Source organism: Enterobacter cloacae complex sp. ECNIH7, assembly GCF_002208095.1.
GTDB classification, from domain to species: Bacteria; Pseudomonadota; Gammaproteobacteria; order Enterobacterales; family Enterobacteriaceae; genus Enterobacter; species Enterobacter cloacae_M.
In genome coordinates this window covers 5,097,494-5,144,572 of sequence record NZ_CP017990.1, presented here as the reverse complement: position 1 = coordinate 5,144,572, position 47,079 = coordinate 5,097,494, and the positions used below count along the sequence as shown (strand labels likewise).

Here is a 47,079-nt window from a genome sequence, read left to right as displayed (position 1 = left end):
TCACGTCGGAATAACTCCCTATAATGCGCCTCCACTGACACGGAATAACGGCACGCACGCCGCCGGGTCAGCAGAGAAAAGCGAAAATAAACGCTTGACTCTGAAGCGGGAAAGCGTAATATACGCCACCTCGCAACGGTGAGCGAAAGCCGCGTTGCACTGCTCTTTAACAATTTATCAGACAATCTGTGTGGGCACTCAAAGTGACATGGATTCTTAACGTCGCAAGACGAAAAATGAATACCAAGTCTCTGAGTGAACATGCGTAATTCATTACGAAGTTTAATTCACGAGCATCAAACTTAAATTGAAGAGTTTGATCATGGCTCAGATTGAACGCTGGCGGCAGGCCTAACACATGCAAGTCGAGCGGCAGCGGAAAGTAGCTTGCTACTTTGCCGGCGAGCGGCGGACGGGTGAGTAATGTCTGGGAAACTGCCTGATGGAGGGGGATAACTACTGGAAACGGTAGCTAATACCGCATAACGTCGCAAGACCAAAGAGGGGGACCTTCGGGCCTCTTGCCATCAGATGTGCCCAGATGGGATTAGCTAGTAGGTGGGGTAACGGCTCACCTAGGCGACGATCCCTAGCTGGTCTGAGAGGATGACCAGCCACACTGGAACTGAGACACGGTCCAGACTCCTACGGGAGGCAGCAGTGGGGAATATTGCACAATGGGCGCAAGCCTGATGCAGCCATGCCGCGTGTATGAAGAAGGCCTTCGGGTTGTAAAGTACTTTCAGCGGGGAGGAAGGTGCTGAGGCTAATAACCTCAGCAATTGACGTTACCCGCAGAAGAAGCACCGGCTAACTCCGTGCCAGCAGCCGCGGTAATACGGAGGGTGCAAGCGTTAATCGGAATTACTGGGCGTAAAGCGCACGCAGGCGGTCTGTCAAGTCGGATGTGAAATCCCCGGGCTCAACCTGGGAACTGCATTCGAAACTGGCAGGCTAGAGTCTTGTAGAGGGGGGTAGAATTCCAGGTGTAGCGGTGAAATGCGTAGAGATCTGGAGGAATACCGGTGGCGAAGGCGGCCCCCTGGACAAAGACTGACGCTCAGGTGCGAAAGCGTGGGGAGCAAACAGGATTAGATACCCTGGTAGTCCACGCCGTAAACGATGTCGACTTGGAGGTTGTGCCCTTGAGGCGTGGCTTCCGGAGCTAACGCGTTAAGTCGACCGCCTGGGGAGTACGGCCGCAAGGTTAAAACTCAAATGAATTGACGGGGGCCCGCACAAGCGGTGGAGCATGTGGTTTAATTCGATGCAACGCGAAGAACCTTACCTACTCTTGACATCCAGAGAACTTAGCAGAGATGCTTTGGTGCCTTCGGGAACTCTGAGACAGGTGCTGCATGGCTGTCGTCAGCTCGTGTTGTGAAATGTTGGGTTAAGTCCCGCAACGAGCGCAACCCTTATCCTTTGTTGCCAGCGGTCCGGCCGGGAACTCAAAGGAGACTGCCAGTGATAAACTGGAGGAAGGTGGGGATGACGTCAAGTCATCATGGCCCTTACGAGTAGGGCTACACACGTGCTACAATGGCGCATACAAAGAGAAGCGACCTCGCGAGAGCAAGCGGACCTCATAAAGTGCGTCGTAGTCCGGATTGGAGTCTGCAACTCGACTCCATGAAGTCGGAATCGCTAGTAATCGTAGATCAGAATGCTACGGTGAATACGTTCCCGGGCCTTGTACACACCGCCCGTCACACCATGGGAGTGGGTTGCAAAAGAAGTAGGTAGCTTAACCTTCGGGAGGGCGCTTACCACTTTGTGATTCATGACTGGGGTGAAGTCGTAACAAGGTAACCGTAGGGGAACCTGCGGTTGGATCACCTCCTTACCTTAAAGAACCTGCCTTTGTAGTGTCCACACAGATTGTCTGATGAAAAGTAAATAGCAAGGCGTCTTGCGATTGAGACTTTACGTCCCCTTCGTCTAGAGGCCCAGGACACCGCCCTTTCACGGCGGTAACAGGGGTTCGAATCCCCTAGGGGACGCCACTTGCTGGTTCGTGAGTGAAAGTCACCGGCCGTCATATCTCAAAACTCATCTTCGGGTGACGTTTGAGATATTTGCTCTTTAAAAATCTGGATCAAGCTGAAAATTGAAACGACACATCTTAAATGGTGTGTTCGAGTCTCTCAAATTTTCGCAATCAGAAGTGAAACATCTTCGGGTTGTGAGGTTAAGCGACTAAGCGTACACGGTGGATGCCCTGGCAGTCAGAGGCGATGAAGGACGTGCTAATCTGCGAAAAGCGCCGGCGAGGTGATATGAACCTTTGACCCGGCGATGTCCGAATGGGGAAACCCAGTGCAATTCGTTGCACTATCGTTAACTGAATACATAGGTTAACGAGGCGAACCGGGGGAACTGAAACATCTAAGTACCCCGAGGAAAAGAAATCAACCGAGATTCCCTCAGTAGCGGCGAGCGAACGGGGAGCAGCCCAGAGTCTGAATCAGCTTGTGTGTTAGTGGAAGCGTCTGGAAAGTCGCACGGTACAGGGTGACAGTCCCGTACACGAAAGCACACAGGCTGTGAACTCGAAGAGTAGGGCGGGACACGTGGTATCCTGTCTGAATATGGGGGGACCATCCTCCAAGGCTAAATACTCCTGACTGACCGATAGTGAACCAGTACCGTGAGGGAAAGGCGAAAAGAACCCCGGCGAGGGGAGTGAAAAAGAACCTGAAACCGTGTACGTACAAGCAGTGGGAGCACCTTCGTGGTGTGACTGCGTACCTTTTGTATAATGGGTCAGCGACTTATATTCTGTAGCAAGGTTAACCGTATAGGGGAGCCGAAGGGAAACCGAGTCTTAACTGGGCGTTAAGTTGCAGGGTATAGACCCGAAACCCGGTGATCTAGCCATGGGCAGGTTGAAGGTTGGGTAACACTAACTGGAGGACCGAACCGACTAATGTTGAAAAATTAGCGGATGACTTGTGGCTGGGGGTGAAAGGCCAATCAAACCGGGAGATAGCTGGTTCTCCCCGAAAGCTATTTAGGTAGCGCCTCGTGAACTCATCTTCGGGGGTAGAGCACTGTTTCGGCTAGGGGGCCATCCCGGCTTACCAACCCGATGCAAACTACGAATACCGAAGAATGTTATCACGGGAGACACACGGCGGGTGCTAACGTCCGTCGTGAAGAGGGAAACAACCCAGACCGCCAGCTAAGGTCCCAAAGTCATGGTTAAGTGGGAAACGATGTGGGAAGGCACAGACAGCCAGGATGTTGGCTTAGAAGCAGCCATCATTTAAAGAAAGCGTAATAGCTCACTGGTCGAGTCGGCCTGCGCGGAAGATGTAACGGGGCTAAACCATGCACCGAAGCTGCGGCAGCGACGCGTATGCGTTGTTGGGTAGGGGAGCGTTCTGTAAGCCGTTGAAGGTGTGCTGTGAGGCATGCTGGAGGTATCAGAAGTGCGAATGCTGACATAAGTAACGATAAAGCGGGTGAAAAGCCCGCTCGCCGGAAGACCAAGGGTTCCTGTCCAACGTTAATCGGGGCAGGGTGAGTCGACCCCTAAGGCGAGGCCGAAAGGCGTAGTCGATGGGAAACAGGTTAATATTCCTGTACTTGGTGTTACTGCGAAGGGGGGACGGAGAAGGCTATGTTAGCCGGGCGACGGTTGTCCCGGTTTAAGCATGTAGGCGGAGGTTCCAGGTAAATCCGGTACCTTTTAACGCTGAGGTGTGATGACGAGGCACTACGGTGCTGAAGTAACAAATGCCCTGCTTCCAGGAAAAGCCTCTAAGCATCAGGTAACACGAAATCGTACCCCAAACCGACACAGGTGGTCAGGTAGAGAATACCAAGGCGCTTGAGAGAACTCGGGTGAAGGAACTAGGCAAAATGGTGCCGTAACTTCGGGAGAAGGCACGCTGATATGTAGGTGAAGCCCCTGCGGGTGGAGCTGAAATCAGTCGAAGATACCAGCTGGCTGCAACTGTTTATTAAAAACACAGCACTGTGCAAACACGAAAGTGGACGTATACGGTGTGACGCCTGCCCGGTGCCGGAAGGTTAATTGATGGGGTTAGCGGCAACGCGAAGCTCTTGATCGAAGCCCCGGTAAACGGCGGCCGTAACTATAACGGTCCTAAGGTAGCGAAATTCCTTGTCGGGTAAGTTCCGACCTGCACGAATGGCGTAATGATGGCCAGGCTGTCTCCACCCGAGACTCAGTGAAATTGAACTCGCTGTGAAGATGCAGTGTACCCGCGGCAAGACGGAAAGACCCCGTGAACCTTTACTATAGCTTGACACTGAACACTGGTCCTTGATGTGTAGGATAGGTGGGAGGCTTTGAAGCGTGGACGCCAGTCTGCGTGGAGCCGTCCTTGAAATACCACCCTTTAATGGCTGGTGTTCTAACGTAGACCCGTAATCCGGGTTGCGGACAGTGTCTGGTGGGTAGTTTGACTGGGGCGGTCTCCTCCCAAAGAGTAACGGAGGAGCACGAAGGTTAGCTAATCCTGGTCGGACATCAGGAGGTTAGTGCAATGGCATAAGCTAGCTTGACTGCGAGAGTGACGGCTCGAGCAGGTGCGAAAGCAGGTCATAGTGATCCGGTGGTTCTGAATGGAAGGGCCATCGCTCAACGGATAAAAGGTACTCCGGGGATAACAGGCTGATACCGCCCAAGAGTTCATATCGACGGCGGTGTTTGGCACCTCGATGTCGGCTCATCACATCCTGGGGCTGAAGTAGGTCCCAAGGGTATGGCTGTTCGCCATTTAAAGTGGTACGCGAGCTGGGTTTAGAACGTCGTGAGACAGTTCGGTCCCTATCTGCCGTGGGCGCTGGAGAATTGAGGGGGGCTGCTCCTAGTACGAGAGGACCGGAGTGGACGCATCACTGGTGTTCGGGTTGTCATGCCAATGGCACTGCCCGGTAGCTAAATGCGGAAAAGATAAGTGCTGAAAGCATCTAAGCACGAAACTTGCCCCGAGATGAGTTCTCCCTGACCCTTTAAGGGTCCTGAAGGAACGTTGAAGACGACGACGTTGATAGGTCGGGTGTGTAAGCGCAGCGATGCGTTGAGCTAACCGATACTAATGAACCGTGAGGCTTAACCTTACAACGCCGAAGCTGTTTCGGCGAAGAGACAGACACGATTTTCAGCCTGATACAGATTTAACAGAATTTGCCTGGCGGCTTTAGCGCGGTGGTCCCACCTGACCCCATGCCGAACTCAGAAGTGAAACGCCGTAGCGCCGATGGTAGTGTGGGGTCTCCCCATGCGAGAGTAGGGAACTGCCAGGCATCAAATAAGTAGAGAGGCCATCCGAAAGGATGGCCTTTTTGCGTTTTAGCATCACAGAGATTATGTAGGCCGGGTAGGGCGAAACCGCCACCCGGTAAGTCAGATCGCAATCCACTCCACTATAAACTCCGCAATCCCTTCCACATCATTTAAATCCAGCGTCGGAACTTCAAGCGGCAATACAACATCACTGGCCACCGCAATCACATGCTCATCCAGCGTTAATTCGCTGAAATCATGCCCGGCATCGCTTCTGAACAGCAGGATCTTAGGCACGGCCTCATGCTTAAATCCCTCAACCAGCACCAGATCCAGCGTGGCGTGATCCATCCGGCTGACCAGATAGGCGAGATCCAGCGGCGCCTCATCCGGCGTTTCTGTCATCAGCGCCCAGCGTTGAGTACTTGCCACCATCGTTTGCGCTGCACCCGCTTTACGCAATGCATAGCTATCTTTGCCCGGTCTATCGACATCCATATTATGATGGGTGTGCTTAATCAATCCTGGACGGATACCTCTGGCACAAAGCGCAGGAATGAGCTTTTTCAGCAGCGTGGTTTTTCCGGTCCCACTCCAGGCGGAAATGGCGACAACAGGTATCATCTTTTCTCCTGCATCATCTGCAAATCGTCAGGCGTATTCACATTCACAAAAGCTGATTTTAAATCGCTAAAATCAACGGGATGACCGCCAGACTCGCGCATAAAAGCCATCACCCTGCGCTCTCCCGCAGCCAGATAGGACTGCAGGGCTGGCGCCAGGGATCGGTGCATCAATGCGATAGCAGGATGATCACGCTCGCCGTCATGTACCCAAACCACAGGAACCGTACCCCGAAGCAGCAACAAACGTTCGACAAGACAGGACGGAATAAACGGGGTATCGCAGGGACAGAAGATGAACCACTCTCCGTGAGACTGTTGCATGACCGAAAGCATACCAGCCAGCGGTCCCGGGTAATCCTCAAGGATATCCTGGTAAACGGCGTACCCGCTGAGCTGGTAAGTGTCGATATGCCGGTTAGCACTGATGACCATTGTCGACACCTGGCCTGCGAGCGTATCAGCGACACATTGCCATAAGGGTTTGCCGTTCAGGCGTTGAAGCCCCTTATCTTTTCCCCCCATTCGCGTCGCTCTGCCACCTGCCAGAACGACCCCAATGATTTCCTGGCTAAGATTCACGAATATCGCCTCTTTTATTGTGGGATTGACCCTGCTAACGTGTCACTCTAAATGAAAGGAGCACCACCATGAAATGTAAACGTCTGAATGAAGTTATTGAACTCCTCCAGCCCGCCTGGCAAAAAGAGCCAGAGCTAAATCTGATGCAATTTTTACAGAAACTGGCGAAAGAGTCAGGTTTTGACGGCGAACTGGCAGACCTTTCTGACGACATCCTGATCTACCACCTAAAAATGCGTGACTCTGCCAAAGATGCTGTTATTCCTGGTATTCAGAAGGATTATGAGGAAGATTTTAAGACCGCATTACTGCGCGCCCGAGGCGTAATTAAAGAGTAAAAGCTTGTAAGCGGCGGCACCGAAATCGCCACAAGATGATATCCTGAATCATTCGTATAATTTCCGGATGATCGGATGAACGACCAGGCTTTTACTTTCCAGACATTACACCCGGACACCATTATGGATGCCCTGTTTGAACAGGGTATTCGGGTGGACTCCGGGCTAACACCGTTAAACAGCTACGAAAACCGCGTCTATCAATTTCAGGACGAGGATCGTCAGCGCTTCGTCGTAAAGTTCTATCGTCCTGAACGCTGGTCCGCAGAACAAATTCAGGAAGAGCATCAGTTTGCTCACGATCTGCTGGATGACGATGTTCCCGTTGCCGCGCCGCTAAAATTCAATAATCAAACGCTCCTCACGCACGAAGGGTTTTACTACGCTGTATTCCCAAGCCTGGGTGGCCGCCAGTTTGAAGCGGATAATATCGATCAGATGGAGTGGGTTGCCCGCTATCTTGGGCGCATACACCAGACGGGACGCAAAAAAGCCTTTATTGCCCGCCCGACTATCGGAATTCAGGAATACCTTCTTGAACCACGCGAAATATTCGAAACGTATGCCATGATCCCCGCTGCGTTAAAGGATGATTTCCTCAACGCCACCGATAAGCTCATTGCTGCTGTTAAAACCTGCTGGCGTGACGATATTTCCGTCCTGCGCCTGCATGGCGATTGTCATGCCGGAAATATCCTCTGGCGTGATGGACCGCTGTTTGTCGATCTCGATGATGCGCGTATGGGGCCCGCGGTTCAGGACCTGTGGATGCTGCTCAATGGCGACAAAGCCGAGCAACGCATGCAGCTTGAAACCATTATTGAAGCTTATGAAGAATTTAGCCCGTTTAATTCAGACGAAATTGCCCTGATTGAGCCTTTACGTGCGATGCGTTTTGTTTATTATCTCGCATGGTTAATCAGGCGTTGGGACGATCCCGCATTTCCCCGGAATTTCCCGTGGCTTACCGGAGAGGATTACTGGCGTAGCCAGATATCTACATTTACTGAGCAGGTCAAGGTTCTTCAGGAACCCCCTCTGCAATTAACGCCGATGTATTAATTGGACACACCCAGGAGAGAGTTAATCATGAAAAAAATTTGGCTGGCGCTGGCAGGTATTATTCTGGCATTTAGCGCTTCTGCTGCGCAGTTTACCGACGGCAAACAGTACACCACGCTGGACAAACCGGTCGCTGGCGAGCCACAGGTTCTGGAGTTTTTCTCGTTCTACTGCCCACACTGCTATCAGTTCGAGCAAGTGCTGCATGTTTCGGATAGCGTAAAGAAAAAGCTGCCAGAAGGCACCAAAATGACCAAGTACCACGTCGAGTTCCTGGGCCCATTGGGTAAAGACCTGACCCAGGCGTGGGCGGTTGCGATGGCACTGGGCGTGGAAGATAAGATCACTGCGCCAATGTTTGAAGCCGTACAGAAAACCCAGACCGTTCAGACCACTGCGGATATCCGCAAAGTGTTCGTTGATGCCGGCGTGAAAGGTGAAGAGTATGACGCTGCATGGAACAGCTTTGTGGTGAAATCTCTGGTTGCTCAGCAGGAAAAAGCGGCTGCTGACCTCCAGCTTCAGGGCGTTCCGGCGATGTTTGTTAACGGCAAATACCAGCTGAACATGCAGGGCATGGACACCAGCAGCATGGATATCTTCGTACAGCAGTATGCAGATACCGTGAAATACCTGGTTGAGAAGAAGTAATTTCGCTGATGTAAAAACGCCGGTCACTGACCGGCGTTTTTGTATAAAGATTTAATATTGTCTATCTGTTCGTCTTTCTCTTTCCAGAGCGTATTAAGCCACTGCTGGAAACGACGCTTGAAACTCTTATCGTTAACGTAATCACCGTGCAGCCCGGCATCTATCGGGACCAGATCGACACGCACAACAATGCGCGTCAGTTTGCCGCTGAGCATATCGTAGAACGGCGTCTTATCGTTTTCCGGATAGCAGAGCGTGACGTTCAGGAGTTTATCGAACTGCGATCCCAGCACGTTAAGCGCCATCGCAATACCCGCAGCCTTTGGCGGCAGCAAGTGCTGGTAAGGAGAGCGGGTTTGTTGGTGCTTCTCCTCCGTAAATCGGGAGCCTTCAACAAAGTTTACGATGGTCGTAGGATGCGCGCGAAACTTTTCGCAGGAACGGCGTGTGGTCTCCACATCTTTGCCGCGACGCTCGGGATGACGAATCAAATAGCTGCGCGAATAGCGTTTCATAAACGGCATATCAAGCGCCCAGCAGGCCAGCCCGATAAAAGGCACCCAGGCGAGCTGCTGTTTCAGAAAGTATTTGTTCATCGGGATGTGTTTGCGAAAAAGTACGCATAACACCACGATGTCCGCCCAGCTGTGGTGATTGCAAATCAGCAGATACCAGTTCTTCTTGCTAAGACTCTCCAGCCCTTTGATATCCCACTTCAGATGCGGGTTCAGGCACAGCAGGATCGCCAGTCCTTCGCACCAGCAGTACATCATGAAATTACAAAATGCGGACACGGCTCGCCACACCACAGGGACAGGCAACAGCAGTTTAACGATCCCGGCGATAATGATCGGCACAGAGCAGGCGACAGTCACCAGGATAGTTAAAATGATGCTTAACAGTAATGTTATTGCAGCGAGCAATCTCGACATGATGAGCTTTTTCAAATGGTTAGCTGTAAGTGAGCGGCCGGCTATTCGACGCTGGGCGCTGATTTTACCAGAAAACGGACAAATTAATGGCGCTTTCATGTGATGATTTGGCCGCTTTTACCCTGCCGTAGACGATTTCACTGTGATTCCGCGCTTATCAAGGCTTATATCCACATAGACTAAATTGCCATCGGTTGGCCATATAGATAAGATCTAAGGTGATAACAGCATGATAATTAAGATCTAAAAATTAACTCATATGTATTTTTTACGTCTGTTATTCATATGAAGTGAAAATATGCACAAACTTATCCACAGTTTGATTTTTGCGAGCGATCCTCACGATCGCAAAATCTTTTCCTGTATCTGGTGCTAATACCTGATGTTTTCATCCTTCTGTGGCATCCTTTACCCATAAATTGATTAAAGGCACGGACATTATGGTTCAGATCCCAGAAAACCCTCTTATTCTCGTCGATGGCTCTTCTTACCTGTATCGGGCATACCATGCGTTTCCTCCTCTGACCAATAGCGCAGGGGAACCTACCGGCGCAATGTACGGCGTGCTGAACATGCTGCGCAGCCTGATCCTTCAGTATCAGCCAACCCATGCGGCTGTAGTCTTTGATGCGAAAGGTAAAACTTTCCGCGATGAGCTGTTTGAGCATTACAAATCTCACCGTCCGCCAATGCCTGACGATCTGCGCGCGCAGATTGAGCCGCTGCATACCATGGTAAAAGCGATGGGGCTGCCGCTGCTGGCCGTCTCTGGCGTTGAGGCTGATGACGTTATCGGCACGCTGGCGCGTGAAGCAGAAAAGATGGGTCGTCCTGTGCTGATCAGCACCGGTGATAAAGATATGGCGCAACTGGTGACGCCAGGCATCACCCTGATTAACACCATGACCAACACCATTCTGGGGCCAGAAGAAGTGGTCACAAAGTATGGCGTGCCGCCTGAGCTGATTATCGACTTCCTCGCGTTGATGGGCGATTCCTCGGATAACATCCCGGGTGTCCCTGGCGTCGGTGAAAAAACCGCGCAGGCGCTGCTCCAGGGGCTGGGTGGTCTGGATACGCTCTACGCGCAGCCAGACAAAATCGCCGGGCTCTCCTTCCGTGGCGCAAAAACCATGGCCGGAAAACTGGAAGAGAACAAAGAGGTGGCTTATCTCTCCTATAAGCTGGCCACAATCAAAACCGATGTCGAACTGGAGCTGGGCTGTGAGCAGCTTGAAGTGCAACAGCCTTCCGCTGACGATCTGCTGAGCCTGTTTAAGAAATACGAATTCAAGCGCTGGACCGCTGACGTGGAAGCCGGTAAATGGCTGCAGGCGAAAGGGGCTAAACCTGCTGCAAAGCCGAAGGAGACAATCGTCGTTGACGCAGAAGAGCAGGCGGAAGAAGAAGCCGTGGCGCTTTCCTTCGACAACTACGAAACCATTCTTGAAGAGTCACGGCTGATCGCCTGGATCGATAAACTGAAAAAGGCGCCGGTCTTCGCCTTTGATACCGAAACCGACAGCCTCGATAACATCTCTGCCAATATGGTTGGCCTGTCATTTGCGATAGAGCCGGGTATTGCCGCCTACGTCCCTGTGGCGCACGATTACCTGGATGCGCCGGAGCAGATCTCCCGTGAACGCGTGCTCGAACTGCTGAAGCCGATCCTGGAAGACGAAAAGGCGCTCAAGGTTGGGCAAAACCTCAAGTACGACCGAGGCATTCTGCAAAATTACGGCATTGAACTGCGCGGGATTGCCTTCGACACCATGCTTGAATCCTACATTCTGGACAGCGTCGCGGGCCGCCATGATATGGATTCCTTATCTGACCGCTGGCTCAAGCACAAAACGATCACCTTTGAAGAGATTGCCGGTAAAGGGAAAAATCAGCTCACCTTCAACCAGATCGCTCTGGAAGAAGCGGGGCGCTACGCGGCGGAAGACGCTGATGTCACGCTGCAGCTGCACCTGAAGATGTGGCCAAAACTGCAGAAGCATGAAGGTCCGCTGAACGTGTTCCAGCATATCGAGATGCCGCTGGTGCCCGTGCTATCCCGCATTGAACGCAACGGCGTGAAGATTGACCCAACGGTGCTGCATAACCACTCCGGGGAGCTGGCGCAGCGTTTGACCGAGCTCGAGCAAAAAGCGCATGAGCTTGCAGGCGAGCCGTTTAACCTCTCTTCACCGAAGCAGCTGCAAACCATTCTGTTTGAAAAGCAGGGCATCAAGCCGCTGAAGAAGACCCCTGGCGGCGCGCCGTCAACCTCTGAAGAGGTGCTGGAAGAGCTGGCGCTGGATTACCCGCTGCCAAAAGTGATTCTGCAGTACCGTGGCCTCGCGAAGCTGAAGTCTACCTACACCGACAAGCTCCCGCTGATGATCAACCCGAAAACGGGTCGTGTGCACACGTCGTACCATCAGGCTGTTGCGGCGACCGGTCGTCTCTCATCAACCGACCCCAACCTGCAGAACATCCCGGTACGTAACGAAGAAGGCCGCCGTATTCGCCAGGCTTTCATCGCACCAGAGGATTATCTGATTGTCTCTGCTGACTACTCGCAAATCGAACTGCGCATTATGGCGCATCTGTCCCGCGACAAAGGCCTCCTGACCGCGTTTGCCGAAGGAAAGGATATCCACCGGGCAACCGCCGCGGAAGTCTTCGGCTTGCCGCTGGACAGCGTGACCAACGAGCAGCGCCGCAGTGCTAAGGCGATCAACTTCGGTCTGATTTACGGCATGAGCGCATTTGGTCTTTCGCGCCAGCTCAACATTCCACGCAAAGAGTCGCAGAAGTATATGGATCTCTATTTCGAGCGTTATCCCGGGGTGTTGGAATATATGGAACGCACCCGCGCGCAGGCGAAGGAAAAAGGTTACGTCGAAACCCTGGATGGCCGCCGTCTCTACCTACCGGACATCAAATCCAGCAACGCGGCGCGTCGCGCTGGCGCAGAGCGTGCGGCGATCAACGCCCCGATGCAGGGTACCGCGGCGGACATTATTAAGCGTGCAATGATCGCCGTTGATGCCTGGCTGGAAAAAGAGAAGCCTCGCGTGAAAATGATCATGCAGGTACACGATGAACTGGTATTTGAAGTGCACAAAGACGACCTCGACGCCGTGTCGAAGAAGATCCACGAACTGATGGAAAGCAGCATGACGCTCGACGTGCCGTTGCTGGTGGAAGTGGGAAGTGGCGAAAACTGGGATCAGGCTCACTAACGGTTCTTCGCATAACGCGCTTTTTATGTAAGTTTGCAACATAACAACGCGCGTTTTGTGACAATCATTAGAATTCCCTATGTAAAGAATGAAAAAAAACTACAAAAAGTGCTTTTTCTGCAGCACAAAAAGGGGTAGAGTTGTCGGCGTAGGGTACAGAGGTAAGATGTTCTATCTTTCAGACCTTTTACTTCACGTAATCGGATTTGGCTGAATATTTTAGCCGCCCCAGTCAGTAATGACTGGGGCGTTTTTTATTGCGGCAAAGAAAAATTCAGGCAAAAAAACGCGGCTATCGCCGCGCTCGGTATTACTCTTCTTCCGCTTCCGTCGCGGGTTCCAGCTCGCTAAACCAGGCGTCGAGTTTCTGACGCAGCTTGTCCACGCCCTGCTTTTTCAGCGAGGAGAATGGCTCAACCTGCACATCACCGTTGAACGCCAGCACCGCTTCGCGAACCATATTCACCTGCGCTTTGCGCGCGCCGCTCGCCAGCTTATCGGCTTTCGTCAGCAGCACCAGCACGGCGATATCGCTTGCTACAGCCCAGTCGATCATCTGCTGATCCAGATCTTTCAGGGGATGACGAATATCCATCAGCACCACCAGGCCTTTCAGGCACATGCGTTTTTCCAGGTATTCACCCAGCGCACGCTGCCACTTGATTTTCATCTCTTCCGGTACCTGCGCGTAACCGTAGCCCGGTAAGTCGACCAGGCGTTTGCCCTCTGCGACTTCAAACAGGTTGATCAGCTGGGTACGGCCAGGTGTTTTTGAGGTGCGCGCCAGGCTCTTCTGATTAGTCAGCGTATTCAGGGCGCTGGATTTCCCCGCATTGGAGCGGCCAGCAAATGCCACTTCAATACCGGTATCAGAAGGAAGGTGGCGAATATCGGGCGCACTGGTGACAAAATGCGTCTGTTGGTAGTTCCAGGTAGTCACGTGGTCGTCTCCAAAATCGTAATCTGAAGGGGATTATACCCGAATGCAGGCAAAAGGCTTTTCTGATTGCTATGAGCAGTAGACGAATGCCACAACCGGTGTGAGAGATCGGCCAGTAATGCTATGCGAGATTTCAGAGAATTCGCAGGCGTAAAAAAATTCAAACTGTTTTAAATCATAAGCTTATTTCCAGGTAATTATCTGAAAATCCCTTTTTGTACCGTTTCGTTGCTTGTTAGTTTAACCGAACAAGGTAAAGTGTGCGTCAGGGCGAGGAAGCCAACAGGAAATCGACTTAAGGATGAGGGTCAGGAGCGCCAGGAGGCGAAGACGCAGGATTGTCAGGATGACCAGCGCCTGGAGGCGTTTTTTACAGGAAATGGAACCGTATCACGGACGGTATTAGCCAAGGGATAAACAGGGTTTGTTGTTGGCAAACACGGAAAGTCTGACCCGCTAAGGGTTGTGAGTCAGGAAAAAAGGCGACAGATTGCTCTGTCGCCTTTTTTCTTTGCTTGCTTTCTGCTAGATTTCGCCGCAATTCTATACTGAAGAAAACGACTTAAAGATAAAACATCATGAAAAAACCAACCTCCGCTGCAGGCGCGAAACGCCCTGTAAAAGCACGCCGCAAAACGCGCGAAGAACTGAACCAGGAAGCGCGCGATCGCAAACGCGATAAAAAACATCGCGGTCACGCTGCGGGTAGCCGTGCCAACGGTGGTGGTGCAGCGGGTGCTTCTGCAAAAGGCAAACAGCAGAAAGACCCTCGTATCGGCAGTAAAACTCCCATTCCACTGGGCGTGACAGACACCCCGGTCACTAAGCAGCACAAACCAAAGAGCGAGAAACCTATGCTTTCACCGCAGGCTGAGCTGGATTTGCTGGAGAACGATGAGCGCCTGGACGCGCTGCTGGAACGTCTTGAAGAGGGTGAAACCCTGACCGCTGAAGAGCAGTCATGGGTGGATGCCAAACTGGATCGTATCGATGAACTGATGCAGAAGCTGGGCCTGTCATACGACGATGACGAAGATGAAGAAGAAGACGAGAAGCAGGAAGATATGATGCGTCTTCTGAAGGGTGGAAACTAACATTTGCACCCGGCAGGCACGATAGTCCTGCTTATAACCCTTCCGGTTATATGTTATCTGGTGTGGTTATTCGTTAAACTACGGCGGTTGTCGCGGCGACAGAAGTGGCTGCGCACCCGAATGATGGCCCGCGATGGGGCCAGAACGGGCCGCCGTATACGAACGCGACACCAACGGAAGGAGTGAGCATGTCAGCACCAACTATCGACTGGGATTTGGCCCTAATCCAGAAATATAACTATTCCGGGCCGCGTTATACGTCATACCCCACCGCGCTGGAGTTCTCCGATGCCTTCGGCGAGGCTGATTTCCAGCAGGCTGTTGCGCGCTATCCTGAGCGTCCGCTGTCGCTCTACGTCCATATTCCGTTCTGCCACAAGCTCTGCTACTTCTGCGGGTGCAATAAAATCGTTACCCGTCAGCAGCACAAAGCCGACCAGTATCTTGATGCGCTCGAACAAGAAATTGTGCATCGCGCGCCGCTGTTTGCTGGCCGTCACGTCAGCCAGCTTCACTGGGGCGGCGGTACGCCAACCTATCTGAATAAAGCGCAAATAAGCCGCCTGATGACCCTGCTGCGCGGCAATTTCAGTTTTAACGCCGACGCTGAAATCTCGATCGAAGTCGATCCGCGTGAAATTGAGCTGGATGTACTGGATCACTTACGCGCCGAAGGCTTCAATCGTCTGAGCATGGGCGTGCAGGATTTCAATAAAGAGGTTCAGCGTCTGGTGAACCGCGAGCAGGACGAAGAATTTATCTTTGCCTTACTCAATCACGCGCGTGAGATTGGTTTCACCTCGACCAATATTGACCTGATATACGGCCTGCCAAAGCAGACGCCGGAAAGCTTCGCCTTCACCCTGAAGCGCGTGGCCGAACTCAACCCGGACCGCCTGAGCGTCTTTAACTATGCGCATCTGCCGACGCTCTTTGCCGCTCAGCGCAAAATAAAAGATGCCGATCTTCCTTCTGCCCAGCAGAAGCTGGATATTCTGCAGGAAACCATTACCTCGCTGACCGAAACCGGCTATCAGTTTATCGGGATGGATCACTTTGCTCGTCCGGATGACGAGCTGGCGATTGCTCAGCGTGAAGGCGTTCTGCACCGTAACTTCCAGGGCTACACAACCCAGGGCGATACCGATTTGCTGGGGATGGGCGTCTCCGCTATCAGCATGATTGGCGACTCTTACGCGCAGAACCAGAAAGAGCTGAAGCTTTACTACCAGCAGGTTGATGAAACGGGCAACGCGCTGTGGCGAGGCATCGCGTTAACGCGCGACGACTGCATCCGGCGCGATGTGATTAAGGCGCTAATCTGCAACTTCCGTCTCGATTTCAGCGACGTTGAGTCGCAGTGGGATCTGCACTTCAGCGATTATTTTGCGGAAGACCTGAAGCTGATTGCACCGCTGGCGAAAGACGGGCTGGTGGATGTGTCGGAGAACGCGATTGAGGTCACGCCGAAAGGGCGTCTGTTGATCCGTAATATCTGCATGTGCTTTGACGCGTATCTGCGTCAGAAAGCGCGACTGCAGCAGTTCTCGCGGGTGATTTAAGGCGCATTGCCAAAAGCACTAAACGTAGGCCGGGTAAGGCGAAGCCGCCACCCGGCTTTTACGTTCAACTCGCTAGCTAAACAGCCCAACCAGCGCCGCACACAACATAGCCGCAACGGCTGTTTGTGGCGTGTGGCTTTCAGCGGCTCCGCTAGAGAGCATATTCACGATTGTTTCCAGCATGATGTTCACCCCCAATTTCCGGGCACGATCATACAAAACTCATCGGAACAGTAAAGCGCAAAATAACGGCAATTTGCGCTCAATTAATAACCTTTACACAGCGGCGTGCGATCACTCCATTCCCAGCTCTTTAAGCTTGCGCGTCAGGGTATTACGTCCCCATCCCAGCAGGCGAGCGGCTTCCTGCTTATGACCCTGCGTATGACGAAGCGCGGTAGTTAACAGCGTACGCTCCATCTCCGGCTGAGCTTCAGACAGCAGGTTTTGATGACCGGAACGCAGCGCGCGGTCGGCCCACTGCGCCAGCAGCGTCGCCCAGCTGTCCGGCAGCGCGTGCCCGGTACTGCTTTCAGGCGCGGTTGCTTCAAACAGCTCGGCCGGTAAATCCTGAATCAGCACTTCCTGCCCGGCGGCCATCACGGTTAACCAGCGACAGGTGTTTTCCAGCTGACGCACGTTGCCCGGCCACGCCAGACGCGTCAGAGCGGCATCGGTTTCCGGGTGAAGCTGCTTGGCTTCCACACCCAGCTCGCGGGCGGCCACCTGCAGGAAATGACGTGCCAGGCGGGGAATATCTTCCCGACGCTCACGCAGCGGCGGCAGATGAACGCGGATGACGTTAAGACGGTGGAATAAATCCTCACGGAATTTTCCTTCCTGCACGCGTTGTTCCAGGTTCTGGTGGGTCGCGGCGATAATACGCACGTCCACCTTCACCGGCGCATAGCCGCCCACGCGATAAAACTGCCCGTCGGCCAGCACGCGTAGCAGGCGGGTCTGGACATCCAGCGGCATATCGCCGATCTCATCCAGAAACAGCGTACCGCCGTCGGCCTGTTCGAACCGCCCCTGGCGAATGGTATTGGCGCCGGTAAATGCCCCTTTTTCATGGCCGAACAGTTCGGACTCAATCAAATCCTTCGGGATCGCCGCCATATTCAGGGCGATGAACGGCGCTTTTGCCCGCGGGCTGTGGCGGTGCAATGCATGCGCCACAAGCTCTTTACCGGTTCCCGACTCACCGTTAATCAATACGCTGATGGACGAGCGGGACAAACGACCAATAATGCGAAACACGTCCTGCATCGCCGGTGCTTCACCGATGATATCTGTCGTTGGCCCAAAATCGGGCGCGTGGCGCGGCTGCTGCTGCTCCTGATAATGACTAATCGCGCGCTCAACCAGCGCCACCGCTTCGTCGATATCAAACGGTTTGGGCAGATAATCGAACGCCCCTTGCTGATAGGCGCTCACTGCGGCATCCAGATCGGAGTGCGCGGTCATTATGATGACCGGAAGCATAGGGTGGCGTTGTTTGATCTGCTTTAACAGCGCCAGCCCGTCCATGCCCGGCATACGAATATCCGAAAGCAGAACATCTGGCGTTTTGGTGGTGAGTGCGTCGAGCACTTCGCTGCCGCTCTCAAACGTCGTGCAGCTTAATCCTGCCCCTGTGAGCGCGCGTTCAAGCACCCAACGGATGGAGCTATCGTCATCGACTACCCAGACTATCCCTCGTTGCATAAACGTCACCTTTATTTTTTAATCGGCAGGAAAACCGAAAACTCGGTATGTCCCGGCCAACTGGTAAATTCAATTTTCCCGGAGTGTTGATCGATCAAACTGCGGGCAATGGATAAGCCCAGGCCGGTTCCGCCTTCGCGACCGCTTACCATCGGGTAGAACAGGGTGTCCTGCAAATGCGATGGAATGCCGGGCCCGTTATCCTCAACGTCGATTCGGGCGGCCAGCCGGTAGCGCACGCCGTGTAACGTGAGCTGGAAGGCGGTGCGGGTGCGTAAAATAATCTCGCCGCCTTCGGGCCCCAGCGCCTGCAGGGCATTACGCACAATATTCAACAGGACCTGCTCAATCTGGTCCGGGTCATGGGCCAGTTCCGGCAGGCTTGGGTCGTAATCACGTACCAGCGTGACGTTCTCTGGCAGCTCCATTGAGACGAGCTTCACCACCCGCTCAGCCACTTTATGGATGCTTTCCGTGACGTGCATTCCCGGCTGCTGCGGACCGAGAAGACGGTCTACCAGATTCCGCAGACGGTCCGCCTGCTCAATGATGACGTTGGTATACTCCGCCAGCGCGGGATCGGGCAGCGCTTTGGTCAGAAGCTGCGCCGCGCCGCGTAATCCACCCAGCGGGTTTTTGATTTCATGCGCCAGACCGCGCACCAGATCACGGGCGGCAATCTGCTGCGCATGCTGAAGCTGCTCCTGGCTCAGTCGACGCTGATTATCCATCGGCGCCATTTCCAGCAGGATCAGACCTTCGGGAAGACGTTGCGCGGTTAACGACAGAATGTGCGAGCGCCCGTCGATCACCAGCGTGACTTCGTTATCGGTAAACCCCTGGCCAGCCTGCAAACTTTCCTGCATCAGGCCAATATTCAGCGAAAAATAGCTCAGGAGTTCAGGAAGCGGGGTGCCGAACAGTTTACGTGCGCTTTGGGCGAGCAGCTGCTGCGCGGCCGGGTTGGCGTAATGAACGGCCAGCTCGTCATCGACCAGCAATATGCTGTTAATCAAAGAATTGAGGATCTGCCCAGCATCGGGCAGCGTGCCAGTTGCCATTCAGCAGTCTCCTGGAGTCGTTTGCACTAATTTAGTGCAGTATAGCGTTTTCGGCGTAAAAAGCGCGTGAGATCAGGTTGTTGGTGGAGAAAAAAGCCCATCCGGAGATGGGCTAAAAGTTTCCACGGCAACTACCCCCGGCGCTTATCGCGCCGGGTAAAACAACTTTAATTAAACGCTGTAGTACAGCTCGAACTCAACCGGGTGTGGAGTCATACGCACGCGGTCGTTCTCTTCCATACGCAGGGCGATGTAAGCATCGATAGCGTCGTCAGTGAATACGCCACCTGCAGTCAGGAACTCGCGGTCTGCGTCCAGCGCCTGCAGGGCTTCTTCCAGAGAACCAGCAACCTGTGGGATCTCTTTCGCTTCTTCTGGCGGCAGGTCGTACAGGTTTTTGTCCATCGCTTCGCCCGGGTGGATCTTGTTCTTGATACCGTCCAGACCGGCCATCAGCAGTGCTGCGAAGCACAGGTATGGGTTAGCCGCTGGGTCCGGGAAGCGAACTTCGATACGACGCGCTTTAGGAGAAGCCACCACCGGGATACGGATAGAAGCAGAACGGTTACGTGCAGAGTAGGCCAGCATCACTGGCGCTTCGTAGCCCGGGACCAGACGCTTGTAGGAGTTCGTGGTTGGGTTCGCCAGGGCGTTGATCGCTTTAGCGTGTTTGATAACACCACCGATGTAATACAGCGCCTGCTCGGACAGACCGGCATATTTGTCGCCAGAGAACAGGTTGGTACCGTTCTTGGACAGAGACATGTGGCAGTGCATACCGGAACCGTTATCGCCAAACATTGGTTTTGGCATGAAGGTCGCGGTTTTACCGAAACGGTGCGCAACGTTGTGCACAACGTATTTGTAGATCTGAATTTCGTCCGCTTTTTTGGTCATGGTGTTGAAGCGGGTTGCCACTTCGTTCTGACCAGCAGTCGCCACTTCGTGGTGGTGAGCTTCAACAACCAGGCCCATCTCTTCCATCACCAGACACATGGTGGAACGGATGTCCTGTGCAGAGTCGACCGGAGGAACCGGGAAGTAACCGCCTTTCACGCCAGGACGGTGACCTTTGTTACCGCCTTCGTATTTGGTGGAGGAGTTCCATGCACCTTCGATGTCGTCGATAGCCACGTGGGAGCCAGAAATAGAGGCACCGAAACGGATGTCATCGAACAGGAAGAATTCTGGCTCTGGCCCGAACAGAACGGTGTCTGCGATGCCGGTAGAACGCAGGTACTCTTCAGCGCGTTTCGCGATAGAACGTGGGTCGCGGTCGTAGCCCTGCAGCGTGCCTGGCTCGAGGATGTCGCAACGGATGATCAGGGTTGGTTCTTCGAAGAACGGATCAATGACCGCAGTGGTCGCGTCTGGCATCAGAACCATGTCGGATTCGTTAATGCCTTTCCAGCCACCAATGGAGGAGCCGTCAAACATTTTGCCTTCTTCAAAGAATTCGGCGTTCACCTGATGAGCAGGGATTGTGACGTGCTGTTCTTTACCTTTGGTATCGGTGAAGCGCAGATCAACAAACTTCACTTCATGTTCGTTCAGCATCGTCAAAACGTGTTCAGCGGACATACTTAACTCTCCAGATTGGTCATTGTCGTCGTGGTAACGAGGTCTTCAATTTCTGTTTGTACTGGCTGGTGCCATGTATTTTTTATAAAGCGAAATCTGTGCCAACTTTTAAATCACCCCAAAAAGGCGTTATCATGCGCACCATAGTGCAAAAGGGCTGCACCACAATGGATTTGTTGCACCAGTATAGTGCTTCAATGTGAACATTGAGCACCATATTGGTGCAATTTACGTTAAAGTGCCCTTTTACCGCTCCGTGAAAGCGATCACAAAGCATCTCTGCGATACTTGTTTGCGGGGGATGTTTGTGATCCTGTTTTGTAGTGCGATTAATCCGTGTACAATAACGCGCTATTTCTAAATGCCTGAGGCAAAGTTGTGATCGAAAATTTGCGTAACATCGCCATCATCGCGCACGTAGACCATGGTAAAACTACCCTGGTCGACAAGCTGCTGCAGCAATCCGGTACGTTTGATGCGCGTGCCGAAACCCAAGAACGCGTGATGGACTCCAACGATTTGGAGAAAGAGCGTGGGATTACCATCCTCGCGAAAAACACCGCGATTAAATGGAATGACTACCGTATCAACATCGTTGATACCCCAGGGCACGCCGACTTCGGTGGCGAAGTTGAACGTGTAATGTCCATGGTAGACTCCGTTCTGCTGGTCGTTGACGCAATGGATGGCCCAATGCCACAGACGCGCTTCGTGACCAAAAAAGCTTTTGCCCATGGTCTGAAGCCAATCGTTGTTATCAACAAAGTTGACCGCCCTGGCGCGCGTCCTGACTGGGTTGTTGACCAGGTCTTCGACCTGTTCGTTAACCTCGACGCGACCGACGAGCAGCTGGACTTCCCTATCGTTTACGCATCTGCGCTGAACGGTATCGCAGGTCTGGACCACGAAGACATGGCTGAAGACATGACCCCGCTGTATCAGGCGATTGTTGACCGTGTTCCTGCGCCAAACGTCGATCTCGACGGCACCCTGCAGATGCAGATCTCTCAGCTCGACTACAACAACTACGTTGGCGTAATCGGCATTGGTCGTATCAAGCGCGGTAAAGTGAAGCCTAACCAGCAGGTTACTATCATCGATAGCGAAGGCAAAACCCGTAACGGTAAAGTCGGTAAAGTACTGACTCACCTGGGTCTTGAGCGTATCGAGAGTGACGTTGCGGAAGCGGGCGACATCATCGCTATCACCGGTCTGGGTGAACTGAACATCTCCGACACCATCTGCGATCCGCAGAACGTCGAAGCGCTGCCAGCCCTGTCCGTTGATGAACCAACCGTATCCATGTTCTTCAACGTCAACACCTCTCCGTTCTGTGGTAAAGAAGGTAAATTCGTTACCTCTCGTCAGATCCTTGACCGCCTGAACAAAGAGCTGGTGCACAACGTTGCGCTGCGCGTTGAAGAAACCGAAGATGCTGATGCATTCCGCGTTTCTGGTCGTGGTGAGCTGCACCTGTCTGTTCTGATTGAGAACATGCGTCGTGAAGGTTTCGAAATGGCGGTTTCCCGTCCGAAAGTAATCTTCCGCGAGATCGACGGCCGTAAACAAGAGCCGTTCGAAAACGTAACGCTGGACGTTGAAGAGCAGCATCAGGGTTCTGTGATGCAGGCTCTGGGTGAGCGTAAAGGCGACCTGAAAAACATGAATCCAGATGGCAAAGGCCGCGTACGTCTCGACTACGTGATCCCAAGCCGTGGCCTGATCGGCTTCCGTTCTGAGTTCATGACCATGACCTCCGGTACCGGTCTGCTGTACTCCACCTTCAGCCACTACGACGACGTGCGTCCGGGCGAAGTGGGCCAGCGTAACAACGGCGTGCTGATCTCCAACGGTCAGGGTAAAGCGGTTGCGTTTGCGCTGTTCGGTCTGCAGGATCGCGGTAAGCTGTTCCTGGGTCACGGTGCTGAAGTTTACGAAGGCCAGATCATCGGTATTCACAGTCGTTCTAACGACCTGACCGTAAACTGCCTGACCGGTAAGAAACTGACCAACATGCGTGCGTCCGGTACTGACGAAGCAACGGTTCTGGTTCCACCGATCAAGATGACTCTGGAGCAGGCTCTGGAATTCATCGATGATGACGAACTGGTAGAAGTGACTCCACAGTCAATTCGTATCCGTAAACGTCACCTGACCGAGAACGATCGTAAACGTGCTATGCGCGGTGCGAAAGAAGACTAATACAGGTTAGCGTTAACGCTGTCATGTATGTAAAAAGCCGCTGAGCGATCAGCGGCTTTTTTATTAGAACGAATACCGTAACCCTAAACGGATCCGGTACTGCTCCCGGTTGTAATCATTCCATCGGTCCAGCCACTGCAGTTCGAGGTACGGCAGCCAGTTTCTGTCGATCTTGTAGCTGAATTTATTGGTAATTTCCCAGTGATGGTCTTTGCCATTTTTGCTGTGGTAATCATTCACCCGCTGGAAAAAGTGCGGTTCAAAGGTGTAGAAAAACGCATCCGTCACTTTGAAATTCCAGTAGTTGGCAAATTCGTGCGTGTCGTTTTTATCCATCTGCCCGTTATAGTCCGGCGTATCGTAATTGTTATGGTTATAGCGATAGCGGAACGTCAGATTAAACCAGTCCGTAAATTTGTAGTTGGTATCTAAATAAACTGCGCCACCGGACCCTGCGCTGCTGTCGTTAATCAACCCACCGGGCTGGAAGGTGAGTTTGTCGGTCGGCTTAAAGAGCGGATACCACCCCTCGATTTCGTTATAGCTGTGCTTCAGCTCATCCCATTTGCCTACGTTATAGGCGTTGGTGAACATCAGTCCCGCGCCCATATCAAAGTTATATCCTGCGCGCAGGATCACCTCGTGCATCTCTGAGGCCGTATTGTAGGCTTCACGCGTTTCGACATAGGCCCCGGCAAATACCGGGCAGGACACAGACGACACGATCAGTACAGTGATGATTCTTTTCATAATTTGTCCATGTATCAGGTACAGAAAGGCCTCCCTCCTGATTAACAGGAAGGAAAGAATGGCCGGATTTATTGTTATAAAGTGGCTGCTGACGCTTTATTGTTGGTGGTTATCTCAGGGGTATTCGCTGATTGTTTTTTCCGTTTTCCAATCTCCTCGATAATAAAGGCGAAGCGCGCTTCGTTGAGTTTATAAAACAGCCCCATGGTCACGGCAGCAACAATCGCCAGACCGCACGGCCACAGGAAAATAAGCTGACGCAGACCAAGCAGCGTGCCCGCGCTCTGCACGGCATGGGGAACGTAGCCAATCTGGGTTAGCATAATCCCGGGCAGGAAACCGGCGAGCGCCGCAGAGATTTTGCGCGAGAAGGTGTAGCCGGTATACACCGACCCTTCGGCGCGGATGCCGGTTTTCCACTCGCCGTAATCGACGATATCCGGCACCAGCGCCCAGTTCAGGCTGTTCACAAACGCGGTGCCGAAAAAGGCCATGCAGGAAAAAAGCACGAACAGCAGGGAACTGGTTCCCCAGAAAAAGTTGAGCACGTCGCCCACCGCCCACAGCGCCAGACCGCCGAGATAAACCGGCTTCTTGCCAAAACGCTTAACCGCGCCGGGCACCAAAAACACGCCAACCAGAATGCAGCCCATGCTGAAGAATCCCATCCACGACAGCAAATGGAGATCGTTCAGCACGTACTGGGTGTAATAGACCTGAATCGCCAGCTTGATGTTGAAGGCGGCGAGGGTACACAGGTTGGCGATACACAGCACCAGTAGCGGCGGATTGCGGAAAATCGCGCAGAACGATTTCAGAATGCCGGGCTTATGGTGATCGGGCGTAAGCTCCACGTAGCGTTCTTTCACGCCGCTGTAGCACCACCACATGCAGAACAGGCCGCCGGTAACGAACACCAGCGCGGCCACCAGATAGCCCTGGGAGGGTTGGCTGATGAACAGCGCCTGAATGGGCATAAAGCCGACGGTGCAGAGCAACAGTCCCACCGTTGCGCCACCCTGACGCCACGCCGCAAGCTGCGCGCGCTCGTTCGGGTTTTTGGTGATGGCCGGGACCATCGCACCGTAGGCGCAGTTCATCAGGCTATAGCAGAGGCCAAACATCATAAAGAGCACGGTGGCGAGAGCCGTTTTCACCGTCAGGCTAAAGTCGTTGGCCATAAACTGCGCCGTTGCCACCAGCGCCACCGGGACGGAGGCGTAAAGAATGAATGGCCGGAATTTCCCCCTCGCGCCGATGTTACGCCGGGAGTCGAGCAGCACGCCGGTCAGCATATCGGTCAACGCGGTAAAGAACTTAGCCACCAGGAAAATAATGCCGCCATAGAACGCCGGCATACCCAGCTCATCGGTGTAAAACTTTAGCAGATACAGCGTGCCAATACAGAGCATCAGGTTCGAGCCAAAATCGCCCATTCCGTAGGCGCACTTCTCTCGCAGGCTCAATTTCAGGGTTAACGGATCACTGTTATGTGTCATGGTCGATCCTTAGAGCGCCCCGCAGGGCGCTCTATCACGTCATTATGCCGTACGTTTGCGCAGTTCGATTTCTTCGACGATGCGCACATACATCTTCTCGTTGAGGTTATAGAAGCAGCCCATCGCCACGATGGTGATGACCGCCAGCAGGCTCGGATAGATAAATATCAGCTGCCGCAGCCCTTCAACCGTGCCACTGGACTGTACCACGTTGGGCACATAGCCGATCTGCGTGAGCATGATCCCCGGGAAGAAGCCCGCCAGCGCCTGCGAGACCTTACGGAAGAAGGTAAAGCCGGTGTAGACCGTGCCTTCGGAGCGCACACCGGTGCGCCACTCGCCGTACTCCACGGTATCAGACACCAGCGCCCAGTTCAGGCTGTTAACGAACGCGGAGCCGAAGAACGCCAGGCAGGAGAACGCGACAAAGCTCACCGAGCCGCCGCCGAAGAAGTAGTTGAGCAGATCGCCCGCCACCCAAATCGTCAGCCCGCAGATGTAGACTTTTTTCTTGCCGAAGCGCCGGACCGCGCCGGGCATCATAAAGACTCCGATAAAAATACAGCCCATGCTGAAGAAGCCCATGTACGACAGCAGAATCGGGTCGTTCAGCACGTACTGCGTGTAGTAGACCTGAATGGCGAGCTTGACGTTAAAGGCGCCCAGCGTGCACAGGTTGGCGATGCACAGGATAAACAGCGGACGGTTCCCGGCGATGGCGCGAAACGACTGCAGCAGGCCCGGCTTTTGCGTCGGATTTGCAGGCTGTGTCTCGACGTAACGCTCGGTCACGCCCTTATAGCACCACCACATGAAGAACAGCCCGAACAGCGAGAAGAGGGTGGCGGCAAAGATATAGCCAAGCCGGTCATTGCCTTCAATCAAATTCATCACCGGAACAAAACCCACTGTACAGAGCAGCAGGCCCAGCGTCGCGCCGCCCTGGCGCCAGGCGGCCAGCGAGGCGCGCTCGTCCGGATTTTTGGTAATAGCCGGTACCATCGCGCCGTAGGAGCAGTTCATCATGCTGAAAAACAGGCCGTAAAGCATGAACAGCACCGTCGCCATCACCGTTTTACCGGTCATCTCAAACGGCGTGCCGACGAAGTTAGCAATCGCCAGCAGCGTCACCGGGAAGGCGGCATACAGTACGAACGGGCGGAATTTCCCTTTCGGGCCAATCTTGCGCCGGGAGTCGAGCATGATCCCGGTGCCCATATCGGTGAAGGCGGTAAAGAACTTCGCAATCAGGAAGATGATCCCGCCGTAGGTGCCCGGCAGCCCCAGCACGTCGGTATAAAACTTCAGCAAATAGAGCGTGCCGATATCCAGCAGGATGTTTGAGCCGAGATCGCCCATCCCGTAGGCGAGTTTTTCTTTAAACGGCAGGCGTAGGGTTGCCGGATCGGAAGTATGTTGACTCATTATTGTTCTCCGTCTGCCCGCAGGTTTCCCTGCGGGCGAGCCTTATCAGATATGACGTAAGGTGCTAAACAGATCTGCCCATTCGCTGTGCTGGCGGTAGAAGACCGGCGGCTTGCCGAGGGGGGCATCAACGGTCACGTCACCGCCCTGGCAGGTTTCCCCGGTCCACGCATTCACCCAGCTGTCCTGCGGAAGATAGAGCGACCAGTCGCGGCGACCCTCTTCATGAACAGGCGCCACCAGCAGGTCGCGGCCAAACAGGTACTGGTATTTCAGCGTGTAGGCGCGCGCGTCGTCCTCGTAGTGCAGGAACAGCGGACGCATCACCGGCAGGCCGCTTTTCGCGTTCTGCGCGACCGCGGCTTTGATGTACGGCTTCAGGGTGGTGAAGACGGAGGTCATGCGCGCGAAGTGCGCGATGGTTTCCGCGTCGCCGTCAAACTGCCAGTTGTCGCCGGGGCGGTTACCCTCATGGGTACGCATCATTGGCGTAAAGGCGCTGAAGTCGCACCACCGCAGCAGCAGCTCTTTGCTGCGTTTCATCTCGAACAGCGTGGTATAGCCGCCGATGTCGCTGTGGTGCAGGCCGTGACCGGTCATCGCCAGAGAAAGCGCGGCGGGCACCACCGATGCCAGACCGTCGTCAAGGCTCCAGTCGACGTTCTGATCCCCCGCCCACATCATCACCGAGTACTTCTGGCTGCCGGTGTAGCCCGCGCGCATGAAGAACAAGATCTCCCCGAGCTTGCCGGTTTCCTGAAGCGCTTCGTAATTACATTTAGCCCACAGGGCAGGCCAGGCGTTATGCATGATTTCTGCGCTGACGCCGTTGTGCAGGAAGGTATTGGTCGGCAGATATTCCCCGAAATCGGCCATCCAGCCGCCGCAGCCCAGCGCGATCAGGTTCTTTTTGATGACCTCTTTGTACCAGTCGTAGGCTGCCGGGTTGGTCAGGTCGATAACGCCCGCGTAGAACTCGCCGAACTCGACGTGGTAGTCCTTGCCGTCGGCGTTTTTGGTCAGATAGCCGCGCGTTGCCGCCTCTTCGCAGAGATCTTTATCGCTGGCGACGTACGGGTTGATATAGGAGAGGAACTGCACGCCTTCCTGTTTCCACTTCGCAATCCGCGTATCAAGCTGTGGATAAAGCTCACTGTTCCACTTCCAGTTCCACATCACGCGTTTTCCAAAGGAGGTCATGCGGACGCCGGACCAGTCCTGCGCCCAAATGCCGTTCACCTTCACGCCACCTTTGCGCATGATATCGAGCTTTTGCTGACACACCTCGGTGCCGCCCTGAATGCCCAGCGTCACGCCGTCGTAAACCCAGTCCGGTAGTTCAGGCTGACGCCCCAGCAGGCCGGTGAGCTTTTCCAGAAGATCGACGTAGGTTTCAGCACATTCGAAGCACAGCGTGGCGTTATCTTCCCAGAACGCCAGCTCGTGGAAGTCCGGCGCGCTGAAGTCGAAGTTCATGTAGCAGCTGTTGTCCACGTGGCAGTAGTATTTCTGGGTGCTCACGAAGGTGGGCTGCGGGAAGAAGGTCCAGTAGTAGTCGCCGCCCGCGTTCTCTTTGCAGTCGGCCTGCCAGGTCACGTAGGTCTGCTTGTTGCGGCCCACGCCCTGCTCGCTGGTCCACAGCGGGAACGGCTTGCCGCGCAGATCGAAATACGAGAACTGCTCGCCGCAGCCGTAGATATGATCTTCCGGCTGCGCCGCCAGCCGCAACCAGATGCGGTTATGGCCGGGAGCATCGTTTTTAAGCTTCAGCTCAAGACGGCCATCCGCATCGACGCCCACCAGCAGCGTCGCGCTTACCGCATCGCCGCGGGTAAAGCGGATCGCCCAGCCCGCGATTTGCTGCGTGACGGTCGCGTCCGTCAGGGCAATCTTTTCGTTGAGCTTGTCTTTGATGCTGAAGTTGCCGCGAAACATCTCGATATCCGCCTCGCCTGCGCCAATCCACAGGCAAGGGACATCCGCGGTGTGGGATAAAATCAGACGGTCCTGCCAGCGCAGGGTAAAGCCACTTTCGTTATTTTTCAGATCAATATTGTGTAGGGTACGCATAAACACTCCGTCTTTATTATTTGGCCAGGCTGTCCAGCAGACCAGCGGCTACGGCAGGCGCTAAGCCCGGTGCCAGCGGCAGGCGAGGGATCACCAGGCAGTGCAGCAGATGGTAAATATCCTGCTTGCCGTCCCAGACTTTGGTGGTCACTTCGTTATTGGTGTCCAGCTCCTGCCACCAGGAACCGTTTTCGTAATCCATCAGATACTTGATGCAGTAATCCCACCACTTCTGATACCAGGCCTCGTACTGCGCCTCGCCGGTCACGGTATAGAGGGCATAGGCCGTGCCCATCGCCTCGACGATTGGCCAGCGCACGCGTTCGCGCACGATAGGCTTGCCGTCCCAGCCCACGGAGTAGACAAATCCATCGGCTCCGTCGGGTGCCCAGGCGTCGCGGATGGTGGCGTGGAACAGGCCTTTTGCATCTTTCAGCAGCCATTCCGGCGGGGTTTCAAAGCGCGCTTCCAGCGCGGCGCGCAGGTGCAGCATCAGGCGGCCCCACTCAATCCAGTGCCCCGGCGTGCCGCCGTAGGCGCGGAAACGGTGGGCGGGGTTATCAATGTTGTAGTCGCGAATCGGATTCCAGCCGGTGTCGAAATGTTCGTTAACGCGGTACTCACCTTTTCGCGCCACGTCATGAATAATCACCGACGCGATGCGGAGGGCGCGGTCGAGCCATTTGCGGTCGTGGGTCACGTCATAAACGATCAGGAAGGCTTCTACGGCGTGCATGTTGGCGTTACCGCCACGGTAATCTTCCGTTTTGCTGAACGCTTCATCCCATGACTCCAGGCACATCTGCTCCTGTTCGCTCCAGAAGTAACGCTCAATCACCTCGATAGCATCGTCCAGCAGCCTGCGCGCCTGCGGATGGCCGGTGGTGACGGCGCTTGCCGCACCCAGCAGGACGAAGAAGTGCTGATAGCCCTGCTTGGAAGCGTCAATGACGCCCTCATCGTTAACGCAGGCGTACCAGCCGCCGTGCTGCTTGTCGCGCAGCGGGCCGTTCAGGGCGTTAATGCCGTGCTCAACCAGGGCATACGCACCGGGGCGTCCCATGTTCGCCGCCACCGCGTAAACGTGCAGCATACGCGCCGTGATCCACAGATGCGTGCCCATATCGCTACGCACCTGGCCGTTATTGCCCAGCCAGCCAAAGCCGGTCGGTACGGCGGCGTTTTTACCGAAATCGAGAATGCGGTCGGTCTCTTGTTCGAGCCAGCGGTTATGGCTCAGGGTGTTAAACCATTTCATGTTCGGGTCCTTTCTTAACGGCGAGCCATCATTTCGTCGACGATCTCACCCAGACGCTGCAGTTTTGGTACTGCAATATCGCGGAGCATCAGCTCGGTGTCCGGCAGGCCAATCACAGAGGACCAGACGGCGCGACCGGCTAAAAAGCCCGATGCACCTGCCTGCATGGCGACGCTCACGGCGCGCGGGAATAACTTATCGTCCACGCCGGACGAGAGGATCACCCACGGCATGGCGATGTTCTCATTCAGCTTTTGCGAGGCCGCCAGCAGCGCCTGCTGCGTGCCTTTTCCAAACAGCGGCATCTCCACTTTGTAGAGGTCGGCGCCGCTGTCGCCCAGCTCTTTGGCCGCGTCGATAATCGCCTGCTCGCGGTCAAACGCGGCGCCGCGACGCGGCGGACGTACAACCGGCTCGATAATGCTCAGCAGCCCGTTGTCGTGGCACAGCGTGTTGAACGCCTTCACCATCTCCAGACGCTGCTGCGGGTCTTCATCGCTGCGCCACAGCACCAGCAGCTTTAGCGCCTTGCCGCCATCGCGTTTGATCGCCTGTGCGTCGATATTTTTGTCGATCACCACGCTGTCGACCGGAATACCATTCCCCGGAATAAACTCGTCGGCCGCCACAATCATCGCGCAGCTTTTGGCCACGGCCTGCTGCTCCACAATCTGGCGATAGCAGAACTGCTGGTCGACGAGAATGGCAGAGGCGTACGGCGACAGAATTTTCGCTGCGTTGACCTTAAAATCCGTCAGGTGCTGGTCGGTTACCGGCACCGGCGCGCCTGCGGCGGCAAACATCAGGCGCATCGCTTCGCGCTGATCCACGGCCAGCATCGCAAAACCGCCGGAAGGTCGGGTGATATCTTTCAGGGTGTACATCGTCATTCCTCAGTCCTTTCGTATCAGTGTGTTTTTTTTAGCCCGGCAGATGCGCGAACCTGTTCAAGAATGGCCGTCCAGTCTTCGCGCCCGCGCCCGGCGGCGCGTGCCTGGTTGTAAACTTCGCGGGAGGCCGCGCCCAGCGGCATCGGAACGTGGAGCTGGTTGGCCACGTCGAGGGCGATCCCCAGATCTTTATGCGCAAGGTCGATCATGAAGGCGGGAGAAAGATCCCCTTTCAGCACCTTGTTCGGCCAGGATGTCGTGAAGTGGCCTTTACCCGCAGGCGTACCGCTCATGACCTTGAGCGCCACGTCAAAGGAGAGGCCAAGCGCTTCGCACAGCACGGCGGCCTCGGCGGAAAGGGCGTTCAGAGCAATGCTCATGTAGTTATTGATAAGCTTCACGCGAATGCCCATGCCCGGCCCGCCAGCGTTAATCAGCTCATTGCCCATCGCCATTAATACGGGGGTGGCTCGCTCAACCTGCTGCGCTGTGCCGCCAGCCAGCAGGAGCAGCGTGCCGGCGATGGCATGGTCAGAGGTGCGTCCGACGGGTGCGTCCATCAGGCTGAAGCCGCGATCAGACATGTCGCGGATCAGCGCGTCGGTTTGCAGCGGATGAATGGTAGACATATCAATCACCAGCGCGTCGCGGGATAACCCCTCGCATACGCCGTGCTCGCCGAACAGAACGCTGCGCACCAGGTCGCCGTTTGGCAGCATGGTAATCACGAATTCGGCATCCGTTGCGGCCTGCGCTGGCGTGGCCGCCGCCCGCGCGCCGTTCTCTACCAGCGCCTGAACCGCCTGCGGGTTCACGTCAAAAACGTTAAGCTGATGGCCTTGCTTAAGCAGATTCTTCGCCATTGGCGCGCCCATCTGCCCTAAACCGATAAATGCGATTGCTGACATACCTCTCTCCTGTCACATTGTGTCAATTTTTGCACGTTTTCGTTGTCTGTTTTTGATCGTATTTGTAATTTATAGTCAAAAAATTGACACGGGTCACTTTTTTAACATTTGATGAAATTAAAATGAAAGCATCAGAAATCGCAGAAGGAATCACCATGACTCGCATCGTTTGTGTCGGCATTACCGTGCTGGATCGCATCTGGTATCTCGATGATTTACCAAAAGAAGGTGGGAAATATGTCGCTAAGGACTATACGGAAGTGGGCGGCGGCCCGGCGGCAACGGCGGCAGTGGCGGCGGCGAAACTGGGCGCGGAAGTGGATTTTATTGGCAGGGTGGGGGACGACGATACCGGAAGGCGGCTGCTCACGGAGCTGGAATCCCTGGGGGTAAATACCCGCTTTACGCGCGTGTTTAAGGGGGCCCGCTCGTCACAGTCGGCGGTGCTGGTGGACGGCAGCGGGGAGCGCGTTATCGCGAACTATCCCAGCCCCGACCTCCCTGCTGAGGCAGGATGGCTGCGTGAAATCGACTTCTCGCAATGGGATATCGTATTAGCTGACGTGCGCTGGCACGATGGGGCAAAGCAGGCGTTTACCCTCGCCCGTCAGCAGGGTGTGCCGACACTGCTTGATGCGGATGTCACCCCGCAGGACATCGCGGAACTGGTTGCCTTAAGCGATCACGCGGCCTTCTCCGCGCCGGGACTGCGGCGCTTAACGCAGCGGGATGAAACTGAAGACGCGCTGAGAAAAGCACAAACGCTCACAAATGGACATGTGTATGTCACCCAGGGGCGAGACGGCTGTTTCTGGCTGGAAAATGGCGCGTTGTGTCATCAGTCTGGCTATGAAGTGGAGGTTGTAGATACCACGGGGGCGGGTGATGTTTTCCACGGTGCGCTGGCGGTTAGTCTGGGACAGAGGGCGTCTGTTGCCGAGGCCGTGCGTTTTGCCAGCGCCGTTGCAGCATTGAAATGCACAAAACCTGGCGGACGGGCAGGGATACCTGACTGTGATCAAACCCGCTCTTTTTTGTCACTTTTTGTATAAAATGCGGGACGTGATGGTTTTCAGAGGACAGCCCATGAGTCTTACCGAACTGACCGGCAACCCGCGTCACGATCAGCTGCTGACGCTGATTGCCGATCGCGGCTATATGAACATTGATGAGCTGGCGCAGCTGCTGGACGTGTCGACGCAAACCGTGCGTCGGGATATCCGCAAGCTGAGCGAGCAGGGGCTGATCACGCGTCATCATGGCGGGGCGGGCAGAGCCTCCAGCGTGGTGAACACGGCGTTCGAGCAGCGCGAAGTCTCGCTTACCGAAGAGAAGCGGGCGATTGCCGAAGCCATTGCGGACTATATTCCCGATGGCTCCACCATCTTCATCACCATCGGCACGACCGTGGAGCACGTTGCCCGGGCGCTGCTAAACCATAACCACCTGCGCATCATCACCAACAGTCTGCGGGTGGCGCATATTCTGTATAAGAATCCGCGCTTTGAAGTGATGGTGCCGGGCGGCACGCTGCGTCCGCATAACGGCGGCATTATCGGCCCGGCGGCCACGGCGTTCGTATCGGGATTCCGTGCGGATTACCTGGTCACCAGCGTCGGGGCGATCGAACACGACGGTGCGATGATGGAATTTGACGTGAACGAAGCCAGCGTGGTGAAAACCATGATCGCCCACTCCCGCCACATTTTACTCGCTGTCGATCATACGAAATATCAAGCGTCTGCGGCGGTTGAAATTGGCAACGTGGCCCAGGCGACGGCGCTCTTCACCGACGAACTGCCCGGCTCGGCGCTGCAAAATCATCTCAAATCCAGCAAAGTTGAAATAGTGGAAGTGATTTCAAACGACGAACAGCAGGCAGGTTAACGCTTCTCCTGGCCCGACATTCACGTTCGGGCCATTCCTTTCTTTAAGCTGAATCTCACGCATAGCCAAACCTTATCTTTCCCGCTACAGTTACTTTTCCACGGCGAGCAGGAGATAACCATGCTTTATATCTTTGATTTAGGAAACGTAATCGTCGATATCGATTTTAATCGCGTGCTGGGTGCGTGGAGCGACTTTAGCCGTGTTCCGCTGGCGACACTGAAGCAGAATTTCGCGATGGGCGAGACCTTCCATCAGCATGAACGCGGCGAGATCGGTGATGAAGAATTCGCTGAACGTTTCTGCCAGGAGATGGGGCTTTCGTTAAGCTATGAACAGTTTTCCCACGGCTGGCAGGCGGTATTTGTGGCGGTTCGCTCTGAGGTGATCGACATCATGCACAAACTGCGCGAGCAGGGCCATCGGGTCGTTGTGCTATCAAATACCAACCGTCTGCACACCACATTCTGGCCTGAAGAATACCCTGAAGTTAAGGCGGCGGCCGACAAGATCTACCTCTCGCAGGAGATGGGGATGCGTAAGCCTGAAGCGCGAATTTATCAGGCTGTTCTGCAGTCAGAGGGATTCACCGCGGCCGATGCGGTCTTTTTCGACGACAACGCCGATAATATAGAGGGAGCTAACCAGTTAGGTATAACGTCAATTCTGGTGACCGGAAAAGAGACGATACCAAACTACTTTGCGAAGCAGCTATGCTAAAAACCGTTCATCAAAAAGCCACGCATCATACTCGCCCGCTGAGGGCATGGCTGAAACTGCTCTGGCACCGTATTGATGAGGACAACATGACCACGCTGGCGGGCAACCTCGCCTACGTGTCGTTGCTCTCATTAGTGCCGCTGGTGGCGGTCATTTTTGCCCTGTTTTCCGCCTTTCCGATGTTTGCGGACGTCAGCCTGCAGCTTCGTCATTTTGTCTTCGCGAATTTTATTCCGGCAACCGGGGATGTCATCCAGAACTACATTGAGCAGTTCGTTGCCAACTCCAATAAGATGACGGCAGTGGGGGCATGCGGTCTTATCGTTACCGCGCTGCTGCTGATGTACGCCATCGATAACGCGCTGAACACGATCTGGCGGAGTAAAAAAGCGCGGCCAAAGGTCTATTCCTTTGCCGTGTACTGGATGATCCTCACGCTGGGACCACTGCTGGCCGGGGCGAGCCTGGCGATCAGTTCGTATCTGCTTTCCCTACGGTGGGCGAGTGATTTAAACGGTGTGATCGATAATGTGCTTCGCATCTTTCCGCTGATCCTGTCGTGGCTCTCGTTCTGGCTGCTCTATAGCGTCGTGCCGACCACGCGCGTGCCTAACCGAGATGCGGTTTTGGGGGCGCTGGTGGCGGCGTTGCTTTTTGAGCTCGGTAAAAAAGGGTTTGCCCTCTACATCACCATGTTTCCGTCCTATCAGCTGATTTACGGCGTGCTGGCGGTGATCCCCATTTTGTTTGTCTGGGTCTACTGGACCTGGTGTATCGTCTTGCTTGGTGCTGAAATAACTGTCACTCTCGGTGTATACCGCGAACTTAAAAAAGCAGCAGAAGCTGAAAAACAATTAGAAGCAGACCAACCATGATTGCATTGATACAGCGCGTAACCCGTGCCAGCGTCACCGTGGAGGGAGAGGTGACGGGTGAAATTGGCCCAGGACTTTTGGTGTTGTTAGGTGTCGAAAAGGATGATGACGAACAAAAAGCCAACCGCTTGTGTGAGCGCGTGCTGGGCTACCGTATTTTCAGCGATGCGGAAGGCAAGATGAACCTGAACGTCCAGCAGGCGGGCGGCAGCGTGCTGGTGGTTTCCCAGTTTACGCTGGCAGCGGATACCGAGCGCGGCATGCGCCCGAGCTTCTCTAAAGGCGCCGCGCCGGATCGTGCGGAAGCACTTTACGAGTACTTTGTTGAGCGTTGTCGCCAGCAGGAAATGAATACGCAAACCGGACGATTCGCTGCAGATATGCAGGTTTCGCTGGTGAACGATGGCCCCGTCACATTCTGGCTCCAGGTATGAGCCAACTGGCGGCGTGGCCGCGGGTAACAAGAGAGAGTACAGCTATGTATCACCTTCGAGTACCGCAAACGGAAGAAGAGTTAGACGCTTATTACCAGTTCCGCTGGGAAATGCTGCGCAAGCCACTGCATCAGCCAAAAGGATCTGAACGAGACGCCTGGGATGCGATGGCCCACCATCAGATGGTGATGGACGAAGAGGGTAACCTCGTCGCCGTCGGGCGCTTGTATATCAACGCCGATAACGAAGCGTCGATTCGCTTTATGGCGGTTCATCCCTCCGTTCAGGACAAAGGTCTGGGAACGCTAATGGCGATGACCCTGGAATCCGTCGCCCGTCAGGAAGGCGTTAAGCGCGTCACCTGTAGCGCCCGCGAAGATGCCGTGGAATTTTTTGCCAAGCTCGGTTTTGTGAATCAGGGGGAAATCACAACCCCGCAAACCACGCCGATTCGTCATTTTTTGATGATCAAACCCATCGCCACGCTGGATGATATTCTTCATCGCGCCGACTGGTGTGGACAGCTGCAGCAGGCCTGGTATCAACACATTCCGCTGAGCGAAAAAATGGGCGTGCGCATTCAGCAGTACACCGGACAAAAATTTATTACCACCATGCCGGAAACCGGCAATCAGAACCCGCACCACACCCTGTTTGCCGGAAGTCTGTTTTCCCTCGCGACGCTCACCGGGTGGGGTCTCATCTGGCTGATGCTTCGCGAGCGTCATCTGGGCGGAACCATCATTCTCGCCGATGCACACATTCGCTATAGCGCACCGATAAGCGGCAAGCCGAGCGCCGTGGCCGATCTGGGGTCACTGGGTGGCGATCTCGACCGCCTGGCACGCGGCCGCAAAGCCCGCGTACAAATGCAGGTTGAACTGTTTGGCGATAAAACACCGGGGGCGGTGTTTGAAGGCACCTACATTGTTCTTCCAGCGAAGCCCTTCGGCGCGTATGAAGAGGGTGGGAACGAGGAGGAATAATCTTCTGTTCATTCACCTCGGGCGTGCTTAATCCGCCCGGCGATATCCCGCATTAGGTCTCGCGCTGACTGGCTGACGCCGCCAAGCTGAAAGAAGCCATGGATGACGCCCAGCCAGCGCTGAGCAGTACACTTCACACCCTGCTCAGTCAGATGCTGATACAACATTTCTCCCTCATCGCACAGCGGATCGTACTCTGCGGTAATGATGTGCACTGGCGGAAGTCCGTAAAAATCATCGCGCCACAGCGGGCTGGCTTCCGGATGCTGGCGGTCAGTCTCTGCGAGATACATTTCATACCCGCTGAGCAGGGTATCGCGGGTGATAATATAATCCGTGCCATTAAGGGCATAGCTTTCAAAGCTGGCCGTGGCGTCGAGCATGGGATAGATAAGAATAAGCTGAACAGGTTGCCACAGCTTTTTAACCTTAAGCCTCAGCGCCGTTACCAGCGCCAGATGCCCTCCTGCACTGTCCCCACAGAGGGTGAGCCGGTTCTTATCCACGCCTAATTTGTCCGCATACTGCCAGACCAGATCTGCACCTCTTTCAGCATCGTCATGTGCGGCGGGGAAGGTATGCTCCGGCGCTAACCTGTACTGAACGGCGATCACCCGGCAATTGCCGTAGCAGGCTAACTGACGGAGTTGGTTGTCATGGGTATCAAAGCCGCCGCTGATAAAGCATCCGCCGTGATAGTAGATGGCAGCAGGCAATATTTCAGGGGCATTAAGAGGTGAAAATACTCGAATGGTAAGGCCCTCAAGCACTAGCGTCTCCACCTGAACGCGCGTTTCTATCTTCCCGGCAAGCCCCGCGCTGGCAATGTACCCTGCTCGTCGTACCTCAATGGTCTGTCGACGTGACGAAGGCCGGCCTGCAGCGATAAATCCCTGAACCAGCTGCGCAATACCCTGTTCCAGTGCCATGAAAATTCCCTTTAACTGTATGGATATACAGCTTTATAACCTGGTTTAATTCAAAAGAAAATAAGAAAATTGTCGAGTACTAAAAATCTGGAAAGCGCTTCGCAAATAGCTGGAAAACTATAGCTACGTGCTTTAACCCTTCTGAATAAAAGCGTATGTTGCCTTAAAAATAGACAATGGTGATATACTAAGGTGATATATGAGTCTTTCCGCGGATCTTGATATGGGCAGAATTCTGATCGATTTGTCTGATGACGTAATTCAACGACTGGAAAATCTGAAGCAGCTGCGTAACCGGCCTCGTGCCGAATTGCTTCGGGAAGCCATTGAGCAATATCTCGACCAGCAGAGTTCATCGGTTATCCGCGATGCGCTTGGCTTGTGGGGAAACCAGCAGGAAGATGGGCTTGAGTATGAACGCAAGCTGCGTGAGGAGTGGTAATTATGGAGCACATGGCAGTGTTCGATACCAATATACTCATTGATCTATTTAATAATCGCGTTGAGGCTGCGGATGCAATCGATCGCACAGCTTCGCATCGAGCCATTAGCCTGATCACATGGATGGAAGTCATGGTGGGTGCCCGCAAACATGGTCACGAAGCTAAAACTGCGACAGTGATGGGCGTATTTGAGATTATTGATATCACCCGAGATATCGCTGAAAGAAGTGTAATTCTGCGCGAGAAGCATGGAATGAAACTGCCTGATGCTATCATTCTGGCCACAGCTCAGAGCAGAAATTGTCCGTTGATTTCTCGAAACACGAAAGACTTTTCGGGCATTACTGGAGTCGTTTCACCTTACCAGCTGTAGGCCGGGCAAGCTTGCGCCGCCCGGCACTCTCACAGGAAATTACTCCCCTTCACCCGGGAACAGGAACGGGTTGATCGAGCTGCGGGCAAAGCCCTCCTGCTCCATCTTCGCATCCAGAATCAGCGAGGCGAGATCGTCGGCCACGGCTTCGACTTTCGGGTCTTTTTCCTGATACAGAATCTTCAGGTAAGTGCCGCAGTCGCCGCAGCTTTCGGCTTTCACCGCCGCTTCTTCGTTTTCCAGCGACCAGTAATTCAGATCGCGGGTCTGCTCGCAGTTGCTGCACTTGATGCGCACCACGTGCCACTCGGTTTCACACAGGTTGCAGTGCAGGTAGCGCAGCCCCTGAGTCGTGCCGATTTGCACCATGCTCGAAACCGGCATGGAGCCGCAGACCGGGCAGAACTGGCGCGCCTCGCCGTATTCGGCGCGGGCTTTACCGGGGATCAGGCTTGCCATTTGCGCCCAGTAGAGCGACAGCGCAGCCCAGATAAACGGCGCTTTATCGCTGCTGACCAGCGAGAAGTCGGAGGCAAACAGCGCGCTCGCCATCTCTTCCAGCTCCAGGTCAGAGGCTTTTTCCAGATTCTCGATGACCGCCAGCGCGGTACCGCTCATCTCCGGCTTCAGCTCGGCAATGAGCGAATGCAGCAGCTTTTGCCAGTGCTTGTCGCGCGGCAGGACGTGAATGTCCAGCGGCGGCTTGCCCTGCGCGTTGGCTTCTTTGATGCGCGCGGTCAGGTCCATTTGCAGCGGGTGGTCGTACAGCACCACTTCCTGCGCGTGGGCAACCAGCGCGGCAAAGCGCAGAAAATCGCCCAGCGGGTTGTTCTCTGCCAGCTCGCGCAGACGCTCTGCGCGGCGGTTGTAGAGGTTCTTGAGTCTGGGGAATAACAACGGCGGAATATAATCCGCCGTGCGTTTCTCGCTCGACCCCAGCTCATCTTGCGGGATTATGCGAATACTCATTCAGATGACTTTTCCTGTTTCTGGCGGACTTCACGGTACCAGCGCGGGTGATGTTTCTTCGCCCACGTGCTGGTTACCCATCCTTCCACCATCGCGGTAATGGTGCCTTTCACCCAAAGGGCGGCGTAGATATGCACCATGATAACCACAATTAACGCCACTGCGGCAAATGAATGCAGCATCAGCGCAAATCGGATCACCGGGATTGAGAAAGCAGGCGCAAAGTACGGACGCCAGATGATCACGCCGCTCACCAGCAACAGGACCAGGAAGATAATCGCCGCCCAGAATACGCATTTCTGGCCGAAGTTATAACGCCCGGTATCACCCACTTCCTCGTTGACGACGATCTTACGAATATTCTTCGCCCAAAAGATATCATCCCGATTGATTAGGTTATGGTGCCAGTAGCGGAAAAACATAATGATGAACGACGCGAACATGATGACGCCCACAAACGGGTGCAGGATGCGCGCCAGCTGTGGCGTCCCCAGTACCTGCATCAGCCAGTTGAAGGACGGGAAGAAGAACCCCAGCCCGCTTATCGCCGCCAGCATGAAGCAGAAGGCGGTGACCCAGTGGTTGATGCGTTCCGGCGCGGTGTAGCGCACGATGGTGTCACGTTTTCTCATTTGCGCACCTCGTCTTTCTCTTCATGCAGGTTGTCGTCTTCCTCTTCCGCGCGGTTCGGACCAACGCCGACGTAGTGGAAGATGCTCGCTGCGAAGGTGGCAGCAAAACCGACCGCTGCCAGCGGTTTCCAGATGCCTTTCCAGAACTTCACGGTGGCGCTAATTTCCGGGTTCTCCGGCAGGCCGTGATACAGGTTCGGCTTGTCGGCGTGGTGCAGCACGTACATTACGTGCGTACCGCCAACTCCGGCCGGATCGTACAGGCCCGCGTTGTCGTAACCACGGGTTTTCAGCTCGCCTACGCGCTCTGCCGCCAGCGTTTTCATATCCTCTTTAGAACCAAAGTGGATCGCGCCGGTTGGGCAGGTCTTCACGCATGCAGGCTCCTGGCCGACGGTGACGCGGTCAACGCACAGGGTGCATTTGTAAACGCGGTTGTCTTCCGGGTTCAGGCGCGGTACGTCGAATGGGCAGCCGGCGATGCAGTAGCCGCAGCCGATGCACTGTTCAGACTGGAAGTCGACGATGCCGTTGGCATACTGAATGATAGCCCCTTCTGACGGACATGCCTTCAGGCAGCCCGGATCCGCACAGTGCATACAGCCGTCTTTGCGGATAAGCCATTCCAGCTTGTCGTTCTGCTCCACTTCCGAGAAACGCATCACCGTCCAGGACTTGGCGGTCAGGTCCGCCGGGTTGTCGTACACCCCGACGTTGTGACCCACTTCGTCACGCAGATCGTTCCACTCCGAGCACGCCACCTGACAGGCTTTACAGCCGATACAGGTGGTCACGTCGATAAGCTTCGCCACTTCCTGCTGGTGGTCCCTCGCCTGAGGCGCGGGCGTGAAACCGTTAGTCGCGGAACGACGGATAATGTCTTGAGATTGATAAGCCATAAGTCGTCTCCGTTACACCTTTTCCACGTTCACGAGGAAGGCCTTAAACTCCGGCGTCTGCGTGTTCGCATCGCCGACGAACGGCGTCAGGGTGTTCGCAATGAACCCTTTCTTCGCCACGCCCTCATAGCCCCAGTGGATCGGAATACCGATGGTATCCACCTGCTGACCGTGAACGTTCAGCGTGCGAATACGCTTGGTCACCACCGCCTTGGCCTTGATATAGCCGCGGTTAGAGGAAACCTTCACGGTATCGCCATGGGCGATGCCGAGCTTGCCCGCCAGCTTCTCGCCGATCTCCACAAACTGTTCCGGCTGCGCGATGGCGTTAAGCAGCGCGTGCTTGGTCCAGTAGTGGAAGTGCTCGGTCAGACGGTAGGTGGTACCCACGTACGGGAACTTGTCCTTTTTACCCAGCGCTTCGAAATCGCCCTTAAAGATACGGGCTGCCGGGTTAGAGACCACGTTCGGGTGCAGCGGGTTGGTACCCAGCGGCGTCTCAAAGGGCTCGTAGTGTTCCGGGAACGGACCTTCCGCCATCTTATCGATAGCAAACAGGCGTCCCATCCCCTCAGGCTGCATGATAAACGGCCCAACGTCGCTGCCCGGTGCGGCAGTGCTGTAGTCCGGAATATCCACGCCGCCCCATTTCGCACCGTCCCACTTCAGAAGCTGACGCTTCGGATCCCACGGGTTGCCCTGCGGGTCAGCGGATGCGCGGTTATAGAGGATGCGGCGGTTGAGCGGCCACGCCCATGCCCAGCCCAGCGTATTGCCAAGGCCCGACGGGTCGGCGTTATCGCGGTTGGCCATCTGGTTGCCTTTTGGCGTCCAGCTACCGGCGAAGATCCAGCAGCCGCTTGACGTGGTACCGTCATCGCGCAGGTGCGCGAAGGTGCTGAGCTGATCGCCTTTCTTCGCCAGCACGGTACCGGTGGCCGGATCGATAACGTCCGCCAGTGCCTTACCGTTGCTCTCCATCGCCACTTCTTCCGGCGCTGGATTTTCCGGCGTCGAGTAGTTCCAGGTCATGTTCAGCACCGGCTCAGGGTTCGCGCCGCCTTCTTCCGCGTACATCTTACGCAGGCGTAAGAAGATGCCGGCCAGGATCTCGCCGTCGTTCATGGCGATGCCCGGGGCGTCCGCGCCTTTCCAGTGCCACTGCAGCCAGCGTCCGGAGTTGACGATAGAACCGTTCTCTTCCGCGAAGCAGGTCGACGGCAGACGGAACACTTCGGTCTGAATCTTCGACGGATCGACGTCGTTCGATTCACCGTGGTTCTGCCAGAAAGTTGAAGTCTCGGTATTGAGCGGGTCAATCGTCACCAGGAACTTCAGCTTCGACAGAGACTCAACAACCTTGTTCTTGTTCGGGAACGAGGCCACCGGGTTAAAGCCCTGGCACAGATAGCCGTTCACTTTGCCCTGGTGCATCATCTCGAAATACTGCAGAACGTCGTAACCCTTGTCCCACTTCGGTAGCCAGTCAAAGCCCCAGCTGTTTTCCGCCGTTGCTTTATCACCGAAGAAGGCTTTCATCATCGAGACGAAGAACTTCGGATAGTTGCCCCAGTAGTTTACCTGACCTTCGAGCAGCGGTTTAGGCGTGCTGGCCGTCAGGTAGGTTTGCAGATCGGTCTGTTTCTCGCTTGGCAGGTTCATGTAACCCGGCAGGCTTTGAGACAGCAGGCCGAGGTCGGTCAGACCCTGAATGTTGGAGTGACCGCGCAGGGCGTTCACGCCGCCGCCTGCCATCCCCATGTTGCCGAGCAGGAGCTGAACCATCGCCATGGTACGGATGTTCTGCGCACCGATGGAGTGCTGCGTCCAGCCGAGGGCATACAGGAACGACGCGGTTTTGTCTTTCGCGCTGGTTTCGGCGATAAGCTCGCACACCTTCAGGAAGTCTGCCTTCGGCGTACCGCAGATGTTTTCGACAACCTCCGGCGTGTAGCGGGAAACGTGCTCTTTCAGCAGGTTCCACACGCAGCGCGGGTGTTGCAGAGTGGTATCGCGCTTCGCAAAGCCTTTCTCATCCAGCTCGTAGTTCCAGCTGGTTTTGTCGTATTTGCGTTTTTCGGCGTCGTAACCGCTGAACAGGCCATCTTCGAAGTGGTAATCCTCACGCACGATCAGGCTGGCGTTGGTATAAGCTTCGGTGTATTCGCGGTTATATTTTTCGTTGGTCATCAGGTACAGCAATACGCCTGACAGGAAAGTGATGTCAGTACCTGAACGAATAGGGGTGTAGAAATCCGCCACTGACGCAGTTCGCGTAAAGCGGGGATCGATCACAATCAGTTTCGCACCGTTGTGGATTTTGGCTTCCATCGCCCAGCGGAACCCGACAGGGTGCGCTTCAGCGGCGTTACCGCCCATCACCACAATGAGGTTGGCGTTCTTGATGTCGACCCAGTGGTTGGTCATCGCACCGCGACCAAATGTTGGAGCAAGACTTGCTACCGTTGGTCCGTGTCAGACACGCGCCTGGTTGTCGACCGCGAGCATACCGAGTGCGCGCGTAAATTTCTGGGTTAAATAACCGGTTTCGTTGCTGGAAGCAGAGGCACACAGCATCCCGGTGGAGAGCCAGCGGTTTACCGTAACGCCGTCGGCGTTCTTCTCAACAAAGTTGGCATCGCGGTCTTCTTTAATGTGTTTTGCGATGCGGTCGAACGCCTCTTCCCAGCTGATTTGCTGCCATTTGTCGGAGCCTGGCGCGCGATATTCCGGGAATTTGAGGCGGCTTTCGGAGTGGATAAAGTCCACCAGACCGGCCCCTTTCGGGCACAATGCGCCGCGGTTGACCGGATGATCCGGGTCGCCTTCGATATGGAAAATAGACGCTTTGGCGTTTTTAGCACCGTCGCCGAGGCTATACATCAACAGCCCGCAACCGACAGAGCAGTACGTACAGGTATTACGGGTTTCACGGGTGCGCAGCAGTTTATACTGCCGCGTTTCCGCCAGCGCTACGCCGGGCGCAAAGCCCAGTGCCGCTGCCGTGGTGCCTGCCATACCGCCAGCGCAGATCTTAAAGAACTGCCTTCTGCTGACCTGCATGGGTCACTCCTTGTTTCGACATTGCTTACATATGTAGTTTTAACTTCGCGGTTGAGAATTGACCGCAAAGGAGAAAAATTTGCGTTAATCCCTCAATTCCACGAGGGATATCATCAGAATACCACATTGTCGGTACCGCTGTTCTAATGGCGTTAATACAAAGTGAATGTATTATCACCATGTTGATTATAAAGTGTGATATTGATCACATTAACAGCTCTGCATGTTAAAGCGGTGTAGCGGGTGGCAGGTTGCACCCCTGCTAAATGAGTAGGAGAATGGTTGTCGAAAAGTTGATCCATACTATGCGTAAGCCCTGTTGTTTGTGATGCAATAGCAGGCTCACCTCTGTGGTTGTTCAGGAATACCGCTGTGTCTAAACAAAACCGTGCTCCCCACTTGTCGCCACTGCCTGCGGGTATTGTGGAAATGTCGGTACACAGACCGCCCCACATTACCCATGCCACGCCCGATTATCTGGCGGAAGAGGTGCCCGTTGCGCTCGTTTACAACGGCATCTCGCATGTGGTGATGATGGCTTCGCCGAAAGATCTTGAGCTCTTCGCGATAGGGTTCTCCCTTTCGGAAGGCATCATTGACCATCCGCAGGAGATCTACGGCATGGACGTGGTGCAGGCTTGCAACGGTCTTGAAGTGCAAATCGAACTCTCCAGCCGCCGCTTTATGGGGCTGAAAGAGCGCCGCCGCGCGCTGGCCGGGCGTACCGGCTGCGGCGTGTGTGGCGTTGAGCAGCTCAACGATATTGGCAAACCCGTAGCGCCACTGCCGTTTACCCAGACGTTTAACCTCGCCAACCTCGATAAAGCACTGGAACACCTCAACGATGTACAGCCCATCGGTCAGCTGAGCGGCTGCACGCACGCGGCGGCATGGGTGTTGCCGTCGGGAGATATTGCCGGGGGACACGAGGACGTTGGCCGCCACGTGGCGCTGGACAAGCTGCTCGGTCGCCGGGCGCGTGAAAGTGACGTGTGGAAGCAGGGGGCGGCACTCGTTTCCAGCCGCGCCAGCTATGAGATGGTGCAAAAATCCGCGATGTGCGGTGTGGAAATTCTGTTTGCGGTATCGGCGGCGACCACGCTGGCAGTGGAGGTGGCGGAGCGCTGCAACCTGACGCTGGTGGGCTTCTGCAAGCCGGGAAGGGCGACCGTTTATACCCATCCTCAGCGATTAATAGTTGATCAATAATTTTGAATGATAATAGCAAATCCTTCCGCTTTTAGTTGTTCATGATGAGGTCTAGTATTTATCTCATCAAGGCACGGTGCCTTACCTAAACAACTTAATGAAAGGGTTTATATTATGAAAAGCATCAAAACTTTTGTCGCTGTAATCGCTCTGGCTACTTCTTTCGGTTCTTTCGCTGCTCAGACCGTGACCGCAACCGCGTCAACCATTGACGGCGCAGAAGCGAAAATCGCGGCTCAGGCTCAGGAAGCAGGCGCGTCATCTTACAAAATTACCCAGGCGTTCTCAGGTAACCGCGTACACATGACTGCTGAACTGACTAAATAAGCTGTCACACCGTCGAAAGAGCGCCCCCGGGGCGCTTTTTTAGTTTATGCCCGCCACGCGCAGCAGCGCGGTTACCACTGCCGCCGCCACGATCACCACAATTAACGGCATCTTTCGCCAGGCCAGAAATACCGCAAACGCCACGCCCAGCACGCGCGCCATGCCGGCAAAGTGGTCACTTTCATAAAACGTGGTCGCCAGCGCCACGGAAAACAGCAATACCGTTGCCGCATCTGACAGCAGCGCCTGTGAACGTTCTGACAATGCCAGCCTGCTGCCCAGTTTTGCCCCGCCAAGACGCATCAGATACGTTCCCGCAGACAAAATGGCGATGCCGAGAATAAAAAACGTCATATTTCCCATCATTTTTTCCTCGCAGCGAGACCCAGTAAGGAGAGCAGCACCGGTAATCCCACCGGGGCAAACGGCACGGCGGCCAGTGACAGCGCGGCTCCGCTGCAGGCGCGGATCAGCGTGGTGCGGTTTTTAAACGCGGGCACCACCAGCGCCAGCAATATGGCCGGGAATACCGCATCCAGCCCGATGGTTTCCGGGTCCGGCAGCAGTTTGCCGACCATAGCGCCCAGCAGGGCCCCCAGCGGCCAGACAATCGCCACGCCTAAACCACATAGCCAGTACGCCGCTTTGCGCTGTTCGGGCGTTTTTTGAGACAGGCCAAACACCACGCTTTCGTCATTCATGATGTGGCAGCCCAACAGGCTCAGACCACGTTTGCCGACCAGCTCACGGACAGTCACGCCAAACGGCACGTGCCGCGCGTTGACCAGCAACCCCGCGGCCGCAGCCGCCAGCGGGTTACCGCCGCTTGCCACGATGCCGATAAACATAAACTCTGACGCGCCCGCGAGTACGGTGATGGAGAGTACAAACGGTACCCAGACCGGGAAACCGTAGGCCATCGCCAGGGAGCCGTATGACATTCCGACCACGCCGACCGCGAGGCAGACCAGGATGATTGCTTTTATGGTGTCGCCTTTCAGGCAAGAGAGATGATGCTTCATACAATTTTAGCCATATCGAACGTGTATCCATTATAATGAACGCAACGAAACTGATTTTCAAGACGAACGATTCGTTCGTTTTATAGAACAAGAGGCCGTTTTATGACGCAGCCGATCAGCCTGATCGCCAAAAGTCTGGTGCGAGAACGCCTGCGAACCGGGCTTTCACTGGCGGAAATTGCCCGCCGTGCCGGGATCGCAAAATCTACGCTTTCCCAGCTGGAGTCCGGCAACGGTAACCCTAGCCTGGAAACGCTGTGGTCGCTCTGCGTGGCGCTGGATATTCCTTTCGCCCGCCTGCTGGAGCCGCAGTTGCCGACCACGCAGGTGATCCGCCGTGGTGAAGGGACGAAAGTGGTTGCCGGACAGGCTAATTATGAAGCCATTTTGCTGGCGGCATGCCCTCCGGGCGCGCGCCGCGATGTCTATCTTCTGATGACCCAACCGGGCGCAGACCGTATTTCCCAGCCGCATCCGCCGGGCTCGGTTGAACATATTATTGTGACGCAGGGGCGGGCGCTGGTCGGCCTGCTCGACGCGGCAGAAGAGCTCGGCGCAGGAGATTACATTTGTTATCCCGCCGACCAGCCGCATATCTTCAAGGCCCTGGAGCCAGACACTTACGCGCTGCTGGTGGCGGAACAAAACTAACGAAGATAAGGAAAATCATGTCGCTTAAAGCC

Annotated in this window: 43 protein-coding genes, 1 tRNA gene and 3 rRNA genes (1 of these 47 running past the window's edge); 25 read left to right on the top strand and 22 right to left on the bottom strand. The window is 54.9% G+C overall.

Going from position 1 to position 47,079, the window contains the following annotated elements; genetic code table 11:
• The first annotated feature begins 304 nt into the window (after positions 1 to 304).
• From WM95_RS25695 to rrf, 4 genes are all read left to right on the top strand, one after another.
• Positions 305 to 1,846, top strand: a 16S ribosomal RNA gene (locus tag WM95_RS25695).
• Between the two features lie 84 nt (positions 1,847 to 1,930).
• Positions 1,931 to 2,006 (top strand) — tRNA-Glu (locus WM95_RS25690).
• 183 nt (positions 2,007 to 2,189) lie between these two features.
• A 23S ribosomal RNA gene (locus WM95_RS25685) occupies positions 2,190 to 5,094 on the top strand.
• 70 nt (positions 5,095 to 5,164) lie between these two features.
• Positions 5,165 to 5,280: ribosomal RNA gene (gene rrf, locus WM95_RS25680) — 5S ribosomal RNA — on the top strand.
• Together the 16S, 23S and 5S rRNA genes with 1 tRNA gene alongside form the textbook arrangement of a ribosomal RNA operon.
• A gap of 100 nt (positions 5,281 to 5,380) precedes the next feature.
• On the opposite strand, the gene mobB is transcribed toward rrf, so the two are convergent.
• Positions 5,381 to 5,884 carry a molybdopterin-guanine dinucleotide biosynthesis protein MobB gene (gene mobB, locus WM95_RS25675; RefSeq protein WP_059446482.1) on the bottom strand — a complete coding sequence of 168 codons (504 nt, stop codon included), beginning with the start codon at positions 5,882 to 5,884 and terminating at the stop codon, positions 5,381 to 5,383.
• Positions 5,881 to 6,465: a molybdenum cofactor guanylyltransferase MobA gene (mobA, locus tag WM95_RS25670; protein ID WP_063408680.1), complete on the bottom strand. Its 585-nt coding sequence runs from the start codon at positions 6,463 to 6,465 to the stop codon at positions 5,881 to 5,883. Before mobA ends, mobB begins: the two co-directional genes overlap by 4 nt.
• Positions 6,466 to 6,533: 68 nt before the next feature.
• Between mobA and WM95_RS25665 the strand changes: the two genes are divergently transcribed.
• The 3 genes from WM95_RS25665 to dsbA all read left to right on the top strand — a co-directional run bounded on the left by WM95_RS25665 (position 6,534) and on the right by dsbA (position 8,516).
• On the top strand, positions 6,534 to 6,803 hold the full coding sequence (locus WM95_RS25665; RefSeq protein WP_003861904.1) for a YihD family protein: 270 nt from the start codon (positions 6,534 to 6,536) through the stop codon (positions 6,801 to 6,803).
• A 75-nt stretch (positions 6,804 to 6,878) separates the two neighbouring features.
• Positions 6,879 to 7,865, top strand: a complete 987-nt coding sequence (locus tag WM95_RS25660; protein ID WP_063408681.1) for a serine/threonine protein kinase — start codon at positions 6,879 to 6,881, stop codon at positions 7,863 to 7,865.
• Between the two features lie 27 nt (positions 7,866 to 7,892).
• Complete coding sequence (gene dsbA, locus WM95_RS25655; RefSeq protein WP_023309771.1) at positions 7,893 to 8,516, top strand: thiol:disulfide interchange protein DsbA; 624 nt, start codon at positions 7,893 to 7,895, stop codon at positions 8,514 to 8,516.
• Between the two features lie 23 nt (positions 8,517 to 8,539).
• Here dsbA and WM95_RS25650 read toward each other — a convergent pair whose 3' ends face one another.
• Positions 8,540 to 9,391 carry an acyltransferase gene (locus WM95_RS25650; RefSeq protein ID WP_231106821.1) on the bottom strand — a complete coding sequence of 284 codons (852 nt, stop codon included), beginning with the start codon at positions 9,389 to 9,391 and terminating at the stop codon, positions 8,540 to 8,542.
• Here WM95_RS25650 and WM95_RS27680 point away from each other — a divergent pair.
• From WM95_RS27680 to WM95_RS27935, 3 genes are all read left to right on the top strand, one after another.
• Positions 9,288 to 9,551 (top strand): hypothetical protein, encoded by a 264-nt coding sequence (locus WM95_RS27680; protein WP_223825995.1) that lies wholly within the window; start codon positions 9,288 to 9,290, stop codon positions 9,549 to 9,551. The two genes, WM95_RS25650 and WM95_RS27680, sit on opposite strands and share 104 nt — an antisense overlap.
• 337 nt (positions 9,552 to 9,888) lie before the next feature.
• Complete coding sequence (polA, locus tag WM95_RS25645; protein ID WP_063408683.1) at positions 9,889 to 12,681, top strand: DNA polymerase I; 2,793 nt, start codon at positions 9,889 to 9,891, stop codon at positions 12,679 to 12,681.
• Positions 12,682 to 12,847: 166 nt separating this feature from the next.
• Positions 12,848 to 12,895: a spot 42 RNA, inhibition of DNA synthesis gene (locus WM95_RS27935; protein ID WP_071892919.1), complete on the top strand. Its 48-nt coding sequence runs from the start codon at positions 12,848 to 12,850 to the stop codon at positions 12,893 to 12,895.
• Between the two features lie 96 nt (positions 12,896 to 12,991).
• Here WM95_RS27935 and yihA read toward each other — a convergent pair whose 3' ends face one another.
• Complete coding sequence (yihA, locus tag WM95_RS25640; RefSeq protein WP_047174088.1) at positions 12,992 to 13,621, bottom strand: ribosome biogenesis GTP-binding protein YihA/YsxC; 630 nt, start codon at positions 13,619 to 13,621, stop codon at positions 12,992 to 12,994.
• Between the two features lie 578 nt (positions 13,622 to 14,199).
• Here yihA and yihI point away from each other — a divergent pair.
• Both yihI and hemN read left to right on the top strand, forming a co-directional pair.
• Positions 14,200 to 14,715, top strand: a complete 516-nt coding sequence (yihI, locus tag WM95_RS25630) for a Der GTPase-activating protein YihI (RefSeq protein WP_023309767.1) — start codon at positions 14,200 to 14,202, stop codon at positions 14,713 to 14,715.
• 188 nt (positions 14,716 to 14,903) lie between these two features.
• Complete coding sequence (gene hemN, locus WM95_RS25620; protein WP_063408684.1) at positions 14,904 to 16,277, top strand: oxygen-independent coproporphyrinogen III oxidase; 1,374 nt, start codon at positions 14,904 to 14,906, stop codon at positions 16,275 to 16,277.
• A gap of 72 nt (positions 16,278 to 16,349) precedes the next feature.
• On the opposite strand, the gene WM95_RS25615 is transcribed toward hemN, so the two are convergent.
• The 4 genes from WM95_RS25615 to glnA form a co-directional block, all read right to left on the bottom strand.
• Complete coding sequence (locus WM95_RS25615) at positions 16,350 to 16,460, bottom strand: YshB family small membrane protein (RefSeq protein WP_023333898.1); 111 nt, start codon at positions 16,458 to 16,460, stop codon at positions 16,350 to 16,352.
• A gap of 111 nt (positions 16,461 to 16,571) precedes the next feature.
• Positions 16,572 to 17,984, bottom strand: a complete 1,413-nt coding sequence (gene glnG / locus WM95_RS25610; RefSeq protein ID WP_023309765.1) for a nitrogen regulation protein NR(I) — start codon at positions 17,982 to 17,984, stop codon at positions 16,572 to 16,574.
• 11 nt (positions 17,985 to 17,995) lie between these two features.
• Positions 17,996 to 19,045, bottom strand: coding sequence for a nitrogen regulation protein NR(II) (glnL, locus tag WM95_RS25605; protein ID WP_008501857.1), 1,050 nt, complete (start codon positions 19,043 to 19,045; stop codon positions 17,996 to 17,998).
• Positions 19,046 to 19,216: 171 nt separating this feature from the next.
• A complete protein-coding gene (glnA, locus tag WM95_RS25595; protein WP_023309763.1) occupies positions 19,217 to 20,626 on the bottom strand; it encodes a glutamate--ammonia ligase in 1,410 nt (469 codons plus the stop codon).
• Between the two features lie 378 nt (positions 20,627 to 21,004).
• Here glnA and typA point away from each other — a divergent pair, with 378 nt between their 5' ends.
• Positions 21,005 to 22,828, top strand: a complete 1,824-nt coding sequence (gene typA / locus WM95_RS25585; RefSeq protein WP_032639914.1) for a ribosome-dependent GTPase TypA — start codon at positions 21,005 to 21,007, stop codon at positions 22,826 to 22,828.
• A 63-nt stretch (positions 22,829 to 22,891) separates the two neighbouring features.
• Here the strand turns inward: typA and ompL are convergent, their stop codons facing one another.
• The 7 genes from ompL to yihU form a co-directional block, all read right to left on the bottom strand.
• Complete coding sequence (gene ompL / locus WM95_RS25580) at positions 22,892 to 23,578, bottom strand: porin OmpL (RefSeq protein WP_032637905.1); 687 nt, start codon at positions 23,576 to 23,578, stop codon at positions 22,892 to 22,894.
• Positions 23,579 to 23,652: 74 nt separating this feature from the next.
• Positions 23,653 to 25,077 (bottom strand): MFS transporter, encoded by a 1,425-nt coding sequence (locus WM95_RS25575; RefSeq protein ID WP_063408685.1) that lies wholly within the window; start codon positions 25,075 to 25,077, stop codon positions 23,653 to 23,655.
• Between the two features lie 42 nt (positions 25,078 to 25,119).
• On the bottom strand, positions 25,120 to 26,502 hold the full coding sequence (locus tag WM95_RS25570; protein WP_063408686.1) for an MFS transporter: 1,383 nt from the start codon (positions 26,500 to 26,502) through the stop codon (positions 25,120 to 25,122).
• A 45-nt stretch (positions 26,503 to 26,547) separates the two neighbouring features.
• On the bottom strand, positions 26,548 to 28,572 hold the full coding sequence (locus WM95_RS25565; RefSeq protein WP_063408687.1) for an alpha-glucosidase: 2,025 nt from the start codon (positions 28,570 to 28,572) through the stop codon (positions 26,548 to 26,550).
• A 16-nt stretch (positions 28,573 to 28,588) separates the two neighbouring features.
• On the bottom strand, positions 28,589 to 29,830 hold the full coding sequence (yihS, locus tag WM95_RS25560; protein WP_063408688.1) for a sulfoquinovose isomerase: 1,242 nt from the start codon (positions 29,828 to 29,830) through the stop codon (positions 28,589 to 28,591).
• A gap of 14 nt (positions 29,831 to 29,844) precedes the next feature.
• Positions 29,845 to 30,720 carry a sulfofructosephosphate aldolase gene (yihT, locus tag WM95_RS25555; protein ID WP_063408689.1) on the bottom strand — a complete coding sequence of 292 codons (876 nt, stop codon included), beginning with the start codon at positions 30,718 to 30,720 and terminating at the stop codon, positions 29,845 to 29,847.
• Between the two features lie 17 nt (positions 30,721 to 30,737).
• Positions 30,738 to 31,628 carry a sulfolactaldehyde 3-reductase gene (gene yihU / locus WM95_RS25550; RefSeq protein WP_029740324.1) on the bottom strand — a complete coding sequence of 297 codons (891 nt, stop codon included), beginning with the start codon at positions 31,626 to 31,628 and terminating at the stop codon, positions 30,738 to 30,740.
• Between the two features lie 155 nt (positions 31,629 to 31,783).
• On the opposite strand from yihU, the gene WM95_RS25545 reads away from it, so the two are divergent.
• The 6 genes from WM95_RS25545 to fabY all read left to right on the top strand — a co-directional run bounded on the left by WM95_RS25545 (position 31,784) and on the right by fabY (position 36,530).
• On the top strand, positions 31,784 to 32,680 hold the full coding sequence (locus tag WM95_RS25545) for a sugar kinase (RefSeq protein ID WP_063408704.1): 897 nt from the start codon (positions 31,784 to 31,786) through the stop codon (positions 32,678 to 32,680).
• A 34-nt stretch (positions 32,681 to 32,714) separates the two neighbouring features.
• Positions 32,715 to 33,515, top strand: a complete 801-nt coding sequence (locus WM95_RS25540) for a DeoR/GlpR family DNA-binding transcription regulator (RefSeq protein ID WP_047174093.1) — start codon at positions 32,715 to 32,717, stop codon at positions 33,513 to 33,515.
• Positions 33,516 to 33,635: 120 nt separating this feature from the next.
• Positions 33,636 to 34,235, top strand: coding sequence for a glucose-1-phosphatase (gene yihX / locus WM95_RS25535; RefSeq protein WP_063408690.1), 600 nt, complete (start codon positions 33,636 to 33,638; stop codon positions 34,233 to 34,235).
• Positions 34,229 to 35,110, top strand: coding sequence for a virulence factor BrkB family protein (locus WM95_RS25530; protein WP_023309756.1), 882 nt, complete (start codon positions 34,229 to 34,231; stop codon positions 35,108 to 35,110). The genes yihX and WM95_RS25530 overlap by 7 nt, the downstream gene beginning before the upstream one ends.
• The gene (gene dtd, locus WM95_RS25525; RefSeq protein ID WP_008501836.1) at positions 35,107 to 35,544 is read left to right on the top strand and encodes a D-aminoacyl-tRNA deacylase; all 438 of its coding nucleotides are present in this window, start codon (positions 35,107 to 35,109) and stop codon (positions 35,542 to 35,544) included. Before WM95_RS25530 ends, dtd begins: the two co-directional genes overlap by 4 nt.
• Before the next feature lie 44 nt (positions 35,545 to 35,588).
• A complete protein-coding gene (gene fabY / locus WM95_RS25520; RefSeq protein ID WP_023309755.1) occupies positions 35,589 to 36,530 on the top strand; it encodes a fatty acid biosynthesis protein FabY in 942 nt (313 codons plus the stop codon).
• Between the two features lie 8 nt (positions 36,531 to 36,538).
• On the opposite strand, the gene WM95_RS25515 is transcribed toward fabY, so the two are convergent.
• Positions 36,539 to 37,459 (bottom strand): alpha/beta hydrolase, encoded by a 921-nt coding sequence (locus WM95_RS25515; protein ID WP_063408691.1) that lies wholly within the window; start codon positions 37,457 to 37,459, stop codon positions 36,539 to 36,541.
• Between the two features lie 199 nt (positions 37,460 to 37,658).
• On the opposite strand from WM95_RS25515, the gene WM95_RS25510 reads away from it, so the two are divergent.
• Entirely contained in the window at positions 37,659 to 37,901 is a 243-nt protein-coding gene (locus tag WM95_RS25510; RefSeq protein ID WP_047743309.1) for a ribbon-helix-helix protein, CopG family, read from the top strand.
• Positions 37,902 to 37,903: 2 nt separating this feature from the next.
• Positions 37,904 to 38,275, top strand: coding sequence for a type II toxin-antitoxin system VapC family toxin (locus WM95_RS25505; RefSeq protein WP_080298642.1), 372 nt, complete (start codon positions 37,904 to 37,906; stop codon positions 38,273 to 38,275).
• A 39-nt stretch (positions 38,276 to 38,314) separates the two neighbouring features.
• On the opposite strand, the gene fdhE is transcribed toward WM95_RS25505, so the two are convergent.
• Genes fdhE through fdnG form a run of 4 tightly spaced genes read right to left on the bottom strand, consistent with a single transcriptional unit; the run spans position 38,315 to position 43,838 of the window.
• The gene (fdhE, locus tag WM95_RS25500; protein WP_010436850.1) at positions 38,315 to 39,244 is read right to left on the bottom strand and encodes a formate dehydrogenase accessory protein FdhE; all 930 of its coding nucleotides are present in this window, start codon (positions 39,242 to 39,244) and stop codon (positions 38,315 to 38,317) included.
• Positions 39,241 to 39,876 (bottom strand): formate dehydrogenase cytochrome b556 subunit, encoded by a 636-nt coding sequence (gene fdoI / locus WM95_RS25495; protein ID WP_023309750.1) that lies wholly within the window; start codon positions 39,874 to 39,876, stop codon positions 39,241 to 39,243. The genes fdhE and fdoI overlap by 4 nt, the downstream gene beginning before the upstream one ends.
• The gene (gene fdxH, locus WM95_RS25490; RefSeq protein ID WP_008501831.1) at positions 39,873 to 40,775 is read right to left on the bottom strand and encodes a formate dehydrogenase subunit beta; all 903 of its coding nucleotides are present in this window, start codon (positions 40,773 to 40,775) and stop codon (positions 39,873 to 39,875) included. The genes fdoI and fdxH overlap by 4 nt, the downstream gene beginning before the upstream one ends.
• A 12-nt stretch (positions 40,776 to 40,787) precedes the next feature.
• Positions 40,788 to 43,838, bottom strand: coding sequence for a formate dehydrogenase-N subunit alpha (gene fdnG, locus WM95_RS25485; protein ID WP_094935278.1), 3,051 nt, complete (start codon positions 43,836 to 43,838; stop codon positions 40,788 to 40,790).
• A 372-nt stretch (positions 43,839 to 44,210) separates the two neighbouring features.
• Here fdnG and fdhD point away from each other — a divergent pair, with 372 nt between their 5' ends.
• Positions 44,211 to 45,047, top strand: a complete 837-nt coding sequence (gene fdhD / locus WM95_RS25475; RefSeq protein ID WP_063408692.1) for a formate dehydrogenase accessory sulfurtransferase FdhD — start codon at positions 44,211 to 44,213, stop codon at positions 45,045 to 45,047.
• Between the two features lie 114 nt (positions 45,048 to 45,161).
• Positions 45,162 to 45,374 carry a DUF1471 domain-containing protein gene (locus tag WM95_RS25470; protein ID WP_023309747.1) on the top strand — a complete coding sequence of 71 codons (213 nt, stop codon included), beginning with the start codon at positions 45,162 to 45,164 and terminating at the stop codon, positions 45,372 to 45,374.
• A 39-nt stretch (positions 45,375 to 45,413) separates the two neighbouring features.
• On the opposite strand, the gene WM95_RS25465 is transcribed toward WM95_RS25470, so the two are convergent.
• Complete coding sequence (locus WM95_RS25465; RefSeq protein ID WP_047174098.1) at positions 45,414 to 45,737, bottom strand: AzlD domain-containing protein; 324 nt, start codon at positions 45,735 to 45,737, stop codon at positions 45,414 to 45,416.
• Positions 45,737 to 46,396 (bottom strand): AzlC family ABC transporter permease, encoded by a 660-nt coding sequence (locus WM95_RS25460; RefSeq protein WP_023309745.1) that lies wholly within the window; start codon positions 46,394 to 46,396, stop codon positions 45,737 to 45,739. Before WM95_RS25460 ends, WM95_RS25465 begins: the two co-directional genes overlap by 1 nt.
• Before the next feature lie 102 nt (positions 46,397 to 46,498).
• On the opposite strand from WM95_RS25460, the gene WM95_RS25455 reads away from it, so the two are divergent.
• Positions 46,499 to 47,047, top strand: coding sequence for a helix-turn-helix domain-containing protein (locus tag WM95_RS25455; RefSeq protein ID WP_023309744.1), 549 nt, complete (start codon positions 46,499 to 46,501; stop codon positions 47,045 to 47,047).
• 17 nt (positions 47,048 to 47,064) lie between these two features.
• A protein-coding gene (locus WM95_RS25450) for a LacI family DNA-binding transcriptional regulator (protein ID WP_023309743.1) crosses the window boundary here: on the top strand, positions 47,065 to 47,079 show its start. The gene runs 981 nt beyond the window's last position; 15 of the gene's 996 nt are visible here — the first part of the coding sequence; the start codon lies at positions 47,065 to 47,067; the stop codon falls past the right edge of the window.

Coding starts and splice junctions, on each gene's coding strand:
- WM95_RS25570 (WP_063408686.1), bottom strand. CDS start 26,502: ATGAGTCAACATACTTCCGATCCGGCAACCCTACGCCTGCCGTTTAAA.
- polA (WP_063408683.1), top strand. CDS start 9,889: ATGGTTCAGATCCCAGAAAACCCTCTTATTCTCGTCGATGGCTCTTCT.
- WM95_RS27680 (WP_223825995.1), top strand. CDS start 9,288: ATGAAATTACAAAATGCGGACACGGCTCGCCACACCACAGGGACAGGC.
- WM95_RS25470 (WP_023309747.1), top strand. CDS start 45,162: ATGAAAAGCATCAAAACTTTTGTCGCTGTAATCGCTCTGGCTACTTCT.
- glnG (WP_023309765.1), bottom strand. CDS start 17,984: ATGCAACGAGGGATAGTCTGGGTAGTCGATGACGATAGCTCCATCCGT.
- WM95_RS25460 (WP_023309745.1), bottom strand. CDS start 46,396: ATGAAGCATCATCTCTCTTGCCTGAAAGGCGACACCATAAAAGCAATC.
- dtd (WP_008501836.1), top strand. CDS start 35,107: ATGATTGCATTGATACAGCGCGTAACCCGTGCCAGCGTCACCGTGGAG.
- fdhE (WP_010436850.1), bottom strand. CDS start 39,244: ATGAGTATTCGCATAATCCCGCAAGATGAGCTGGGGTCGAGCGAGAAA.
- yihX (WP_063408690.1), top strand. CDS start 33,636: ATGCTTTATATCTTTGATTTAGGAAACGTAATCGTCGATATCGATTTT.
- yihT (WP_063408689.1), bottom strand. CDS start 30,720: ATGACGATGTACACCCTGAAAGATATCACCCGACCTTCCGGCGGTTTT.
- WM95_RS25665 (WP_003861904.1), top strand. CDS start 6,534: ATGAAATGTAAACGTCTGAATGAAGTTATTGAACTCCTCCAGCCCGCC.
- glnA (WP_023309763.1), bottom strand. CDS start 20,626: ATGTCCGCTGAACACGTTTTGACGATGCTGAACGAACATGAAGTGAAG.
- fabY (WP_023309755.1), top strand. CDS start 35,589: ATGTATCACCTTCGAGTACCGCAAACGGAAGAAGAGTTAGACGCTTAT.
- ompL (WP_032637905.1), bottom strand. CDS start 23,578: ATGAAAAGAATCATCACTGTACTGATCGTGTCGTCTGTGTCCTGCCCG.
- WM95_RS25540 (WP_047174093.1), top strand. CDS start 32,715: ATGAGTCTTACCGAACTGACCGGCAACCCGCGTCACGATCAGCTGCTG.
- WM95_RS25455 (WP_023309744.1), top strand. CDS start 46,499: ATGACGCAGCCGATCAGCCTGATCGCCAAAAGTCTGGTGCGAGAACGC.
- WM95_RS25615 (WP_023333898.1), bottom strand. CDS start 16,460: ATGCTGGAAACAATCGTGAATATGCTCTCTAGCGGAGCCGCTGAAAGC.
- WM95_RS25505 (WP_080298642.1), top strand. CDS start 37,904: ATGGAGCACATGGCAGTGTTCGATACCAATATACTCATTGATCTATTT.
- yihS (WP_063408688.1), bottom strand. CDS start 29,830: ATGAAATGGTTTAACACCCTGAGCCATAACCGCTGGCTCGAACAAGAG.
- fdoI (WP_023309750.1), bottom strand. CDS start 39,876: ATGAGAAAACGTGACACCATCGTGCGCTACACCGCGCCGGAACGCATC.
- WM95_RS25660 (WP_063408681.1), top strand. CDS start 6,879: ATGAACGACCAGGCTTTTACTTTCCAGACATTACACCCGGACACCATT.
- hemN (WP_063408684.1), top strand. CDS start 14,904: ATGTCAGCACCAACTATCGACTGGGATTTGGCCCTAATCCAGAAATAT.
- WM95_RS25545 (WP_063408704.1), top strand. CDS start 31,784: ATGACTCGCATCGTTTGTGTCGGCATTACCGTGCTGGATCGCATCTGG.
- mobB (WP_059446482.1), bottom strand. CDS start 5,884: ATGATACCTGTTGTCGCCATTTCCGCCTGGAGTGGGACCGGAAAAACC.
- WM95_RS25565 (WP_063408687.1), bottom strand. CDS start 28,572: ATGCGTACCCTACACAATATTGATCTGAAAAATAACGAAAGTGGCTTT.
- glnL (WP_008501857.1), bottom strand. CDS start 19,045: ATGGCAACTGGCACGCTGCCCGATGCTGGGCAGATCCTCAATTCTTTG.
- fdxH (WP_008501831.1), bottom strand. CDS start 40,775: ATGGCTTATCAATCTCAAGACATTATCCGTCGTTCCGCGACTAACGGT.
- yihU (WP_029740324.1), bottom strand. CDS start 31,628: ATGTCAGCAATCGCATTTATCGGTTTAGGGCAGATGGGCGCGCCAATG.
- WM95_RS25530 (WP_023309756.1), top strand. CDS start 34,229: ATGCTAAAAACCGTTCATCAAAAAGCCACGCATCATACTCGCCCGCTG.
- WM95_RS25575 (WP_063408685.1), bottom strand. CDS start 25,077: ATGACACATAACAGTGATCCGTTAACCCTGAAATTGAGCCTGCGAGAG.
- WM95_RS25510 (WP_047743309.1), top strand. CDS start 37,659: ATGAGTCTTTCCGCGGATCTTGATATGGGCAGAATTCTGATCGATTTG.
- WM95_RS25465 (WP_047174098.1), bottom strand. CDS start 45,737: ATGGGAAATATGACGTTTTTTATTCTCGGCATCGCCATTTTGTCTGCG.
- WM95_RS25515 (WP_063408691.1), bottom strand. CDS start 37,459: ATGGCACTGGAACAGGGTATTGCGCAGCTGGTTCAGGGATTTATCGCT.
- dsbA (WP_023309771.1), top strand. CDS start 7,893: ATGAAAAAAATTTGGCTGGCGCTGGCAGGTATTATTCTGGCATTTAGC.
- yihI (WP_023309767.1), top strand. CDS start 14,200: ATGAAAAAACCAACCTCCGCTGCAGGCGCGAAACGCCCTGTAAAAGCA.